Consider the following 57,671-nt stretch of genomic DNA (forward strand, 5'->3'; position numbering starts at 1 on the left):
CGAGGAGTGGGACGTCGCGGTCTTCGACGAGGCCCATCACCTTACGGCCAGACGGTCGAGCGATGACTCCATCGAGCGGACACAGCGATACCAAGTTGGTGAGGCCGTCGCCGATAACTCCGATGCGCTGCTGTTGCTCACCGGGACCCCGCATAAGGGGAAATCAGACCAATTCTACTTCCTCCTGAGCCTGCTCGATCCGTATCGCTTCAGCCACGAGTCGCAGATCAGTCCCGAGGCGCTTGAGGACCTGATGATCCGCCGGCTGAAGGACGATATGTACGAGACCGACGGGACCCGAATGTTCCCCGAGAAGAACATCGAGGCACTCCCGGTCGAGATGACTCGCGAGGAGCGGAAGCTGTACGACGACGTCACCGAGTACATCCGCGAGTACTACAACCTCGCCCAGCAGGAGGAGAACCAGGCGGCGGGGTTCACGATGGTCATCTACCAGAAGCGGCTGGTCTCGAGTATCTACGCGATCCGGAAGTCCCTCGAAAACCGGATGCGGGCGATTCAGAACGACGCCGTCGCAGAAGACCTCCCTGACGAGGTTCAGGACCTCATTCCGCGGTATAGTACCGAACCCGAGACGCTCACCGACGCAGAACGCGCTCGGGTCGAGGAGGCGCTTGAGACGGTCACGATTACGCTCAATCAGTCGCAAGTCCAGCAGGAGCTGGACCGCGTGAAACAGCTCTGGCAGCAGGCCAAGAACATCGAGACGGACTCGAAAGCCCGATTGCTCCGGCAGTTCGTCGACCGCATTCTCTCAGAGGACCCCGACGAGAAAATCCTGATCTTCACCGAATACACGGACACGCTGGAGTATCTACGTGACGAGGTCTTCGCTGACCATGATGTCGCCCAGGTGTACGGCGACCTCGAGCAGTCCCGTCGACGGGAAGAGATGAGCAAATTCGAGGAGGAGGCCAACCTGATGCTCGCGACCGACGCCGCCCAGGAAGGGCTCAACCTCCAGTTCGCCCACATCATGGTGAACTACGACCTCCCGTGGAATCCCATCAGGATCGACCAGCGGATGGGGCGGCTCCACCGCTACGGCCAGGAGCACACGGTCGAGATTCGGAATCTCTTCTTTGCCGATACCCGCGAGAGCGAGATCCTCAACCTGCTCATCGAGAAGACGAACCAGATCGAGTCGGACCTCGGGATGCGCTCAGATGTCCTCGGTCGCGTCCTCGAGGATGTCGACTTGGACGAGACTATAATGGCGGCTATCGCTGAAGGGGAGCCGACTGAACGTGTCGTCGCCGATATCGAGGCGACCATCGAGGAGAAACGCGAAGCGATTCAGACCGTCGAAAACGAGTTCCTGATTCGCGACCGCTTCGACCTCTCCGGCGAAGACGATGAGATTCTCGACGTGATCGAACGCAGTCAACACGGCGAGGTGTCCGAGGACGATATCGAGACGCTCGTGCGAGTGTTCTTCGACGAATTCGGTGGCTCTATCAAGGGCGTTCGACCGGGGCCGGCCAGGATGGAAGGGGACGTGTTCCAGTTGGATGTCCCTGAGGTCCTGAGTGGAAATCAGGTAGCACGACAGTACCCACGGGCCACGTTCACCAAGGATATCGCGATGGAGGAGGATGATGTCGAGTTCATCTCGCTTGACCATCCTCTCGTCGAGTCGCTCATCGAATTCTGCTTGGACAGCGACCGGATCCAGGGTGAAATTGCGACGAAGGTCGCTGCGACGGCGTCTCGACCGCCTGGAATCCTGTTCAATTACCGACTTGGCTACGTCTCCGGTGCCGGCGACGTGGTGACTGAGAAGTTCGTTCGCCTCTACGCTCGCCCGGATGGCAGTGTAACGACGGATGTTCCTCAACTCTCGAAGACGGTCGCTCCCAGTGACGTCTCGTTGTCGCACGAGGTTGATCGGCTCTCGAGTATGGCTGAGGACCTCTACGAGGCCGCAGAGATGGAGGCGTGGACGCACGTTGAGTCGTTTGCTGAAGAGGCCCGAACCGAACGAGAACGGGAGATCGAAATCAAACGTGAGCACGCTGAGCGATACTTCGAAGAGCAAATCGAAGAGTGGGAGGAGCGGTTAGAGCAGTACCAACAGCGGGCTGAGCAGGGTGCGGATATGTCCGCGCCGATTGGGAACGCGAAGCAGAAGCTCGAGAGTCTACGACGAGAACGTGAAGAGGAGCTATCCAGGCTTGAGGAAGAGAAGCACGTTACTCCCCAAGAACCGGAATTAGTAACAGCGGCGTACGTCGTCTCTCCTACAGAGGCAAAGGACGAATGATATCTATTGCGAACGCTGTCGGGTCGGGAGATTTGGGTGTGGAACTCGACGTCGCCGAGGTCGAGTCCGATTTGGATCTGCCATACACCGAATACGACCCTTCGAACTACCATGGTCTCTATCTTCGGCTTGTTGAGGGTGGTCCGCTCATCACGGTTTATCGGAGTGGGAAATACATCATCAGTGGGTGCTCTACGTTCGAACAGTTGTACGAAACGAACGACGCGTTCCTCACAACACTGTCCGAGTTGGACATCGTAGATGCAGAGACTGAAACCGGATTCACGGTACAGAACGTTGTCTGTACGGCACAGCTGGACGACCCGGTCGATCTGAATACACTCTCTATCGCGTTGGGCTTGGAATCCGTGGAATATGAGCCAGAACAGTTCCCCGGTCTCATCTATCGGCCCGCTGACCACCCGGCCGTTCTCTTGGTTTTTGCCAACGGGAAAATAGTCATCACAGGGGCTTCTGACGTGGACACTGCCGAGGATGCGTTCAAGCATCTTCAGAAACAGGTGACGACCTACCTCGAACAGTAACATCTCTGCATTCTATGCGAAAACACGTCTCTCGCGGTTCGTAAAACGACGCTTCTGAACACCTGCTTGTCGAACTGGTTGTCGGAGGTGGTAGTAGTCGATAGAATTCTCTCCAAGCCCGTCAGGTGTGATCGTCTTCAAAGCGCCCCTCATCCAAATATGACCTCAGACCCAGCGGATATTCTCGATGACCTGGCTGACCAGGTCGCCGAGGAATTCGAGGCGTACAGACAGCCGGACGAATTCAAAGACGTATCGCTTGTCATCGACAATAACGATCCAGACCGGCCAACGCTGATCGTTCATGTCGAGAGAGAGGACGCTGATACGCTGGCCGATGAAATCGAGAACTTCCTGCAAGAACGGGGTGCTCGAACTCAGCGCGAACGACACTCGGACACAGATGTCCGAGTGCTAGCGACCGTCGGCTGAGTTCTCAGTCCTCTCTGCTTTATTTTGGTCCCTCTCGGTAAGCCACTCCTAAGCTGTCAGTCTCGCCAAGAGTGAAGTGAGACCGATATCTTGGTAGGGAGTGTTCGATGGATTCAACGCTTCTCACCGGTCCGAAACACGCCCGATTGGAACGACGGGCATTTCAGCGGGCTGATGACATCGCCACCGATTCGCTGGGGAGTATCCTCTACATAACGCGGAACGACGCTCGCCGGGGTATGGTCGAGGATCGCTGGGCCGCGTCCCACGCACCCCTCCGTCTTCGTGCCGAGACGCTCGATGCGGTCGTTCGGGAGTGGTATGAGGAGCTCCACGGTCCGGTTCAACCCCTCTCCGGGCAGCTGAACCGCCGGCTGGCGGAGTATGCGCTTGACCGAACGACAGCCGAAACAGATGGCGCTCTCGCCGGCGAACCCGCCTCGGCCGCTCTCGCGGATTCGTTCAGCAGCCGTTTCTCACTCTTCGACGACGCCGGCGTCGGGACCCCCGACGCATTGGCAGCGGAGTTCGAGGGCTCCGCTCTCGATGACCGTATCGCGACAGCCACTGTCGATGCGTACCGACACTACCGGAATCTCCACGCTGACTACGTCGACGAGTGGGTCTGTACCCGGGGAGAAATGTTCGACGCAGTCGCGACGACAGAGAAGTCACTCTCAACACTCTCCCCGGAACTGGATGTCGTCGTCCTCTCCGGGTATCACGAATTCCGCCCCGTCGAACGCCGCTTCATCGAACGCCTCGTCGACGAACTTCCGATGATTGCACTGCTACCGCTTCACCAGGATGGTCGGAGCGGAGTCGACGCTGTTGCGGAAGATGCCCTGGAGGTCTACGAAGCGCTTGACTTTGAAATAATGGAACCCGAGCCGATCGACCAGTCGGGGCAGACCTTCGGAACGATCACTGAGTCACTCTACCGCCCGGACCCGGATACTGCCCCTGTTCCAGACGGCCTCCGGTGGCGGGAACTCCCGACACCCGAGCGCGAGATTCGCTTCGTCGCTCGCGAGCTCCGAACCGAATTGGCCGGTGGGCGCGATCCCGACGACCTTGCTGTCGTTGTCCCGGGGACGGAGGCCTATTCGGGGTACGTTGAGGACACGTTCGATACGTTCGACATTCCGCACGTCACGACAGCCGCATCACAGCTGAACCGGACGTTCACCGGAAGCGTCGTTCACGATCTGCTGAATCTGGCCGAACCAGATCCGCGGGCCGAGGACCTTACGTCTTTGTTAGCGAATCCGCTGGTCGACATCGTTGACACCGACCAGGCCAACGCCGTCACGGCAGCTGCTCGCCGGCGCGACACCGTTTCTGTGTCGCCCCTGCTCGACGACGTCGACGGCGAGGTCGCGTCACTGGTCGAAGAGCTGCTGGCCGCGCTGGAGACCCTCCGAACGGGCGACATCGAGGACGCAACCGAGACCCTCCAACGGCTGATGGACGACCGCTTCGACCTAGAGGCGGCGACAGAGGACTACGCCAGCGGCGCCGAGCAAGCCGTCGAACAGCAGGCCTACGACCTCGTGGACGAGGTCTTGTCCTCGTTCGAGTCTCTGGCGGCGGTCAATAGTGACCTCTCTCCGCTGGCACTGTTCACCCGTGCGTTCGACGGCGTGCCGATCCGGGTTCCGCAGCGCGCTGCTGGCGGCTACGTCGAAGTGATGGGGTTGCTCGACGCCCGGATGCGGTCGTTCGAAAAGGTGTTCCTCGTGGGCCTGACCAGTGAGCACTTCCCGGTGACGCCGGAGCGACCGGCCTTCTTCGAGGAGATGACCGACGCTCACCCACGGTTCGACACCGGCGACGAGCGCCTCCGTGGCCGCTATCTCTTCGCGACGCTCCTCGCGAACGTTGACGAGCTCACGATCACCACACCGGAGACAGGCGACGACGAATCCGCCGTCGTCCGGTCACCGGTCCTCGACGAACTCCAGCGCGTGACTGGCATCGACCCCGAAGACGGCGTCGACGACCGCGTGGGCTCCCGCGAAGACCTCCAGCGGCGCGTCGCTGCAACGGACGACCGGCGTGGGGCAGTCAGCCGCGCCGGCGACCGAGGTGACCTCTCCCCCGAGCAGACCAAGCGCACTGATCGAGGACTCCACTGTGCGGACAACAGGGGAACGGCTGGCCTCTCCGAACACGATGGCGTATTAGAACCCGAGACAGTCGATGAGGTATACCCTCCGTCGGAGCGGGAACCCTACAGCGCGAGTCGAATCGAGCGATACGTCGAGTGTGGGTTCAAGTTCTATGCCGACAAGGTACTCGGAATCGAAGACCCCGACGACGTCGAAGTTGTCCCCACACCCCTCGAAACCGGGTCGTACGTCCACGATGTCCTCGAACGGTTCTTCGCGGATCTCCAGGACGAGACTGAGGATGGTGTCAATCTCGCTGAGTTCGACCGGGACGACCTAGCGACGCACCTTCGCGAGATCGCTGTCGAGGAACTCCGGGATGCTGACTTCGAGTACGACGGCCTATTTTACGAACGGTGGAAAGCGGAGTTGTTCGCGGGTCTTGGCGACGATGAGACTGCCCCGTATGAGGCCGGGAGCAAGCCCCACGACGCACCGGAACAAGGATTGTTCGCCACGTTCCTCGACAACGAACTCTCGCGGGACGGCGCTGGCCGCCCACACCTGTTCGAAGCCCCGTTCGGCGAGGGACTTCCCGACTCGGATGCTGGGCCGTTCACAGTTGAGCGACCGGACGGGTCGACCGTCTCGATTCGCGGGTACATCGACCGCGTTGACGTGACCCGGGACGGTGAGCAACCGACGCTCACGCTGTACGACTACAAGACTGGTCGAGCACCGTATATGACGAAGACGACCGGCGGCACGAAGTTCCAGCTCCCCATCTATCTACTCGCTGCCGCCGAGGTTGTCGATGGTGACCTATTCGAGCAGGGCTCGCTCTCAGCGACGTACTACCAGGTGCGACCACCCAACGATCTCAAGGTTCCACGCGGTGTCGAATCGAAGTTCGATTCAGAGGTCGACCTTCGTCGCTTCTTGAACAACGTCGTTCCGGAGTGGCTGGGCCAGATTGACGAGGCGATTGGCAACGGACGGTTCCACACGACGCTCCTGTCGGCCCGTGGTGCGAACTGCCGATACTGTGACTATCGACGTGCGTGCGATGTCCGCCACCACCGCAAGCGGGAGTTCGTCGACGAGGTTCACGAGGACGACGCTGCGTACGTTCCGCTCCGTGTTCGCGACGACGAGGATATCGAGGCGGTGATGAGCGATGACTGAGGAATCCGAGGAGATTCAGCTCACGGAGGAACAGGAGGACGCGCTCGTCCAAGGCCGGAACGTCGCGATCACTGCCGGTGCTGGGACGGGGAAGACGACAACGCTCACCGAGCGGTACGTGACGATCCTGGCCGAAAACCCGTCGCTCACGCCGGAGAACATCGTCACGATCACCTTCACGCGAAAGGCGGCTGCCGAACTAACCGAGCGCGTTCGGGAGGAGGTGTACGATCGGCTCGAGGCTGTTGACTCACCAGAGGCCTACCACCGCTGGCGAAACGTTCTCGACGACCTGGAAGACGGCTACGTCCACACCATTCACGCGTTCTGTACGCGGCTCTTGCGAGAACGGGCCGTCGAGGCTCCGGTCCCGCTCGGCTTCGACGTGCTCGACGAAGACGGCGCCGCGACACTCCAACGCGAAGTCGTGACGGAGTTCCTCGAACGCAACCAGGACGATGACGACGTGGAGGTCCTTGCTCAGCTTTGGAGTCGTGACCAGCTGGTCGATGTACTCACTGGACTACTCGATGAGCGCCCACAGAGCGAGTCCGTCCTCAAGGAGTGGCGTGACGCCGAGGTCGACGACTACGTCGATATCTGTTGGGAGGTCGTTTGTGATCTCGACGTCGTCGACGCCCGACAGACGCTATATGCGGACGGACTCCTTGAGCGGCTACGCACAGTCGCGGGCCGCGTCGACCGCGAGGGCGCTATCGGCGACGAGGACGGTTTTCGGGCCTACCGGACCTTCACCGAGGTCGCGGCGACACTCTCGGACGACCCTGAGGAAAGCGATCCCCGCGACTGTCAGCGGGCAATTCTCGAGCTGTACGAGGCCTGTGAGAAGAAGAACGGCGGTTTGTACAGCAGTTCGGGGTACGTCGTCGGTGACCGGGACGATTGGGGTGAGTACGGTGACGTCTATGACGACCTGAAGGACGCCATCGACACGGTTATCGATGCCGTCGAACCGCACGCGGATGCGGTCGAGACCACACCCGGTGAGCTCGAAGCGAACAGCACTCACTACGCGCTGGCTCTGATGCGGGTCTTCGACGATGTCCTCGTAACCTACACCGACGAGAAGGCCCGCCGGGATACACTCGACTTTCCCGACGTGATCGAGACGACGCTCAAGTTCTTGCGAGCTAACGATGCGGTCACGGAGCGGCTTCAAGACCAGTTTGCGGCCGTGATGGTCGACGAGTTCCAAGACACGGACCCGCGCCAGTGGGAGCTGGTCAGGCTCCTCACGGGCGTCGACGAGCAGACGGCGTCGAACGTCTTCCTGGTCGGCGACGAGAAACAGAGTATCTACGGATTCCGTGGGGCCGACGTGACGACGTTCGGGGCGGCGAGAGCGGAACTCCAGACTGTCAACGAAGCCCGTGGGGTCGACGACGTCCCTGACAGCGAGGCCGAGAGTCCGACCGCGCTCGAACTCTCTGGGAACTTCCGGACGCTGGACGAGCCGCTGTCGTTCCTGAATGAGCTCTTCGAGTACCTGTTCCAACCGGAGGGGGACACCCACAAACCCTACGAAGCGCCACCACAGACGCTGACCACACAGCGCGATCGAGTCGAAGACATCGAGGGACTCACCGGCAGCGTCGAGTATCTCGCTGTGCCCGACGACGCCGACACGGCGGCGGAACTCTTCGGCGGTGACCATCCGGTAGCTGAAGGTGCGCTCGACCACACCATCGAGGCCGAGGCGCAAGCGCTCGCTGCTCGACTGACCAACCTGTTCGACGATCCACCGACAGTCCAAGACCCCGACACGGGTGTTCATCGCGACGCTACGCCGGACGACACGGCAATCCTCCTCCGCCGGCGAACCCATCTGGATCGGTATCAGCGGGCCCTTGAGGAGTACGACATTCCCTATACTGTCGTCGGTGGCGTCGGATTCTACGATACGCCCGAGGTCCAGGCGCTGACGAACCTACTTCGGGTACTTGGTGATCCGCAGGACGACATCTCTCTCTATGGGGTGCTTCGGTCCCCGCTGTTTGGCTTCACCGATGACCGCCTCGCACCGGCAGTTGCCGAGGCTGATTCAGTGTGGGATGCACTCGCCGAGACGGACGATCCACAGCTCGCGGATGCTTTCGACCTCCTCACGACATGGCGGACCCTTAGTGGCTGCGCGACGCCGTCTGAAGGTGGCGTCCTCCCGTGGAACCGTCTGTTGTCCCGAGTGATCGACGACACGGGGTATCTGGCGAGCGTGAGTGCTGACGAACGCGGTCACCAGGCCGTCGCGAACGTCGAGAAGTTCCGCGACCAGGTCCGTACTTGGAGCGAGAACGGTGTTCACACAGCTGCTGGGTTGCTCCACCGGATCGACCGCCAAGCAGAGATCGACCCCCGAGAAGGGGAGGCTGACATCCCCGGCGATGTGGAGGGCGTCCGGATAATGACGATTCACGCCGCGAAGGGACTCGAGTTCCCAATCGTCACTGTCCCCGATCTCGGAAGTGACCTCAATTTCGGGCGGTCCGTCGATGACCACGGCTATGTCCGCCTCGTCGAGGGGACAACTGATGCCCCACCAATTCCTGCAGTGGGTGGTCCTCACCCCAACGATGCGTTCTCAATCGAGAAGACTGCAGTCCACGAATATGCCGATCGCCGCTTGCTCCCGCAAGAGCGTGCGGAATCCAAACGACTACTCTACGTGGCCTGTACCCGAACTCGGGACCACCTGCTGCTGTGTGGAACACACGACATCGATATCGATGAGTCTGGCCATATCGAACTCGGTGAGCCAGATGATTTCGACGACGCCAGTCGTTGGCGGGATTGGCTCCAGCCCATTCTGTTTGACGACCATGAGCTAGTCGCTGAGGCTTTCCACGATGGAGCTACAGACGCTCGAATTGGTGATGCCCCATACACCATTCAGGCGCCACCTCGGCCGGTTGAATGGCAATCTGAGGCTCCGACTGAAGAGTTAGACCCTGCGATTACTGTCCCTTCCCCGCCGGAACGTCAGGCTGCCGTTCGCGTTGCCGCGACGACCCTCGTCAGTGCTGTTGCGGATGCCTCCGAAGACGGACACAGCTACACGTCGGGGGATGGGACAGTCGGATTGAGTCCCACCACCTTTGGAACTGTTGTCCATCGGCTCAATGAGCTCCGTCCCCCACGAGAAGAGTGGCCCTCGTTTATTCGTCAATTGAGTCGTATGGGGAGCGAGGAACCGACGGATGACGATCTCCAAGCGGCCGTGAGCCATGCCCAGGATGCGATCCGGTTCGTCGATGAAACTGAGGCGGACCTCCCACTCGAAGCGACCTATGACGAGTACTCAGTTGTCGCTCGTCTTGATGACTCCCGCATAGTGGGTGATATTGACCGTCTTCTGGTCACTCCTGATGCGTATCATATCATCGACTACAAGACGAACGATCTTTCGTCGACGACGACTGATACCCTCGCTGACCACTATCGGCCGCAAATGCTTGCCTACGCTCTCGCGCTCTTCCAGCACGATCCCGCCCGGCAGGTTCGTGCTTCACTCCGGTTTACCGATGTTGGGGTGGAAGAACGGTTTGAGTGGCAACGGAGTGAACTGACTGATATCGAATCTGAACTTCGCTCTATGTTGGAGCTCGTCTCCTGAGCCACATTTACTGATTCTATCCTAACTATTCTGGAGTAGTAAACTATTCTGGAATAGCGTGTAGCTTTGGAATAGAATACTATTCGGACTATTCACCACAGAGTTAAGTTGAGAGGGGTTGATACTGCTGAATAGTATGAGTGGCTCAGATAGCAAGAATAGCATAGATAGAACGAATAGCCCAAATAGCCCATATGATTCGGTACAGACCGATGGGAACTCTCGGGCTGTTTCGGTGTGTATGCTGAAGGGAGGCGTCGGCAAATCGACGATTGCGGTCAACCTCGCCCGACAACTGGCCGCACACGAACACGATGTCCTCCTCATCGATCTTGACCCGAACGGCCACGCGTCCGTGGGGCTGGGGTTTGACGACCAGTACCACAACACCGAGGAAACCATCGGCGACGTCTTCTTCAACGATGCTGACCCGACTTCAGTTGTCTACGATACCAGCTATGAGTTCGATATCCTCCCGTCCAGCGAGGACTTAGAACAGGTCGAGCGGGAGATCGTCGTCGGCGACGTATTCCAACCCTCTGCGCTGCTCAAACGGGAAGTCGTCGACCCACTCCTTGGGGACACGTACGATTATATCGTCACAGATTCGCCGGCGTACCGATCCCGACTCACGGACAACGCGCTCGTCGCGACGGCGAACTTGGTGCTTCCGCTCGCCCCGGGGAACGAGGCGATGGCCGGCTTGGAGCGAACCATCGAGCGACAGATCTCACCGCTTCGGCAGCATATGGACGTCGACGTTCTGTCACTGGTTCCGAACATGTTGAGCGGCCGTATCGACCAGCAGACTCAAGATCGACAGCTCCTCGAACGTCTCAACTCGCACGATAACCTTCAGGACCGCATCCCGAATTTCGCGAGAATCACGGACTGGGAGGCTGTCGACGCCGGCGATCTCAAACCCTCACCGGGCATCCGGGACCGAACCAGCATCACGAAGGCCTATGGCGAGCGCAAACCCCTGCTGGACTACGACCCTGACTGTGACCAGTTGCAGTGTTTCGACGAGTTGGCGCACATCGTCGAGGCAGGTGAGGTGGTCCGCCATGTCTGACGACGATCCGTTTGCCGACCTCGGGGAGACACTCGAAGATGAACCGGACGACGAACCTCAGGATACGGATGACGCGTCTGAATCGGGAGGCGACGAGGAGACGCCCTCTCAGGAACCCGTCGAACGACAAAACCCGATGACCGATTCAGCGTTCAGCTATGAGGCCGCTAAACAGCGGCCTTTCTACGCCCGGGAGGCTACGATCGAGGACTTCGATTCCTGGCTGAAGTATGAACTGGAACGCGAGCTCAACCAGCAGGGCTACCAGAACATCGTCGTTCGGGAAATGACTGATGCTCTTCTCCGAACCGTCGTGGAGGAAGATCTCGTAGACGAAGTGGCCGAACGATTCGAACAAGCTCGCGAATCTGCTTCTTCAGAATCGACTGAATAGCGTACTATTCCAAAATAGAAAGATATTCTACAATACCCCAACAGCAACCTCAGAATAGTCTGATTCCGCCTCTATACGGTGAACTCAGTTGAGACCGCCGGCTCACAATAGTTGAGACTGGCCATCTCAATGCATACGCCCGATCTTGCTTCGCCACGGGGAGAGGCTCCGAACCGGGGTCTCCGCTTTCGATTCACAGCACAAATTTCGGTGACCGTTCACTCGGAGCGGCGGGGCGGTGCCTGCCCGGTCACGTGGTCGGGCCGGACGACGTGGACGACACGCTGTTGACCGCTCGGTCCGGGATAGCGTGGCTCGCCCGTGTATCGTTCGGCGAGGCGGTCGAGGTGCTCGCGGGCTCCGTCGGTCCGACGCTCGATGACTTCACCCCGGACGCTGAGGTAGCGGTAGGGATTCTCCGGGTCGACGACGGCCAGTGCCACACGCGGGTCGTGCTGGACGTTCCGGTCCTTGCGGTTGTCCAGAACAGTGTTGACCAGCACGTGGTCGTTCTCCCGATCCACCCAGGTCGGCGTGACGTGTGGGGCGCCGTCCGGGAGCAGCGTCGAGACGAACGCGAACGACCGCGACTCGAAGAGGTCGCTGTACTCCTCTGGAATCGATACCTCCTCGGTCACGAGTCTTCCTCCGTGCCATCAGGCTCCGTGCGCGTGGCGCTGGGTGACCACTCGTACAGACGGGTGAACACTGGTTTCAACGCCTCCGCTTGGTCGGTCGCGGTGTACTCGACGCGCGGCGGAATCTCCGCGTAGGCCTGGCGGTCAAGCAAGTCCGCCTCGACGAGGTCGGCGAGTCGACGGGTCAGGCTGTTCTGGGGTATCGACAGCGCCTGCTCGAGGTCGTTATAGCGCCAGGGCCCTGGGTCACGCGCGAAGACGTAGAGGAGCTCGAGGGTGTGACGTCTGGCCAGCAGGTCCAATAATGCGGCGACGGCTTGGTCGGCGGCGGCGTCCGGTGGTTGGGGAACCGACCGCTCGCGTTCGGACGATTTCGCCTGCGGTCTCGCATCGTCACGGTTCGGTTGGTGCGTCGTCGTCATCACGAAGAAGACGCTACCGAGACACATAATCTCACGCTCCCAGCCGTGGTCGCTCCCCACGTCCCCGAGGGTTACACCCATCGATGGGTGTTACATCCTGGCATTGCGGCGACCGGTTATGCTTGTGTGCCACGTACTGGACTGGCATGATCGCTGAACCCACAACCACTACTACAACCGATGTCGAATCATCCGCAGACCTTCGGACCGGCTCGGCGATTGCTCGGATAGCTGCCCGAACCGTCGTTGCCCTTCTGGTTGTCAACCTCCTGCTTCGTGGTCTCGGCGCGGCCGTCGTGCCGGCGCTTTCGTCGTTCGAACCTCTCGGATGGGGCGCCGTAATAGCCACGTCAGTCGTCGTCGGACTGGGGGCTGTCGCGGCTGGGGCAGTGGTAATTCGGATAACCGACCGAGCCAGGCCCGTGTTTGTCACGCTAGCGTTTGTGGCAGTGCTCGTGTCGCTCGTTCCGGTGGTCACCGTCGTGCCGACGTTTCCGGGTGTCACATCAGGTATTCAGGCGATTATGATTGCGATGCACGTCATCAGTGCGGGTGTCGTCGTCTGGCTGTTCAGGCCCTCGCTCTGAGTGAGAGACTTCATTCAGTAAGAGACCGGCTGTTCGATCCGTGTCTCCCAGAAGGCGTCGTCCTCGTACTCGGGGTAGATGGCGCGATACCCCAGACGGCGAGCGAGCGGCGCGAGCACTGCCGCGACCGCTCGCTGAACGAGCGGTGGGGGACTCGTGAACATCGTATCGTCTGCAAGTTCGTCGACGAACACCATCCCCTGCAGGAACCGTGGGTTCCCGTGCTCGTCGAGTTTTCCGTCGAGTGACAGCCCGTTGAGCGTATAGAGGACCTCTTCGAGTCGTCCTGCGGGTCGCGTCTCGATGAGACACGACGCGACCGATGCCGAGTCGTTTCGGTACGTGTGTGGGGTTCCCGCCTCGACCGTCACTGACTCGCCAGCAGTGAGCGTCCGGGAGTCGCCGTCGAGGACGAAGACGAACTCGCCCTCGATGACTTCGAAGCGTTCAGCGTACGACGGGTGGACGTGTTCGTGCTCGTCGGGCGCACCGCGTCCGGGGAGAGTGATACCGACACCACGGGCGAACTCGCCGTCCGTCTCCCCGCCGCGGACGAGTCCGAACCCGTACTCGCCCAGCACGAGATTCCCGAGCAGCGGCGTCACGGCGTCCTCGAAGTATGCCAGCGTCGGACCGTCCCGTGAGAGTGTCAGTCCGTCGCCCGTCGGCACACCGTTCTCGAGGAGACGACCGCACGTGATGGTGTCGTCTGCCCCTTCTTGCTGTATTGTCGATTCCATGCCCTGTAGAGGCGGTGTAATGGCTTAACCGGGCGGAGAAGGATTCTTCTCCACGTCTCGGACCCGATTCGGTGGTCTGGGCCACTGGTGACTCTTCCCACTTTATTATCCTCCAGTGATGACAGGGAGGTATGTCAGGCGAGGAGAACGGCCACCAGGCCGGGGACGCGTTCGCCGCACTCGCGAACGAACACCGGATGGGGATCATCGAGACGCTCTGGAACCGTCGCTCGACGGAACCGAACAGCCAACGAACCCCGATCGCCTTCTCGGAGCTGTTCGAGGCGTCCGAACTCGACGACAAGGGCCAGTTCAACTACCACCTCGGGAAACTCGTCGGCCCCTTCCTCGCCCGCTCGGAAGACGGCTACACCCTGACGTACGCCGGCGAGAACATCGCCCGCGCCGTCCAGGCAGGGAGCGTCACTGACAATCCCGAAGTGGAAGATGTCTCCGTCGAGGGTCGATCGTGTCCGTTCTGCGGTGGCGACGGCATCGTCATGAGCTATCGCGACGGTATCGTGTTCTTCTCGTGTACGAACTGTGAGGGACTCGCCCCCGAGAGCCCGATGTCGCCGCCGGGGGCGATACAGGCGGGCACCATCCCCGCGAGCGCGCTGGTCGAGCGCGACCCGGCTGACCTCTACGACGACGCCATCCTCTGGGGGAACCACGTCTACATGACGCTCCTACACGGCTTCTGTCCGGCCTGTGCAGGTGCCATCGACGAGTCGCTCGTCCTCTGTGACGACCACGACGCCTCAGGCGGTATCTGTGAGTCCTGCGGTGACCGCTTCGCCAGCCGCGTCCGCTACGAGTGTCGGGTCTGTGGCACTGTCGAGTGGGGCTCACTCTGGGGCCGACTGAGCTACATGGAACCCGTCTTCGGGTTCCTCTACAACCACGGCGTCAACGCGCTCCGTCCGAGTGTCGACGACCTCGCGCTGGGGCGTGACCTCCGCGAGGAGGTCGTCTCGCACGACCCACCGACGGTCGAGTACGAGTTCGTCGTCGGCACTGACCACTTCCGCGTGCATGTCGACGCCGACCTCGCCGTCGAGACTGTCGAAGAGGAGATGGACTCCGAACGCGAAATCGACGCCGAAGACTGACCGAGACTTACTGGTGCTTCACGCCTTGACTTGTGAATTTCCTCGATCAATAGTCAGTTAGTATCAACCCCAGAAAAGAGCCGGAGTGCAAAGCTTAGAGGATACATACAGGAGTACGACCATTAACCAGCATAGACAAATACACGACCGCCTAGAATCTCTCATGGAATGGAGAATGTTCGACAAGACCGAAACGCTATAATCCCACAAATAGCTATCTCGGCTAACTGCTTACTATCTTGTTGATACGTCGAATAGAGAACAGACAACTGAAGATCCACGTCGTGGTACCTGGCCCAACGAGCAACGGTTTGGCTCTCAGAGTAACAAGGTATGTCTAGCACACTCTATCCGTCCCTGGTGGTCGCCGGTCTCTCAGTTGGATCAGGCATACTCGCAGTACTCCTCATCCAGTATTTGCGGCAGTATTCCGGTCGGCCAGGTGCCAACTGGTTCATCGCATTACTCGCCGCAGTTGCGCTGTTCTGCACAACATATGGGATCTCACTGGTCGTGTTCGACCCGACGCTTCGGCTCGCGCTTGAGACGGTAACGGTCGTCAGCCTCTGCTTTATGGGACCGCTGTTCCTCGGGTTCGGTCTCACGTATCTCGGTCGGTTGGATCTTGTCCGGAGCCCGCTGTTCGTGGCTGCACTGGCGGTCCCGGTGGTGAATCTCCTTGTAGGCGTCACGAATAGTTGGCACGGGTTGCTGTGGCGTGACTTCCGGTTCGAGCCCGTGTTCGGCCTCGCAACAGTTCAGTACACACTCCAACCGTGGGGGTGGTTCGCGCTCGTGTTCGGCTTGGCGATGACGGGGATCGGCATACTGCTGTTGATCAGTGCGATACTCGACTATGGCCCGCTGTATCGACGGGAAGCGGTAGCCGTCATCCTGAGTATCGCTCCGCCATCAATCGGGATGCTCATCTGGATGTTCGACCTCGGGCCGATTCCAGCCTTGAATCTGACGCCGATGCTGTTTCTCCCGCATCTCCTGTTGGATGGATACGCGTTCGTCGGCACCCATATATTCGAGACGAATCCGACGACCCAGCGTGCGGCCGAACAGAGTGCGATCGCTGACCGCACTGACCCCCAACTCGTCGTCGATACCGAGGGACAGATTGTCAGCCTCAACGACCGAGCAAAAGAGGTGCTGGGCCTTGACTCAGATGTCATGCTTCCAGTCCCGTTTGTCGATGCCGCAGGTGTCACAGTAGACACCCTTGTAGACGATGGTGAAATTGAGATTGAGGGCGCGTCCGGTGGTGTTTTCGGGGTTTCGCACACGCCGCTGACCGATCCAGCGGGTACGGATGTGGGTAGTCTCATCGCACTGTACGACATAACTGAAGAGCGGAGACGAGAACAGCGGCTCTCGGTCCTCAACCGTGTGCTCAGACACAATCTCCGGAACGAAATGACGGTTATCAATGGGTATGCCGAATCAATCGGCTCAACGGCCAGTGACCCGACAGTGACCGAGCAGGCGACCACGATCACGAATGCAAGTCAACGATTGCTTCGAATCGGTGACCGAGCACGAGAGTTCGACCGTGTTCAGGACCGCGAGTTAACGATCAGTCGTGTTAATATCGAGTCAATTATGAGCGAGCTCTGCGAGGAAATTCGTAGTACCCAACCAGAGGCCGAGATCAAGCTGACTATCGGGGACTCGGTTGAGAATTTCAGCACTGATTGAGATGTCTTCGCGTTAGCGGTGGCTACGTTTCTCGAAAACGCGGTGATGCATAGTGAAGCACACGCACCGACGGTTCACGTTCACATCTTTGATACGGGACTAGTCAATCGCCAACTCGGGATCGAGATCAGAGATACGAATCCACAGATCCCAGCAATGGAAATCGAGGCGATGCAGAGTGGCGGTGAGACACCACTGCAACACGGACAGGGGATCGGATTCTGGATCGCGTATTGGTGTCTCTCGATGCTCAACGCCGAGGTCGATTTCGATTATGAAGACGGGAACATTATTACAATGAGAATCCCGAACCGGAGTGACGACTGACCGCCTGGGTACGTACCAGTGAGTTGGCTCTGTTGAACCTCTTAACAGCTGAAATAACCACTCTGCTGAATATAGCCGATGAGTTCAGCAAAACACCAAATAGATTGATCAACTATCAATTATATATGGTATTGATCCTCAAAAATCACAATACACGCGGAAGTTTGACGACGAACACAGCCCCTTCCGGATCGTGGTCCTCGACCCAGACCTCTCCATCGTAGCTCTCGACGAGTGTCTCGACTAGGTATAACCCGATCCCTGAGCCCGGACTATCCAGGCCTTTCTCACCTCGTCCGAAGATCGCGTCTTTCTGTCCATCTGGCACTCCAGGCCCATTATCGGCGATTCGTATCGTGACTGATTCGGAGTCTTCTGCTACTGACACAGTAAGCTCCGGCACTGGTTTGTCATTGTGCTGGATGGCGTTCGTGAGTAAGTTCCGAAAGACTGATTCAAGCAGCGAATTGGCCGAGACTTCGACCTCTGGAATTGTGCCTTCGACGCGGATGGTGGCGTTGTCATGCTCTGACCGGAGTTCTTCGATTTCCTGATTCAGCACGGGAGCAAGCGCAACAGGGCGATGCTCGTTGGTTTGCCGGAGCATCACTTCCGCCATATCCTTCGCTACCGTGGTGAGCGCGACCGCGTTCTCTGCCCCCTCTTTCACCTTCGTCAGGTACTCGTGGCCCTCTTCGTCGAGATACTCATCTAACATATCGGCATACGCCGAGACCAGCTGGAGATGATTTCTGATGTCGTGTCGGAGAACCTGGTTCAACAGCTCAAGGTCGTCACGTTGCTCTTCGAGTCGTGCTTGCTGTTTTTTGCGTATCGTGATGTCCTGGGCGACCGCAACGAATTTCTTTATTTCTCCATCCTCACCTGTGATTGGGGAGATCGTTTGCTCCAGAACGATTCGCTCTCCGTCTTTTGTCTCGTCGATCATCTCCTCTTGCCATTGGTCACCATTCAGTATGGTCTCCCAGAGGTTTTCGTACCACTCCTCGCTGTGTTCATCGGCTTGGAGTAGGCTTGGATTGCGGCCCTGTACTTCCTCGGCGCTATAGCCAGTGATCGTCTCAAATGCCGGGTTCACGTACTCGATGTGACCATCAGTGTCGGTGATATAGACCGCGTGTGCAGTCTGTTCGACTGCCTGTTTGAACAATCGAATCTGCAGTTCGGGGTCGTCCGTAATGCCACTGAGTGGCTCGCTACTCTCACTCATTATCTCTTAGTAATGGGATTGCTCAATATGAAACCTGATTAGTTGCATGGAACAAGGACGGAGAAGATGGTTCCTCTCGGATTGTTTTCCTCGAATTCGATGCTCCCACCGCTGATCTGGACGAGCCAGTATGCAATCCACAGACCCAACCCCTGGCTGTGGGCGAGTTGCTCCTCGTGTCCATCTTCGAGGACATGTTGTTCCATCTCGGGCAGTCCAGGGCCGTTATCTTCGATTTTGAATTCCATGTCGCCATCCCCCGTCGGCTGCACTGAGACGGAGACATCTGGCTCTCGGTCATTGTGTATGATTGCGTTCTCCAGTAACTCCGTGAGGGCACGCTGCATGATTGCAGGGACGGTCTCGTCTTCCCCCTCGACGGGTTCGAAGACAACCCGAGCGTCAGCGAACGTTCTTGCTACCCCTTTGAGGGTGGCGATCACGTCACGGACTGACTCGTCCGCATACAGTTCTTGTTGGAGTATGTCCTGGATTTCACGGGCTTTCTCGCTCTCGGACACTAACTGGTCTACAGTCTTCGAGACACTATCGACTGAGGATTGAACGTCGTGGTCGTCTTTGGCAGCCTCAGCGAGTAATCCAACATGACCCTCGATGACATTGAGTTCGTTTCGGAGATTGTGTCGAAGCACTCGGTTGAGGACTTCCAGTCGCTGTCTGTTCAATTCCCGCTCGGTGATGTCGTTCTGGATTGCGACGTATCCAGTGATCCCGTCACGAGATGACTGAATCGGAGCAATCGTTTGCACGGCCGTATACCGCTCGCCGGATTTTCTCCGATTGACGATCAGCTCTTTCCAGACCTCACCACTGGAGACGGTATCCCAGAGCCGTTGGTAGTAGTCCGAATCCTGTTCTCCCGAATTGAGAAGCGATGGTGTCTCTCCAATTGCTTCCTCGGCCGTATAGCCAGTTATCTCCTCGTATGCGGGATTGACGTAGTCGATGATGCCCTCATCGTCGGTGATATAGATGGCCGTTCCAGCCTGCTCGACGAGGAGACGGAAGCGTCTGAGCTCCTGCTCATGCTCTTTTCGCTCGGTGATGTCCCGCGTGTTGACGAGAAATCCATCGATATGAAGGTCCTCGATTGGAGCCCTAGCGACCGACTCGACCCATATCCACCCACCCATCCCATCTCTAATTCGATATTCGATCGGACCCGCGACCTGTTTCGAGCCATCAACGAGACCCTCGAACGTCTCCCTGACGATGCCCTGGTCGTCCGGATGGACGTAGTCAAGGATGTTCTCGCCGATCACTGCGTCCGCGTCTTTCCCGGAGATCTGCTCGACAGACGGACTGATGTAGTTCACCGTGCCGTCAGGCTGGACAATAGACATCGTGTCGACGGAGTATTCGACCAGTTCGTGGAAGCGTGCCAGGTATTCTATCTGGCTTTCGAGTTTGATCAGAATACCGACCACGTGGGGATTGCCATCGCTGTCGGTCGTAACCTGGCCACGGGAGAGCACGTACGAGTAGGTTCCATCTCCCTGGCGAAAACGGTAGAAACGCTCGAAATCCCTCAGTTCGCCATTCTCGATAGCCGCTTTGAGTTCGCGGTTCTTTGGTCTATCTTTCGGGTGGACACGATCGATCCACCAGTCTGCCGAACGAAGTTGACCATCGCTCTCGACGCCGAACGATTCGGCAAATCTCGGGCTGATCGTGAGAGTATCTGTCGTTGGATCCCACTGCCACGTCGCGTCAGTGAGCACGCTATCAACGGTTTCAGTCCACTTCCTGAGATCTCCCTTGTGGTCTGCTTGTCGGTGTTGCAAGAGCGTCGAACGCAGAGTTTCTGCGACCATGAGCGCTCTATCTGACGCGTCTGGGTCACGGGCAACGTATCCTGCATGATCCCGAGCAAGAATCTCTCTTGCGAACGATTCGTCCGATTGGGTGGCATAGATGACGACTGGAAGTTCAGGAAAGTCCTTGCGGATCGCGTCGAGTACAGCCAGCCCATCTACATCTGGTGGCTCGTGGACGCAAAGTACACAGTCGATCTCTTGTGTATGGGTATTGAGTCGAGCAAGCGCCTCGGACGCTTTAGAGACGGCCTGGACGGGTGAAGGACGCTTCGGAGAGGCGAGTTCGTCACTCAATTCTTCCTGAAAGTCTACGTTCCCGATTGCTAGAAGAGAGAATGAATCGGAATCAACCACCATATGTTGACTCGTGTGAGTCCGTATAGATACATTATTATGTCGCTCTTGTTGGTGAGCCACAGTGCAATTTCGAGGTCAGGAAGTTCATACATCCATCAGACTGCACAACAAGCGTAGGCTGGGCTGTCACGTTGGACCGTCCCATATGTGAATCCAACAACGCTACAACTCCCTGAATATTGAGGACAGGCCCATCACTCAGTGAGTTCCACCCCGGTAATCTCGAATCGTGCCCCACCCTCAGCACCCTCGGTGACTGTAATGTTCCATCCGTGTGCTTCGGCGATCTGTTCGACGATGCTCAAGCCAAATCCAGTCCCGTTATGCGTGGTAGAATAGCCAATATCAAACACATCAGTTCTGTTCTCTGGAGCGATTCCAGTGCCATCGTCCTCAATAAAGAAGCCGTCCTCAACCTCACCGATGGTGATAGTCACATCGCTCCCACCGTGCTCGATCGCGTTTCGGATGAAGTTCTCAAAGAGTTGCTTGAGCCGAGTCCGATCAGCCTTAATGTGGTGTGAAGTCTCAAGAACGAGCCTCGCTTCAGCAGTATCGACGGTTTGCCAGCACTCCCTCACGAATGGTACAAGATCGATCGACTCCACCTCACCGATGCTGTTCCCTTCGCGGGCTAACGTGAGTAGGTCCTCGATCAAGACCTCCATCCGATCGTGTGCATCTGCAACCTTACTGAGGTGCTCACTGTCACACGTTTCTTGAGCAAGTTCTACGTGCCCCTCTGCGACACCCAGTGGATTTCGCAGATCGTGACTCACTACCGATGCGAATTCATCTAACTGTTTTTCGCGCTGCTTTCGGTTGGAGATGTCCCGACCGATACTCAAAATCGCCTGCTCACCGTGGTAGGTGATCAACGTCGAGCAGATCTCAACAGGTATCTCTTCACCGTCTTTCGTTTCGTGAACAGTCTCGAAGACCTGCACTTCGTCATCCGGCATATCGTCGATAAGCATCGTGATTTTACCCTCATCAAGCTCTGCATCAATATCGTGAGGCCTCATCGACAGCAGTTCGTCTCTCGCATAGCCAGTCTGTTCTACTGCAGCATCGTTCACTGCCAGAAATTCGCCATCAGAATCGATGACCCAGGCCGTATCATTCATCCCGTTGAAGAGTTCCTCGTACTCTGCTCTGGCCTGCTCAAGTTCCCGCTCACGCTGTTTGTGATCGGTGATGTCCTGAACTGCACCTCGTAGGGTCACGACATCGCCACCGTCGAGAGTCGGCTCACCCAAGATCTGAAACCACCTGATTTCACCATCAGATCGTTCAAACCGTGCCTCTACGTCGAATGACTCTCCTCTCGCTAGTGCTTCTTCGACGGCACGTTCGACAGCCGGCCGGTCTTCTTTGACATAGACATCCAGCGCTTGCTCCAGTGGGGGCGCTTGATCGGCTTCTCGACCAAGCATCCTGAACAAGTGATCGGACCAGAACACGTCCTGTGTCTCGGTATCGATCTCCCACCCGCCGACATCCGCAATCCGTTCTGTCGCCTCAAACATATCCTGCAGCCGCTCTGATTCCCGTTCACGTTCCTTTTGTTCAGTAATATCTGAAGCGATGCCGATGATTCGATACACCTCGCCAGCATCATTTTCGACCGGTACCGCTCGATCCCACACCCATCGGACCGTTCCGTCCGGGCGAACGATTCGATACTCCTCATCGTACCGCCCTTCTCGTTGCGTGGGCAGCGCATTTTTTACCCGGTCCCGATCATCTGGATGGATTGCGTCGAAGAATGCTGTCGGATCCTCGTAAAGTTCCTCTGGTGATTGCCCCCAGATGGTTGCAAAGGCAGGATTCACATAGAAGATCTCCTCTTTCTCAGGATCGCTCATCCAGACGACTTCCTGAATATTTTCAGCCATCTGTTCGAAGCGGCGTTCACGTTCCTGGAGTTGTTCTTCCATCCGTACGCGTTCGGAGATATTGCGAATTATCCCGACAAAACGACGCTCTCCGTCTTCTTGGAACTCCCCAAACGATATTGAGATCGGGATTTCGTGCCCATCGTGGTGTTGGGCCGTGAACTCGATTGCTTGCCAGTCCATAGTTCGCTCATCAGTTTCGAGATACCGCTGGAATCCATCGAGGTGATTGTCACGATACCGTGGCGGTATCAGTTCTGTTAGTGACTTATCGACGAGACTGCCGGGTGTATAACCGAAGAGGTCCTCGACTGCAGCGTTGGCAAACGTGATCGTGCTCTGTGAATCGATTGTGAGGATGGCGTCTGGCGAGTGAGAAGTGATTGCTTCAAGTCGTGAACGTGTTTGCTCGGCCTCTCGCTGGGCCCGCCATTTTTCGGTGACGTTACGAATTCTGTTCGCCAAGAGGGTGTACTGTTCCGTCCCACTCCCTTTCTGGAGATAGTCGGTCACTCCCGCGGAAATGGCTTCACTGGCGATCTCTTCGCTGCCCTTTCCGGTAAACAAGATGAACGGGAGATCTGGATGGTTCTCACGGACTGTTTTGAGAAACTCCAGTCCGTTCACCCCCGGCATATCGTAATCCGAGACAATGCAATCGACGTGGGTATTTGCGAGGTGGTCTAGCCCTCGGTCGGCACTTGTTGCGGTTTCGACCTTGAAGCGCTCGTCTTCTCGTTGTAGAAACGTGCCAGCCAACTCAGCGAAATCCGGTTCATCATCCACATGAAGGATCCGGATTGAGTCACGTGTTGTATCCATTATACTGGCACCTAGTCAAATTCGCTATGTTCACAAACCTCAAAAAGGCGACGTTTCGAATATATGGGGGCTTGCGAATACAAATTAAGTGCTGCACTCCGGACTATATCTTGCACTCGCCACGAGGTCTCTCCAATACAAAACAGAATACAAAACAGATGAGTTTGCGTTGTATGAGCCCACAGTTTCACGGTAGACGAACCATTCATTCGACGACCACGACGCCTTTCATCCCCGCGTACTCGTGGGGGACGCAGAAGTACTTCGTCGTCCCCGGTGCGTCGAAGACCTGTCTGAACGTTGCGCCCGCCTCGGTGTGATAATCGCTCTCGAAGGAGCCGTCTTTGGCTTTGACGTTGTGCGCCGCGCCGCCGCCCGTCCATTCCCAGCCGATGGTCGTCCCGGCATCTACACGGACGGCCGCGGGTTCGAAGGACATCCCGTCCGAACCGCCGACGGCGACAGTCACGCTCGACTGGCCGGTCCGGTCGTAGATGCGGTCGTAGCTCTCTGTGTTCGACAGCCAGCGGTCGAACGGCTCACCGCCGTTCGCGTTCGCCCCGGCGTGCGTCCCGGCACAGCCGGCGAGCACCGTCACGCCGACGGTGACAGCACTCGCGAGGAACCCACGTCGGGATAGTTCGTGCCCGTCAGTCATCCGCGCTGTGGGGCGTCTCGGACGACGCGTCCGTCGCGCCCATCGTCTGCCCGCTGCGGCGGTACAGCGAGACGCCGAGCGGGATGACGACTGCCCACTCGAGGACGGTGAGGGCGATGGTAACTCCCGTAATCGGTTCGGGGAAGATCGCGACGAGCGTGGCGAGCATCCAGACGGCGGTGACGACGCCGACGAGCGTCCCGAGACCAGCCGCGATGCGGTGGGCCATCCCGGCGCGATAGAGGCCGAGCGAGAGGCCGGCGACAGCGAGGGCGTAGACGCCCATCACGGAGACGAAGTAGCCGCTCCCTAGCGGGGAGAACAGCGCCGTGAACGTGCCGAGCGAACTCGAGTCGGTCTGGGCGAAGACGGTTCGTCTGCTGCCGCCACGGTCGCACGAGCGAGGTGGTGCTCCGAGCGGGCCTGCACTGCGGCCGCGAGCGAGAGGAGCGCGTCCTCGGTCAGTGTCTGCTCCGCCGTCCCGTCGCGGACGAATACGTCGGTCAGCTGCGTATCGCCTCGCGTGAGCGTTCCCGTCTTGTCGAACGCGACCGCGTCGATATTCGCCGCCGTCTCGACGTGTTCGCCGCCCTTGAACAGGACGCCCTGCCTGCCGCCGGAGGCGATTGCTGAGAGGACTGCCGCTGGTGTCGAGATGATGACTGCACACGGCGAAGCGGCGACCATCAGGGTCATTGCGCGGTAGAACGTGCTGGTGAACTCACTTCCGAGCGCGAGCGGAATCCCGATAGCCGCGATTGTGAGCGCGAACACACCGAGGACGTATGGCTGTTCGAGGCGGTCGATGAGCCGCTGTGTCGGGGCCTTCTCGCTCTGGGCGTCTTCGACCATGGTGATGAGGCGGCTGATCGCTGATTCGTGGGCCTGCCGAGTGACCTCGATTTCGAGGCTCCCGCTCTCGTTGATCGTCCCGCCGAACACGTCGTCACCGGGTTCCTTCGGGACGGGAACGGACTCGCCGGTGAGCGAGGCCTGATCGACCGTGCCCTCGCCGGACGTGACCACGCCGTCGAGTGGAATTTTGTCCCCCGGACGGACGACGAACACGTCACCGACGGCGACCTCGTCGATGGGAACCGTGACCTCCTTGCCGTCGCGCAGGACCTGCGCTTCGTCCGGCCGCATCTCGACGAGCGACTTGATCGCCCGACGCGAGCGGCCAATCGCGTAGTGTTGGAGCGTGTTCGATAGCGAGAACAGGAAGAGGAGCATCGCTCCTTCGAACGGGGCCCCGATCGAGAGTGCGCCGAGCGCGGCGACGATCATCAACAGGTCGATATCGACCGCGTGGTGGCGAAGCGTCTCGATGGCCCCCTTGAGCCCGTACCAGCCGCCGAAGGCGTACGCAACGCCGTACCCCGCCCACATCAGGAGTGGCGGACCGTCGAGCCATCCCGTCAGGAGGCCGGTCACCATTCCGATCAGTGTCAGACCGACGAATATTTCCTCCCGTCTGAGTTCCGAGCGAGAGGTCATTTCGTCAGGTGTCATGTCGGGCTCGTTCTGGATCGAGACGTCACGCTCACGGACTGCCTGTCTGAGCGTCTCCTCGGAGGTGACGCTCTCGTCGTAGGTGATCCGAACGCTCCCCGTTCGAAACGAGACCTCAACGTCGTGAACGCCGGGTGCATCTCGAAGGTGTCGTTCGAGTGCTCGCGCCCCCGCTTCGCCACGACCACCCCGCCGTTCGATCTGGACGGTACACGTCGATAGCGGGGGTGATTCAGCAACGGTCACGCCATCTCTCCATACACTGTGTATTGATTTTGCATTGTGGGTCTGTCATTGTGTCTCGGTCTGACTGGATACGACGCGGGGCGGCCACACGGTGGCTCCCGTCCGTCTTGCTCGAATGATTCAGCTGATGATCGTCACCGGAATCCGTGCTCGGCGGGCGACTGTCTCGGCAACGCTCCCGAGGAGCGCACGGTCGATTCCTGCCCGCCCGTGGCTGCCCATGACGATTTGGTCAATATCGTGATCTTCAGCGTATTCCAGGATTTCTCGCGCCGTTGCCGACTTCCGTGACGGTAACGAGTTCGGTATCCCATTCTGCCGCCAGGTCAGTGGCCATCGTGTGGATTCTGGTTGCTTTTTCTTTCGCATTCTCATACCAGCCTTCCGCGACTGGTAGGCCGCCAGCCTCCACGTCGATAACTGAGTCGATAGGGTTGATAACGTAAATCGAGGAGATGGACGCGTCCGGAAACGTCTCGATAGCGTATGTGAGCGCACGCTCTGAAAGCGGGGAGCCGTCGACGGCGACGAGAACGTTGACAGGCATGGAGTGGGGATTTGTTACGAATTGAAATGAACGTACTGCTCCGTGGATAGTGCGACAAAGATTCGTGAGGGGAGAATCTTCAGAAGCGTCGGGTTGGGGAACATCACTCGTCCGGATTCGACGGTTGAACGCCAATCGTTTTGACAACCACTGCCCTCGGTTTGGTTGTATCGACCGCCGAGTAGTTCACATCGGACGCATTCATCGCCTGAAGTTATGACCCTCGCTCAACTCCTCGAACAGTACGTCAGTCTCGGCATCTTCGTCCTCGCTACAGGTCTGAGTGTACTCAGTTTTCTGGCGTGGCGACGGGAACGTGATAGTCGGATGCGAATTGTCACACTCGGGTACGCGATGTTCGCCGTCTACGGGCTCATCGTGTTTCTCGAGTACCCGCTGCTCCCGTATATCCCGTACGCGACGCTCGAATTGCTCGAACACGCGAGTGCAATCCTGATTCTCGGGGGCCTCCTGGCGTTCTTCGTCGCTCTCACGCGGGACTGAGCAATGTCGGAACCGGACCTCGAACTGGACTCTCGGCGGGCGATCTACCAGCGGATAGCCGACACGCCGGGCGTTCACTTTCGCGCGCTCCTCGGCGACCTCGAGTACGCGCAGGGAACGCTCCAGTATCACCTCCGCTGGCTCGGTGACGAGGGCCTGATCGACGTCTCGGACGACGGCAAGTACACGCGGTACTACCCCGCCGCCGAGTTCGACGAAGCCGATCGGGAAGTGATGAACGCGCTGCGGAGGGAGTACAGTCGCCGCATCCTCGCACACCTCCTCACAGACGGCCCGCTCTCGACAACCGAGCTCAGCGACCGCGTGGACAAGGCGCAATCGACCGTCTCGTGGCATCTGTCGAAGCTCGCCGAGGCCGACCTCGTCACGAAAGACCGCGACGGCCGGAGCGTTGTTTACGAGGTCAGCGATCCTGACCGGGTCAAATACCTCTACACGGTTCACCGGCGCTCGTTCACCGACAAAGTTGTCGACCGGATTCTGGGCCTCTGGGACACCTATTAGCTCGGGGTCGTGTTCGAGGGTATCCCTCGAAGCACCAGCAGGCGTAACAGGAGCACGTACACGAGAAACGCCACCGAGGGGCCCAGCAGGGGACGGACGAGTCCCGCCAGATCAGTCCCGATCGCTGCCGCGTGAATCGTCCCGAAGGCGAATCCGGTGTACGCGAACGAGTGGACGACGCGTGGGCCCCACGGCCGCTCGAAGCGTTTCGCGTCGGTAAAGCCCAGCACCGCGACGATGAGCATGAGCAGCGCACCAGCACCGACGGCGACCCCGCCGAGGAAGTACGGCATCGAGTATGCTGGTGCCGGAACCTGTCCGGTTATGACGAACCACGCGTCGAGGACGCCGAGCCCCGCGTGGAGCAACGTGACGATCATCGCGAACACGGATAGTTCGATGTGTATGCGTTGGGCGGCCTCGTGGAGTACGCCGAACGACTCCGTGTTGTAGAGAACGCCCGTTAGGACGGCCAAGTACAGCAGCGGATACGTGACGAGTGCGGCACCGCGGTCGAGAAGCCAGACGAGTTGTGACATTACGATGCCCCCGTCGTCTCGACGACATCGGGGCAGCCGTCCGAGTCTTGAAACCCGTTCACTGATTCCGAGCGGGTCGGACACTTGTCGGCGGAGTCGTTGATGCCATCCCCGTCGTAATCTGCCGGTGCCTGTCTCTCCGAAACGGTCTGTTCGACGAGGTCGCTCTGTGCTTTTTCAGTCGCCTGGGCGGCACGCACGTCGCCGATTTGCCAGAGGGCCGGAACGGCCACGACCAGCACGACGATGGCGACGACGGTAATTCGCTGCTTATGCGTCCATGACATGTGTATCGAACCTCTCTGTCGTGTGAAAGACACCGTCGTGAATGATCAGCGCCTCCAGTCCGTCCCACTCGGCGGCTACTTCACGTGCTTCGTCGAGGGGAAGTGCGGCGAGCGTCGTCGCCAGGGCATCGGCCTCCATACAGTCGCGACGCGCGACGATGGTAACGGACTCGTGACGCGAGCCGAGCGACTCGGTGGTTGCGTCGTAGATGTGATCCGTGCCGTTTCGCGAGCGTCGGTATCCCCCAGACGTTGCGACGGACCAATCCGTGTCCAGAATCTTCAGCGCTGTGTCGTCGCCGTACGGGCTTTCGATGGCCACCGGGCCGGTCGGCGGGGACATGTCTCCCCCACCGCTGACAAACCCCCGTCTACCGAGACCTGCGAGTGCCTCGCTAGCCCGGTCGACGATGTACCCTTTTGCGAGACCATTGAGGTCGAGTTCGACATCGGTACTGACCTGAGATCCGCTGACACGGACAGTCCCAGTATCGAAGTCTGTGGGTAGCGTGTTACTGTCACCACGCAGGAACGTCTTGAGTTCTTGTTCAACGCGACCCTGATTGACATTAAACACTCCCTCAGTTCGATCGTTATATTCGAGTCCACGTCGGACGATACGGGCGACGTGTTCATTCGTGACCTCCCCGTCGCGGTTGAGCTGGCTGACGGCACTCGCCTCGTCGAAGGCGTTCAGCTGAGCTTCGAGTGACTCGGCCGTGTTTCGTGCTGCAGTCACCGCGGTGTCGGCCCGGAAGCCCGTCGCGTGAACCCGAAACACGGTATCACAACAGTCGAACTCGCGGCGAGTGCCGCCGAGCCGTTCGGTGATCGATGCGAGCGATCCCATCATTTCGGTCACTCGTCCTCTTCGTGTTCTTCGTCCCCGCCTTCATCGTCGTATTCTTCCTCGTGCTCTTCCTCGTCCTCATGTTCTTCATACTCCTCGTGTTCCTCGTCTTCGTAGCCGGATTGCGTTTGGACTGCTGGCGTGAAATCTTGGTTGGGTGTCGGGGCATCGGAAGCAGCCTGCTGTGACGCGTCCGACGCAGACGGTCCAGGCGAGTCAGATTGCTCGCCAACCTGCCCGAGACCAATGCCGGGCAACGCAAGGCCACCGGCCACGACTGCGGTGAGAAGGGCACCTGCCAGCGTGAAAGCGACGAGTTTGTTATTGGGGACTGGGATGCGCATAATTAGCTACACCCCATTGTGGAATCGCTACCCTCGACGTATCGGTCGTTGCGTTCTGCCATTGCAAACAGACGGTGGAGACAGGCTTAGTAAGCCGTTCGCGTCCAACTATCGAATCTTCGTACAGCTATCGAATCCATTCGAGATGGAGCGATCTCAGTTTAGACTCACAGATCAGAGATTGCAATCCAATTCGATGATTGGACGCGAACGAACTTTTCCGAGACGTATCTACGTGTTTCTATGCAGCATCACTTGCGGCGAGCATGTCTGGTCGTTGTACTACTTCTGGTCGTTAGTGGAATCATCACTGTTCAAGTGGGAGCATCGCCAGCAAATGGTGAAAATAAAGTCGTAAAAAGTCTCGACTCAACAGAACAATCGCTATCTCCCGATGCGGACGTGAATGGGTTGAACGGTGACGAAGAGGAGGGTGAAGATGCAGAAGATTCGGGAGAAGACGAGACAGGCGCTAGTCTGATCGGAGACTGGTGGGGCCTTGGTGGTGAAGTGAGTGAAGCCCCGTACATCGGTGTGGTCGAAGCCGGTGTTGTCTTTCTTGTCGTCGGTGTCCTTGGGTACAGTCTGGCAAAGCGAAAGCGATTACTGCCGGTTCGCTTCCGTCGATATCAGTTACAAACACACCAGTGGATCGTTCTCCTCGGGACGGGACTAACGCTGCCGCACTTCATTGCTGTCGAAGAGTGGGAAGGTCTCGGTCTCGCGGTTGCTGTATTACTTGGTGTAGAGGTGATGAGTGGCCTGTACGGTCGATATCTGCATCGACACGTCGTTCGCCTTGGACGAGGAGATGAGACGCCATCAGTCGTCGGTCGTCTGCTGACCGTCACCAAAGAGACCCTCTTTTCACGATGGCGACGAGTGCACGTCTTGCTGACTGTCGTCACTGCAATCGTCCTCGTTCTCCACATCATCACGGCAATCGGTGACTGACTCTCTGTGGTGTCGATTCAGCCTAAAAGCAGAGCATGAAGGCCAGGTTTGGATTGGTCCGTTTCGGACAGTACCGAACACCTTCCAATGGAGATGAATCCGTACACGAGTCAGATTTAGGGTGTTCCAGTGATCTCAAGTAACACCTCCCGCCGTGATGTTTTTCGACAAATAGCTCAGCGTCCACACGTTGATTGGCCAGCATACGACTCAACCTCACTGTACGATCGGAGTTCCCTGACAGCACTCTCCGAAGATATTCGCACCGTCTCTGGAGCTTGGTTCAACCACCACTCCCACGACTCTGTTGAGGCGTTCGTCTGTCAGTATCCCCTTTCCTACGTGGTTTTCGACCCACACGACCAGTACTCCGGTCCAACTCGGTACGAGATGCCACAACTCTTCAGGGTTTTCTTGCTGAAAGAAGTGTACGGTTGGAACCACGAAACAGCGCTTGTCGACTATCTCCGGCAACACTCAGAAACCCGTGGCTCGCTCGGGTTCGAATCCGTTCCCGATCAGTCGACGCTCTGGCGCAGTTGGAACAGCCGCTTCAATGCCGACCTACGTGAGACAGTCGAGAGAACGGCGCGGACGGTTCTCATCAACGCACAGAAGGCAGGAGTTACAGTTCCCCGTGACCCGGAACGGGAGCTCCAGTATTACGACGACGAGTCCGGAGAGACCAATCCGGACGATCAGACTATTTTGGAACAGGCAGCGAAGATCAGCGACCACATCAGCCGCGTTGTCTTCCCGGCATTCTCGCTGAGCCGTGGCGAGGGCTGTGAGATTCACGAGAACGCCTACTGGGACTTACAGACGTATCTCGGACTTCGCGAGCGCCTCGCGGCCAATGAGGGTGCTCGTAGCTTCACCTACGAATCGCCTCGTGAGCGGACACCGTTAGGGCACGCCCATCGCGAGCAAGTTCGTGACCTCTCAATTGCGGAGACCCGAGAGATGTACCGACAGGCCATCGGAAGGCTTCTGAACGAAGTTTCGGAGACAGAGCAGTTCTTCCGAGCTGGGATTGTTGCAATCGACATTACTGAAGCTGATCCCTTCACGGGCGACCGCACCGGCTACGAGGACGAGATCATCGGGACGAAGGAGAAGACCGACGAATACGCCTACCAGTGGGCGACGGTCCAGTTGGTCGGCAACGCCGTCCCAATCGTGCTGGACGCGCGCCCCGTCCGAAAGGGGGAAACCCGACTTGAAATCGTCGAGGACTTGCTGGACTCTGCCGAGGACCTCGTTCACGTCGATAACGTACTCATGGACCGGGAGTTCGATAGCCAGCACGTCCTGGATATGATTAGCCAGCGCGGGCTCTCGTACGTTGTACCGAAGCGGATGCAGACCAGCGAGAAAGCCCAAGCCAAGCGGTTGCTCCAACGAGGCCGGGATCGATATGAGACCGACCGTAAACTCCATCTGGGCAAGAACGAATGGCACGAGACGACGCTGATCTACCGCCGGAAAGAGAACACTGAGCACGATGATCACCGGCAGTACTCAGTGTTTATGACGAATCGGGGGAGCGGACACCTTACGGAGTACGGCCACCGCTGGGAGATCGAGAGCGGGTACAAATCGATTAAGCGGTTCATGGCTGCGACGACCTCGAAAGATTTCGGGCTCCGGTTCTTTTACTTCGCATTCGCTTGTCTCCTCTACTCAATCTGGCGGGCTGTCGATCTACTCGTCCAAGCCGAGTTGACTGGCGAGTATGAGCACTCACCGGTGATTACAGCGGACAACACGCTGACGCTGCTGAAGAAGGAAACTGGAATCGGGTAGTTAGGAACTCTGTTCGGGTTAGCGTGCCGTCTGAGTGGCTACGCTGCTGGAAATCTCGAAAACTTGTCCATATAGTTGGGTGTATTACAAGAATAGCCGCTTGGAGGGCCATCTGGGGCAGTACCCGCTGACCGAATCGGTTACATTCACGCATCAGAGCCCTGCTAAACCCGCTGTAGTCTCAACTTCCCGAGCACCTGGTAGTTGAGACTAGCGTTCTCAATGCATATGGATCAGAGATCAAGCAGCCGAAATCTATTCGAGTTGTTAGTCGTCGTCTCCTCGATAGGCGTCGCCACCCCGCTTCTTGATTGTGAGTACGTAGAGAACCTTCTCACCACGATCAGCACGACAGCCGAGACGAAATGGACCGATTCGAAGTTTCTGATGGGGCGCGCCCTCAAGCGGTTTCAGGTAGTCCGTCGGATCGCGCCACTGGTCGGTGACGATCTCGTCCAGTTTCGAGCTAATTCGCTCTTGCGCGTACTCGTCAAGGCCGTCGAACTGCCGGTTTGCGGTGTCGGTGAGTTCCCAGTCCCACGCCTCACTCATCGTCGCTGTTCCCGGCCAGCCCGTGATCTGCCTTCACTTCGTCGCTCGTCTGTGTTCTCCCTTCCTGAATGTCGACTTCACTTGCGAGCATTGCCTTCAGATCTGCCCGGTTGAAATCGGGATGCTTGATTGCATCTCTGAGCACATCACGGATGAACTCGCTCCGACTGTTGTATCCTTCCTCCTGCCAGGTGCCGTCGACATCGGCGAGGAACGTCTCTGTCATCCGGATATTGACCGTCGTTTTCTCAGGGGATTCGGCTTCTGCCATGTCTTCGTGTTGAATCTGTGTAGCAATAACCATTACGCTTGATCTTCAGATCCGAGGTTTCACACACCAGGTTTCGAGTGAAAAGCCGGCCGCTATCTACTGGTTTTTCAGCGGAAGCAGTGGTGTGTCAGGGACTGGAGCACGAGCAAGCAGTCTCGACATTGTATCATATGCTGTTGTTCTCTAAGGTCTGGATATTTGCGCAGTAGTTGAGACTGCTGTTTCCCAGTGGTTCCAGAATCACAGAGTCGTGTGTCTTCCAGTGACGTGACCGAAGGACTCATCGGGAATCGAACACACGAGAGCCTATGGATAGCGACGAGGGGTCGAGCTCACAGACAACTCCCGAACTGGAGGATGTCTCATCACTCGACCGGCTGCCATTGCACTCGACTGATCTGCTGACGTTGCTTGACCCGTCGGGTGTGGTGCTGTACGAGAGTCCGTCCATCGAGCGCCTCTACGGGTACGATCAAGAGGAACTGGTGGGCGAGCAGGTCGCCGAGTACTTCCACCCCGAGGACCGGGACCGCGTCGTCGAAGCATTCGCTGCAATCGTCTCCGAGGACGGCCAACACGTCGAGACGGTCGAATACCGCCACCTGATGGCAGACGGCTCCTACAGGTGGATCGAATCCGTCGGCTCCTCGGATCCGACGCCTGACGGGAATTACGTCATCAATTCCCGGGATATCTCCGAGCGGAAACAGCGCGAGCGTGCCCTCCAGCAGACCCGCGAACAGGTCCAGTCCGAACGGGACGGGAAAGAAGCCATCCGCCAGCTCCTCCTGCAGACCTCGACCGACACCGAAATCGCCGCGAGTGTCTGTCGCTTGCTCGTCGACGACTACGGCTACGAGGCGGCCTGGGTCGTCCGGAAGCAGGGGACACAGGGAGACGATCCGCATCCGGTGGTGATCGCCGATCACGGATCGGACTGGGGTTTCCGGCGACCGGACGAGGACGGCAGCATCGACGCGGCGACACGACGGACACTCACCACTGACGACCCCGTGACGGTCACGATGGACGCCGACGAGGAGCCAGAGATTGGCGCCCAACTGGAGCAGTGTGGGCTGACCTCGGTCCGGTCGGTGCCGCTGGATCACGAGGGGCTGTCCTATGGCGCGCTCACTGTGGTCCGGACGGACGCTGGCAGCCCCGTGGCAGGACAGCTGGTCGACGAGGTGGCAGCAGCGCTCGCGTTCAAACAGCGGATCCATCGCCAACAGGAAGCACTTGCCAGCGAAACCGTGACCGAACTCACGCTTCGATACTCGGGTGAGCACGTCCTGACGGCCCTATCGAGAGCGCTGGCTGCCCAGGAATACGACGACACCGACGGCGACTCCGCCGGCGAGAATAACGGCGACGAGATTGACGCCGAGGACGACAGCCCGGAAGTTGTCGTCGAGGAACTGCAGGGCAGTGACGGTGTCACGTTCCTGCTCAAAACAGCGGACGTGGACGCCGAAACACTCCGGGCGACTGCAACAGGGCTCCCGTCGGTCCGGACGGCGACCGTCGTCACGGAGTCGGAGACGAGGACGGTCGTGTCGATTCGCACCGACGCCGGGTCGATCAGGGAACTCGTCGGTGGACACGGCGAGGTCCTGCGCTCGATTACCGCCCGTGACGGTCGCCTGGAACTAATCGTCGAGTTCCCACGCCGGACCGACCTCGGTGCAATCGTCGACGCCGTGCAGGACCACTGGCCGGAGGCGACCATGCACGCCTGCACCGAGCGGACCGTCGACGACGACCACCCGAGCGCGTTCAGCGGGCTGACGATAAAACAGGAAGACGCCCTCCGGGCGGCCTCGCTGGCGGGCTTTTTCGAGCGGCCACAGGAGGCCAGCGCCGAGGACGTGGCCGCGACGCTCGGCTCCTCGGCCTCGACGTTCCTCCATCACCTGCGCAACGCCGAACGGGCCGTCTTCGAGGATGTCTTCTCTCACGACGGGCGACTCGACTGAGCCGACGGCGCGTGGCTGTCCGCACATACTGGTTGTTTCGTTGTCACTGTTGCGTATATTTGCAAGCCATCTTTACACCGACATGATGCGTAGCGGACAGCAACGTGTATTTGCTAACGTGTCTCTGTGAGAGTCGGTCGCTGGGCACGAGCGCGGTCTACTCTACCGGCGGCCAGCATCGACAGACGACGGACAGCGGTGACAGGCACAAACATCGAATCGTTGGTTCCGCAACCGCAGCAGCGAGTCGCGTGAGCGGTCGGGCACGTCAGCGTCGGGGAGCGAGGCGGCCGTGGTTCTGGCGGTGGTCGGCGTGACCCATAGGGCGGGCAGACTGCTGGCGGTGTATCTCGTCGGGCTGGTCGGACTGGCGCTGCTGGCGACAAGTACCGGGTTCGTCGGGACCGCGGCGGCGGGCAACACCGCCCCGGACTGTTCCACGGTGAGCTACAGCACCGACGGCTCAGGAAACTTGGAGGTCAGCACCATCGACGAACTCCAGTGTATCAACGAAAACCACGACGACGCGACTAGTCGCTCGGACGCGCTGAGCAAGGACTACAAACTCGTCGCCGACATCGATGCTAGCGGGACGAGCAACTGGGACCCCGACGACGACTCGACGACGGAGGGCTTCGACCCCATCGGTGACTCTGGGACGAAGTTCACGGGGACCTTCGACGGAGCAGGCTACGAGGTGTCCGGGCTCACTATCTCGCGTAGTGGGACGAACTACGTCGGCGCGTTCGGGTACATAGAATCCGGTGCCCTGGTCACTGACGTTACCTTTGCGAGTGCCGACATCACGGGGGGCGACCAGACCGGTGGCGTCGCCGGCAGGAACGCAGGCGGGGACATCATCGAGACACGGGTGACTGGGTCGGTCAGCGGCGACAGGTACACCGGCGGCGTCGTCGGCCTCTCCGGCGGCGTCGTCAGACGGTCCGGGTCGACGGCGAGCGTCTCCGGCTCGGGAAATCAGGCTGGCGGACTCGTCGGCGAGAACAGAAATCTGATCGAACAGTCCTACGCGACAGGCAGCGTCAGTGGATCGTTCGACGTCGGTGGACTCGTCGGCAAGAACGACAACGGCGACAACGTGAAGTCGTCCTTTGCGACCGGCAGCGTCTCGGGGTCCAGCACCCTCGGTGGACTCGTCGGGAACAACGCTGGGTCCGTCTCCAACTCATACTGGGACGCGGACGTGAACAGCAACGGTCAGGATGGTGCCAGCACTGGATCGTTCGACGCCACTGGACTCACCACCACGCAGATGCAACGGTTCGCACCGCAGTCGAACATGGGGGACCTTGACTTCGAGACGGTCTGGATCGTCACCAGTGGCTATCCGCGACTCGCCTGGGAAGGGGCGACGGCGCTCACCGTCGACAGCATTGAGGCCACCAGCCCGACCGTCGGCGAGGACGAATCGGGCACCATCACCGTGACCGCAAAGGAGAGCGGCACCGACGCCGGCGAAGGCGTCACCGTCGAAGTCCTCGACGACGATGGCCTCGCTGGCTTCGCCGCGAGCGATACGAAAGTCACCGACACCAACGGCGAGGTCGAGTTCACCTTCGACGAACCGGACCATGGGAGTTACAGCCCCGAGTTCGCGTGGGCCGACGACACGAGCGTCTCTGTCACGCCGACCGTCACCGTTCAGGACGCGCCCGAGGTCACGTCTATCGAGCGGGCGAGCGGCGAATCGAACCCCACCAACGCCGACAGCGTCGACTTCGACGTGACGTTCTCGGAGAGCGTCAGCGGTGTCGATGACGGTGATTTCACGCTTCACACCACGGACAGCGCGAGTGGCACCGTCCAGAGCTTCGGACCGACCACGGCCGGTAACTCGATCACTGTCACGGTCGATTCGATTTCGGGCGACGGTGACATCCGGCTCGATCTGGACGACGACGACGGCATCACCAACGGCAACAGTGTCCCGCTGAGCGGTGAGGGAACCAGTGGCGGGAGTGGTGACGGCTCCTTCACCAGCGGCGAATCGTTCACCGTCGACAACACCAATCCGGGGTTCAGTGCTGGCTCCAGCAACAGCGCGTCGGTCGACGAGGAAAGCACAGCGAGCGATTTCCTCGACGTGGATGCCGGTGACGACGGCCCACCGGGCTCGGAAGTTTCGACGTACGCCCTGTCCAGCGCCGCCGGCAGCGACGCCGGACCGTTCAGCATCGACAGCAGTTCGGGTCAGCTTTCGCTCGACAGCGCACAGGACTTCGAGAACCCGGCCGACGACAACGGCGACGGCGACTACGAACTGGACGTGACGGCCACCGACGACGCGGGCAACACCGCCATCCAGTCCGTTACCGTTAGTATCACCGACGTGAACGACCCACCGACACTGGATACCAACAGCGGTGTGACCGTCGACGAAGGGTCCAACGCGAACCAGATTCCGAACTCGGAGTTAGACGCCAGCGACCAAGATGGGGACTCGATCACCTACACGGTGACCGCTTCTCTCTCGGCGGGTGATCTGTTCATTGACGGGAGTGGCGGCGGGACTGACGACGGAACGCTGGACGGCGAGTCTCCCATCGCCGCTTCTGACTCGTTCACCCAGGCCAACATCGACAACGGAAACCTGCTCTACAACCACGACGGTTCCGAGACCACGAGTGACGATTTCGACTTCGACCTGTCGGACGGCAACGGTGGCTCCGTGACCGGAAAGACGTTCTCGATCACCGTCGACCCCGTCAACGACGCACCGACGCTGGCGGCGACTGGGACGAACCCGTCCTACACCGAAGACGGGAGTGCGGTCACCCTCTACATGTCGGCGTCGGCGTCCACCGTCGAGAGCGGGCAGCAACTCACTGACGTCGAGATGACCGTGAGCAACGTGGCAGAACCAGCCCAAGAGACACTCACCATCGACGGCGAAGCGGTGACGCTGACCGACGGAAACAGCGGGACGACGGCGGCAAATAGCTTCGGGTACAGTGTCACACTCAGCGGTGGAACCGCGACGGTCACCGTCTCGAAGTCGGCGACGCCCGGGGAGTACGAGACCCTGATCAATGGTCTCCAGTACGAGCATACGGGCGACGACCCAAGTACGGGGTCCGACCGCGTGGTCAAACTCACGCAGGTCACCGACAGCGGCGGCACGGCAAACGGCGGTGAAGATACCACGAACCTCGATATCACCAGTACTGTCTCGCTCTCGGCTGTCAACGACGCGCCGACGCTGTCGGTCTCGACCAGCAACCCGACGTTCACTGAGGGCGGGAGTGCAGCCGAACCGTTCTCCTCGGCCAGTACGGATGTCGTCGAGAGCGGCCAGCAGGTCGAGCGCCTCACACTCACCGTCAACAACGTGGCCGACGGCTCGGCGGAGACGCTAACCCTCGATGGGAGTTCCGTCGCTCTCACCGACGGGAACAGTGTCAACACCGCGAATAACGGACTTTCGGCGTCGGTCAGCGCCTCCAGTGGGACGGCGACCGTCACCGTCAGTGGTGGGTTCAGCGAATCGACGGCGAATACGGTCCTCGACACCCTCGCTTACCGGCACACCGGGGACGATCCCTCGACCAGCAACGACCGGACCATCACGATCACCGAGATCGTTGACGACGGTGGGACATCTAACGGTGGCAGCGACACGGCGAGTGTCTCGAAGTCTGGCACCGTCTCGCTCACGCCAGTCAACGACGCGCCGACGGCCATCAGCCTCACCAGCACCAGCGTCGCCCAGTCCAGCGGCACCGACGCGGTGGTCGGGAGCCTCTCTGCCACGGATGTCGACGACAGCAGTCACACGTTCTCGCTGGTCAGCGGGAGCGGTGACGGTGACAACATCGAGTTCAATATCGACGGCGGTGACCTGCGTGCGAACGACGCGTCAGCGCTCGCCGAAGGGGACTACGACGTTCGCCTCGAAGCCAACGACGGCAACGGGGGAACATACGAGAAGGCAGTCACTGTCAGTGTGACCGACGACCTCGCGCCCACCATCGCGTCGAGTACGCCGGCCGACGACGCCACTGGGGTCGCCAGGAGCGACGATATCACGATCACGTTCAGCGAGGACATCGCCTTCGGGTCGGGCACCATCACGCTTCACGAGGACGACGGCGGCTTCAGTGACTGGGAGACCTTCGACGTGAGCAGCGACACTGGCAGCGGCGACGGGACGGTCTCCATCTCTGGGTCGACGCTCCGGATCGATCCCTCGACTGCACTGGCTGGAGCCACCACGTACGCCGTCCAAATCGACGCCGGGGCACTCACCGACACGGCCTCGTCGACAAACGACTTCGGCGGCATCGGTGACGACACCACCCTGAGTTTCACGACGACCGACTCGACAGCGCCGACCGCGAGCGTCGGGTCGGACAGGACCATCGACGAAGGGCAGTCAGTGAGTTTCGATGGGACTGGGTCGACAGACAACGTCGGCATCGTCAGCTACGACTGGGACTTCGACGACGGTGACACGGCCAGCGGTGCGACGACGAGTCACACCTTCGACAGTCCAGGTACCTACACCGTCGAACTGACCGTCACAGACGCCGCAGGCAATACCGACACGGCCACTGTCGAAGTCACCGTCGAATCGACTGGCGGCGGAAGCTCCTCACTGACCGCCGACGCCGGCAGCAGCCGCACCGTCACGGCCGGTGAGAAAGTTACCTTCGACGGCAGCGACTCGACGAGCGACAGCGGAATCACCAGCTACGAGTGGGACTTCGGTGACGGCGAGAGCGCGACCGGCGAGACGGTCACGCACACCTTCGAGGACGCGGCAACAGTACTGGTCGAACTTACTGTCTCGGATGGGTCGACAACTGACACCGACACCATCAGTGTAACCGTCGAGCGGGCGAGTGAGGACGAACAGAGTGACGACAGCAGCGAGAGCGGCGGAAGTAGCGGAAGTGACGGCGGTGGCAGTGCCGGAAGCAGTGGCAGTTCCGGAAGCGGTGGCAGTGGTAATGAGAGCAGTGGCCCCACCGAGACTGGTGGCGACCAGCCCACTGCCGACGATTCCAGCGGCGGGACTGGGACCGTCGTCAGCGGCACTCGCTCGGAGGATGGCAGCGTCACTTTCACCGTCAGTGCTTCCGACGACGACGGTCCGATCAAGCTCGACCTCAGCGGGACTGACGCCGACAGTTCCGACACACCTGCCGATTCCAGTGGCAACGAGACAGACGAGCCAAACCAGACGAACGAGTCCGAGACCGACGCCAGCGGGGCCGAGGGCCAGGACGAGAGTGACGGCAGCGACGACAGTGAAGGCGAGGGTGAGGGTGAGAACGCAGTCTCCGTCGACAGCCTGTCGATCACCCCGAGCGAGAGCGGATCCCGGGAGTTCGATATCTCGGTGCGCGAGTGGGAAGCCAACACCGACACCAGCGAGCGCGGGAGCGAGACCGACGACACAGGGACCGACACGACGGCTCCCGACAATCAGGGAGCGACCGACAGCGTCCGTAACCGCACGGACCCACGGACGTTCCTGGTCGAGACCGGCTCGTCGCCGATTGGCTACGTCGAAGTGACCCACACCAACCCCGACACCGACATCGACAGCGTCACGTTCCGCTTCCGAATCCGGAAAGCCGCGCTGAACGAGACTGGTGTCGACCCGAGTGGTGTGGCGCTCTATCGCGACGAATCCGACGGGTGGACTCGCCTCCCGACCGACGAAGTCGGTGCGAACGCCACCCACTACGTCTTCGAGGGAACATCGCCCGGGCTGTCGCTGTTCACCATCGCCTCGACGCAGCCAGCGTTCGAGGTCGTGCGTGCCAGCAGCCAGTCGGAAACCCGCGACGTTTCCGAGCCGGTCACTGTCGACGCGACGGTCCGCAATCTCGGCGGGGCGGCTGGGACCTACACTGCCGAGTTGCGAGCCAACGGAACAGTCGTCGCTACCAGCGATGTCGACCTCGCCTCGAACTCGACGCGGACCGTGTCACTCTCGTTCACGCCAGCCGACTCCAGGGAGTACACGCTGACAGTCGGCACTGTGTCTGCCGGGACGGTCTCGGTCCAGTCGGACGAGACGCTGACTGAGTCGACACCAGCAGACCAGGAGACCACACAACAGACCACCGCGGCCACAGACAAACCAAGCCAGACAGCAGGTGACACCGAAGCCACGGAGACGACCGACGCGAGTGGCCCCGGCTTCGGCGTCCCTGCGGCGTTCGGTGCGTTCTTGATGATGGTCGTCTTGCGTCGGCGGCGGTCGTAACTCGGGCCTACCCAGGAAGACCTGCTCGGACCAGGGCTTCTGGCGACCGGCCGAGGAGGTAGGATCGACGCGGCGACACGCCGGACGCTCGCCACAGACGACCCGTGACAGTCACGACGGGCACAGACGGGGAGGCCGACATCGTCACTAATCTGGAGCGGTGTGGGCTGTCTTCGGTCCGGTCAATGTCACTGGACCCCGAGGGGCAATTGTGTAGCAATAACGTCACATCTCCAGTCTGTATCACCAGAAACGGATTCTTGAGCGTGGTGAGTCCAGTGTCTCGTAGTGCCACCAACTCGTGACTCTCGACGCGCTGTCTATCGACGAGTTGCACAGCGCCCCCATATCGACTGGCCAGTGTACGATTCGACACCGGTGTACGACCGTCGCTCACTCGCCGGATTGGAATCAGATGTCCGGACTGTCTCGGAAATGTGGTTCTCACACGATGCCCACGACTCGGTGACCCAGTTCGTCTGTTCGCTCCCGCTAGCCTATGTCAGATTCGATGCGCATGATCGCTACGCAGACTCGACCAGCCATCAGATGGATGTGCTCTTTCGGCTATTCGTGCTGAGAGAATGCCACGGGTGGGATCACGAAACAGCGCTCGTTGAGTTCCTGGATCAGCACCTTCATCTCTGCGAGCAGTTGGGCATGGAGACGGTCCCAGATCAGTCGACACTGTGGCGCAGTTGGCGCAAACGTTTCACTGCGGATCTTCGTGAGACTGTCGAGACGGCTGCACGGACGATTCTGATCAAGGCACAGAACGCAGGTGTTGCGGTTCCGCGTGACCCAGAACGGAAGCTCCGACATCAGACTACTGAGTCTGAGAACGAGAGCGCCCCTGATGACAAAACGATCCTAAAGCACGCAGAGCGAATCACTAATCACGTCACCCGCGTTGTCTTCCCAGCGTTCTCACTGGATCGTGGAGATGGGTGTGAGATTCACGAAAATGCGTACTGGGACCTCCAGACACACCTCGGCTTACGCGAGAACCTCGCTGCGAACGAGGGCGCTCGCAGTTTTATTCACGAATCAACACGTGACCGAACACCACTAGGACATGCCCATCGGGACCATATTCGCAATCTCTCTGTCAAACAGGTTCGAGAGATGTACCGGCAGGCAGTGAGGCGTCTGTTGGACGAGGTCGCAGAGACGGGGGAGTTCTTCCGAGCAGGTATCGTTGCCATTGATATTACAGAGGCCGACCCGTTCACCGGTGATCGAACGGGTCACGAAGACGAGATCATCGGGACCAAAGAGAGTTCTGACGAGTACGCCTACCAGTGGGCGACGATCCAGTTCGTTGGTAACGCTGTCCCGATTGTCCTCGATGCACGACCGGTGCAGAAAGGCGAGACGCGAAAAGAAATCGTCGAGGACCTGCTGGAGTCAGCCGAGGATCTCGTCCACGTCGACGAAGTGCTGATGGACCGTGAGTTCGACAGCCAGCACGTCCTCGAAGCTGTCGACAATCGTGGGTTGACATATGTCGTCCCGAAGCGGATGCAGACCAGCGAGAGAGCCCAGGCAAAGCGACTCTGTCGGTGGGATAGGGAACACTACGTCACTGATCGGAAACTCCACCTCGGGAGCAACGAGTGGCACGAAACCACGCTGATCTACCAGCGCAAAGACGACTCAGACCACACTGATCACCGGCAATACGCCGTATTCATGACGAACGGCTATCCTGCGGGGGTGATCTCCCAGTACAACGCTCGCTGGGAAATCGAGAGTGGCTACAAGTCGATCAAGCGCTTCATGGCCGCCACGACCTCCAAGGATTTCGGGCTACGGTTCTTCTACTTCGCGTTCGCGTGTCTGTTGTACTCGATCTGGCGAGCGGTCGATCTGCTTGTCCAGGTCGAGTTGACTGGTGGGTATGAGAAGTCGCCAATGGTGACGGCAGATAACACGCTGACACTGCTGAAGAAAGAAACTGGAATCGGATAGCTGACTTCGTAACCCGACCGAACGCCGCGGTTCTGAGTGACAACTTTGGTAGCAGATACAGAAACTCGCAGAACTAGTATAGAGACCAACAAGAAGTGGTGCGTGAGCGGTTATTCGAAGCAGTTCAGACTCGTTGACCCGTCTGAATATCTGCATTACAGCCCCTCTATAGCCGGTGTAGTCTCATCTTCCCCTGCTCTGATTCTGTATAGCGGAATGTAGTTTATAGACTGGGAAAGTCGGTCTGTAAGGGTTCTATCCCGGATATTCGGCCGATAATGATGAAACAGCAGTGGTCATGATTACCTGAATAATCACGACCACTTTGAAGTACCCCGCCGCCGTCGGTGAAGCACGAACCGTGGAACCGGACGAAGAGGGCCTTGAATCTGGGGAAAAGCCGGCGAACTTCACCATCCACCAGCCCGTGTCGCGAGCACTGCCAATTAGACCTAATAGCTTCTAATACAAATCAATACCCAAGATGCCCATCTCGAAAGACGAGTTCCGCTCCATCGACGAGGACGGGCCATCGCTCCCCGACCTCGCGCCGGACACTACCCAGGGTACGGTCTATCGCTTCCTCCTCGAGCACGCCGACCAGGCGTTCCGCCAGCGGGAGATCGTCGAGGCCGTCGACGTGCCCGAGGGGAGCGTCGGCCCCACGCTGAAGCGCCTCGAAGAACACGGCCTCGTCGAACACCGCGACCGGTTTTGGACGATCGACGACGCCGAGCACGCGGTCGCGTCGGCAGGGCTTCACGGCGCTGCCACAGCCGACGACATCGACGGCGGTTTCTCTGACGACGTCGAGGCCTGGATGGAGACCGCGGTCGACCCCATCGAGTCGGAAGCCGAGCAAGAGGAGCCGTAATGCTGAATACGGGCGTATGCCTTCATCAGCTCCACGTGTTCCCATGTGTTCACACACAGGGGAACAACTTATCAAGCGGGCCTGTGTATCTTCGGTTATGAGTCAGGAACCGCTCGACAATACGATCAAATTCCGCGCTGGCCCGCTCAAAGAGGCAGCAACCGAGCTCGATTCCATCCACTTGGGTGGAATCAACATCAGTGAACTCGCTCGCGAGGGGCTCACCCAGATGCTTCGGCGAGCGATGACAGACGAAGACAAGATTGAGATTTACGAACGCTATTCGACAGGAGATCTCTCTGAGGACGCTGCTCGCGTACTCCTCGGTGATGAGTTCGATTTGCTCCAAGAGGATATCGACGCGTTCCGTGAAGCTGCCGAGGACGACACCAGCGACTATCTCGTCTAAATGGCCAGCGGCACCACACGGTATCCAATTTTAGTCGATACCGACGCGCTGATCGCCGTCGCAAACAGCTCCGTGTGGCCCCAGATCACCGCCCACGTCGGTCTCACAACGACGAACGTCTGCAAACAGGAACTCAAGCGGCACGCCGAAAACACGCGCGAGACCGCACCAGAGGGTAGTCGACCATACCAACTTCATTACGGGAGCCGTACAGCGCTCGATGCGCTCGAAGATGACGAAACACCGCTCACTCAAGTGACGAGCGTCCCCCGGCCCCACGGAGCAGACGCCGGCGAGGAATCGCTCCGACAGGAAGTAGTACAGAATCCCGAGGCTATCGACTACGTCATCCTGATGGACGCAACCGGCCGGCGTTCGATTCGTCGCGCTGTCGACGACCAAGCCGGAGATATCCGTGTTGTCACACCGCCGTTTCTGTTCTACATCCTCTCCGACAACGAGCTCATTTCGCGTCGTGAGTTCTGCGAAGCGTGCGGAGAGCTGTTGGAGCGTGAGGGCTGGACCGGATACAACACCGTAAAAGCTGCGTGGAAGGGGATTCCGATTGATTGTAGCGATATTCTGGACGACCACCTGCTCCCGTGACGAACCCGTATGAATCAGAACACTTCATCGACACGCGACGGTACGACAGCGCTCACGCGTTCCTTCGAGCGCTATCTCCAGGACAAAGGGAAAGGCCGCGGTGGGGACGGTGGGAACTATCGACGAAACGCCGCTCGCGAACTCGAGCGGTTCGCCGAGTGGGCCGCCGGCGACCGCGGCGCCGGCGACTGGACCGGGATCGTCCCCGACGACGTCGACCGGGAGCCCACCTTCGACGATCTCGACGAACGCGTCTTCCGGGAGTACGCCCGGCATCTCGCTGGTGACCGTGGTCTCAAGCAGAACACCGTCCAAACCTATTATCGCTATATCTCTGCGTGGTGTGGCTGGTGTCACAGTTTCGGAGGATGGTAGTATTCGGGCCGATTTCCGCTCGGAATCGCCGACATCCGACGTTATACGAGTGGGAGTTGAGATAAAATGGAGTCAGTACAGCCCAAATGTCAAGAAAATGCACCGCTAAATCGGAGCCAGAACAGCGTAGCCACTCACGGCTGGGCAGACACGTTGTAGAGCAGCAACTCAGTCAGCTGGAATCAGCCCTGCACAGACACGCTCGACACACTCACCAGCTGTGAGCACTGGTGCGTACTCCATTTCCCCGTCAACGCTCGCTTTCAGCAGAAAGTCCGTCAGCCGCCAAATATTGTACAGTAACACCGCGAACACGAAGTAGAACAGCCTGATGCAGTAGTCCTTCGAGGATGTCTTCGCGAGAAAGTCGTGCTTGATTGATTTGTACTCGTTCTCGATCTGCCAGCGGCGGCTGTACCGCCGACAGAACGTTTCGGCTTCGTCCGGCCCGACCCGAAGATTGGTCGCGAACACGGTTGTTCCGTCGCCCTTCGTCGATGGCACGTACAGAAACCGCATCGGGTGCGACCCCAATTCAACGTCGACGACTGCTGATTCCACGGCTACCTCGTGATTGTCCTCGATCATCGTCTCGATAGCTTCCTGCTCCGTGCTGGCGATTCGCTTTGGAATCAGGTAGTTCACATCGAGATTGGAGAGCGTCTGGTACACTCGCATCGAATCGAACTCCCTGTCGCACAGCACCGTCTCGATGGGAACGTGTTCTTTCGCTCGGTTCACTAATCGCCGGACAATCCGATGAACTTTGTTCGGTGGATTGTCGTCCCACGCAGAACTCTCACGGACTGGCTCAACGGCTAACACTAGCGGAATATTCTGTCCTACGATCGATAGCGTTGCAAACTTGAACGCTCGGTCTTCCGGAGTCAGCCCACTGACCATCGGCATCCCCTCCACGTCGCCGTAGTATGGCACGGTCGTGATGTCGATCGCCGCGGTCACCGGTCGTCGGAACGCTGTTTCCGACGCGATAGCAGAGAGCAGGCGGTCGCAGGCCTGATCAAACCCCTCGATCAGCTCTGCTGGCGCGAACTGTTTCAGCGTTCGCAGGTGGGTATCGCCGTGCGGGCCGTACTCCTCACCCCGACGTACCTGAAACCGCGACGCACCTTGGGCAGTGCCACAGCCGACCATCCCCATGAACGTCTGTAACTCGAAAAATTGTGTGTCGTCGTAGGTGGCATTCTCGGCTCGTCCCGAGTCGAATCCACCGAAGCCATGCTCACGAGCAAGGCGAGTAGTTCGGTGAACCACCTCGTCAGTGAACGCATCGCCGATCTCAGTCTGGTTCCCATTGGTTTCTGGTATTCTATCCCTCTCTGGGGTAAGAACCTCTGCTTTCGGCCGAACTGCCGGGACTGAGAGCCCGTCGTCGTGGACTTCTTTCACCAGATAGTGGGAAGCAGTAGTGATGAATTTCTGAACGGTACCATTGAACCGGTTCCGCCACGTTCGGGATAGAACTGACTCGCCCGGTATTCGTTCTAATCTGCTTTGTTGAATCCACGGACAGCGTAGCGATCACCGTTTGATAGCTTGTTCGAGGTTGTAGACGGCGGCGGTCAGCACCAGTTCACGGAACTCGCGGTACCAGACGCTCGGCCTGACAGCGGAGCCGTATCGGCGCTTGATGGCCGAGAAGGCGGTTTCGGCCATCCAGCGCTGCCCGTAAGCCTCGCTGTCCAACCGTGCGTTGTGGGCGTGGTCGTAGTGTGCGAACAGCCGGTGTTTGATGAGTGGCCGGACGCCCTCCGACCGGAGGGCGTCCCGTAGCGACTGATCGTCGTAGCCTTTGTCTCCGGCGAGATTCTCTAACACGTCGGTGTTGCGCAGCGCCACCCGACGGCCCACCTGTGTATCGTGCGGCCAGTGTGCCGAGATATGGATGTCCAGGACGGCACACGTCTCTGTATCGACCAGCGCCGTCGTTTTGAGCGTGCGTATGTCGTGATCCGAGCGTCTCCGGTAGTGGCTGGATGCCGCCTCACGGTCGAAAAACGTGGCATCCACCGCGCCGTGGTCGCCGGGATCGCACCGGGCCGCCGACCGGTCGAGCAGTTGTCGCCAGACACGGGTAGGCACCCGCTCGAACGAGCGGCACAGCGTCGAGGGTGCCGGGAATCCCCAGCGGGACAACTGCAAGAGAGCGCGGACACGATCCATCTCGCTCGCCCAGTCGACGAGTTCGCGGTAGGTCGCGTCCATGTGAACGCGCAAAAAGTGCAGCGTGAGATGCTTCCAGTCGGCAAATCCATTGCCAGCCGGATCGCTCACCACCGCCGTGGGGCTGGCGGCACAGCGCTTTTGAGCGAGCGATGCTGCTTGTTTAACGAAGCGGAAGAGGAGTTTAGGCACACTCGGCTCTTCCGCTTCGCTTTCACCTTCAGAGCGACGCTATCCTGCCGCCGTCATCGGATTCAACAGAGCATTCTAATCCAAACACGTCTGCTAATTCTGGGTACTGAGAAAGTTTGCGATAGCTGTCGCCTGTGATTTCCCGATAAATAAACAGCCGAACAATCCCCTCGAAGCAGTATGGGGCTGGGTGCCAGTCTGGATACAGGTCGGTAAGTTCCCCAAAAGGTCCATCCACAGTACTGATAGCCTCCTCGAGAGATGTCCCGTCTCGAAGCTGCGCTCGAAGTTTTATTCCAACGATATATGCGTTCGTTAGCTGGATCGAGCCCTCAGTCATTACTCGTTTGATCGCTCATCCGCTGGATCACCACTGCCAACACTGTCGCCAGTATCGTGAGTACAACTGCACCAGCCGCCGCAATCTCGTGGGCTGGTGAGACGTGCTGCACTGTTCCGTCCACGATTGGCTCAACTGGGAGCAGAGTATGATGTGGTGTCCCGACGATTGGGACGAAATAATCCACGAGATCGTTGAACCCGTACCACACGACAGCGACGAGAATCGCACGGGGCGGGAATGCACTGTACCTGCGGACGAGGAACGCCTCGGCAGCCATCCCGAGATGAGACACGAACAAGAAGCCGTACATCGCCTTCGACGCGAGTGCCTGGCCCAGAAACGGGACGATCTGCGGCGGTGCAACGACCGTGGCGAGAAACGCGTCCGCGAACACCGTCAGGACGTACGGCGTCCAGAGGCCGAGTTTGAGACAGCCGAAAAACGCGAGCACGTTCAGGTATTCGTTCGGCCGCCCGAGTTTGTAGAGTGCCAGTGAGAGCGCGATAAACAACGTTGCCATCGGGCTGTCCGGAACGACTGGCCACGCGGCGAGTGGCTCGAGACGGAACTGAGGGATGTAGTACCAGAAGCCAAAGACTGTCCCGAGCAGATTGATACCGACGATTACCCACGCGTACTCCAGTGCCACATTCTCGACACGCCTGATAGGTGGCCCGAGAAACCGGGACCAGCCGTCAGTCTGTTCTGTGTCCATCGAGTTGCGACGTGGCAGTCCGTCCTGATTCACTCCCAGTAAGGAGTTCGACGAGTTCAGCCTCCGTGACCGGTTGCGTTTCGGTGCCCAGTCCCGCGTCACGGGCAACGCGGACGGCACTGGGTGGGTGGAGGTTTGCTTTGGCGAGCAATTCGGGGTCGTAGAACACCTCACGTGGTGTGCCTTCCCCAATGACGTTCCCATCGTGCATCACGCAGATTCTGTCTGCGACCTCGGCTGCGAACTCGAGGTCGTGCGTCGAGAGGACGACGCTGATGCCTTCTTCGTGAATCGTCCGCACGCGGTCGGCGACCAGACGAGAGCGCTCTGGGTCGAGGCCAGCAAGCGGTTCGTCGAGGACGATCACGCTGGGTTCGAGCACGAGCACACCAGCGAGTCCCACCAGGCGTTTTTCACCACCACTCAGGTAGTGAGGAATCCGGTCTTCGAGATGGCTCGCGTCGACAGTCGCTAACGCCTCTCGCGCACGTTCCTGTGCTTCGTCGGCTGGAACACCATAGTTCTGGAGGCCGAATAGCACGTCGTCCAGCACGGTCGGCGCGACGAGTTGTGTATCGGCATCCTGGAAGACGAAACCGACTTCCTTCCGCGCGTGCGCTTTGTTATCCTCGGTGATCGGCGTGCCATCGACGACGAGTTCGCCGTCGTCGGGCACGAGCGTCGCGTTCAGGTGCTCCATCAGCGTCGATTTCCCTGCGCCGTTCCCGCCGACGAGGGCGACGACTTCGTCCGAGTAGACCTGGAAGTCGACCTCGTGCATCCCGACGGTCCCGTCGGGGTAGGTGTGGGCCTCACAGTGGAGGTCGACTAACGGCTCGCCCGTCTCGTCGCTACTCATAGCGACACCACCCCATAGACGGCGACCAGCGCGTAGCCGACGACGGCGACGTAACACGCGACGACCGCGACGAGTTCACGGAGGGGCGGGCGCGGAACGTCACCGTAGAGCGTGATGTCGCCGTCGTAGCCGCGGGCCTCCATCGACTTGACGAGCCGCTCGGAGCGTTCGATGGCCGTCAACAGCGTCATGCCGAGGATGCGTGCGTAGGTGCGCCGGTTCGCCCAGAACTCCGAAAGGCTCGCACCGCGTGCGAGGACAGCCTTTACGAGGTCTTCGAGCGTCTCGATCATGACGAAGGTGAACCGGTACGTGAGTAAGGCGACCTGGTCGATCGGGCTCGGAAGCGTCCGCCCGAGCAGGTACGCGATGTCGGCGTACCGGGTTGTCATCGTCGCGGTGAGCGCGAACGTCACGACGGTCAGCGACCGGCAGGACAGCTCCGCGAAGAGGATCGCTCCTTCCCAGGTAACCGACAATTCTCCAAGCGGCGTCCCGAGCGCACCGCCGATGGGTGTCCCGGGTTCGAGGAACGCGAGCGGACCCGCAACGGAGACAATGAACAGCAACGGGAGCGTGTACCAGAGCGCCAGTCGCCGGTACGGCAGGCCGGCGACGCCGTACACGACCAGCGTCGCAGCGTACACGCCCGCGAGGATCGCTAGCATGTCTGTCACCGTCACCGTTAGCACGAGCGCGCCGACGATGCCGAACTTCGTCCACGGGTTGACGCGATGCAGCGGGCTATCGCGGTGTTCCGCGTATGCCGTGATGAGTCGTGGGTCCGGAACGTGGTTCGAGAGCGTCGTCATCGGCTCAGGCAGCCCTGTCGTCCAGGCCGCGATACCGGTTGGCGTAGACGTAGAGGCCGATGCCGATGACGACCAGCAGGACGACCAGCCCGACGAACTCCATGACCATGCCGCCCTTGCGGATCGGGCCGGCGATGATGACCCCGCGACCGGGATCGATCAACGCGCCCCCACTCTCTTTGACACCGCGCTGAAGTGCCTTCGCGGACCGCTTGGCCCAGGGAAGCGCACCGCCAGTCGCTCTGAAGCCCCAGAGCCCAGCCGCGACGGCAACCGCGAACAGCGCGGCGAGACTGCCGTACTGCTTCCAGCGCTGCATCAGGCGGTCACCCCTGCGGGTTCGTCCTCACCGCGCTGGCGGTCGGTCAGTCCCACGAGGTCGGGTCGAACCGACGCGAGGAACTGGACGATAAAGCCGGTCAGGATACCCTCGATGACTGCGACGCCAAGGTTGAGGCCGACGAGGCCAGCCACGGCGACCGTCAGGTCCGCGCGTGGGAGTGCGCTGCCGTTGACGCCGCTGATGACGATGATCGCACCCATCAGGAGAGCGCCGGCCGAGAGACCGATGGTCGCGGCACCGGCACTCGCGGGGAAGACGTCCCAGTCCATCCCCATCAGCGTCTTGAAGATGTAGTAGGCGACGATGGCTTCCGTGGCGTTCACGAGCGTGTTCGCGCCGAGCAGGCCGACCGCACCGTGGCCGAGTGCCGCCGAGAAGATGTTGACAACGAGTGCAACGAGTGCCCCGAGGGTCGGACCCGCGAGGATGCCGACCAGCCCGGTGAGATTCATGTGGATGCCGCCCCACACGGGCAGGTTCAGCTGGAAGACCGCGAAACTCGCGGCCGCGCCGATGCCCGCGAGCGCGATATGTTGGGTTTTGATGCCGCCTTTCCGGACGCGGTAGGTGACGACGCTGATCAGTCCGACGCCGACGAGCGTCCAGAGGACCAGTGCCCACAGCGGGAACGAGCCCTCTCCGAGATGGATATGTGCCATGTGTAGTTAGCAATCTAGAGTGCAAATATAATAAATCTACGTTCTATCGCCGTAGCAGTTATTATTAATTCTCGTTTGTGGGTCTCGAGTTGTTACTGACGACGTCCACATTCCCAGGTCGGTTAGATAACTGTCCGCAAGCCGAACTACTGGGCCGGGGTAGCACTCGCGACCCGGTTTCTGCTCCTGTTTTCCCGTGTCCACGGTACCGTGTCGAAGACAGTTCGACGCTGCTAGTGGTGACCAGAAAACGGTCAGTCGTCGGCGACTGACCGTCCGCCCGTCCGCTGACTTGATGCGACCGTCTTACGAGCCGTGAGTGTGGCCGCAATTCTCTCGCCGGCTCGCTTCGCGCCGACGACGTTCCGTGCGATTGGCCCAACCGTCCCCTCGGCGAGTGCACCGGACACGTACACAGCAGAATCGTCGCCGTCCTGGCATCGCCACACCAGCGTCTCGTCGTCGAGGACCGGCACGTTGCGATACCCGCGTTCGAGATCGAGTTCGGAGGCAACGCGAGCGGCGACCGACGAGTCGAATGGCGACTCGAACCCCGTCGCGAGCAGGATGCGCGCGACCGTCCGACTGGTCCCGTCGCAGAACCGCACCAGCAGTCCATCGGTAATCGGTGCGACCGTTTCGATCGTACCGCATCGGCGTTGGAGTTGGTTGCACGCTTCGATGTCGTCGAGCAGGTACGGCGGTATCGTGCCGTCGTACCGCGCCTGCTGCACGGTTCGATAGCGTTGTTCCGAGCCTGGCGGATAACAGTGCAGTTCGCGTTCGATGTGTCGCCAGTTGATCCAGCAGGGGTCCGCTTCGGACTCGGCTGTCTCGATTGCCGTTCGGTGACACAGCGTCACGGCAACACCCTGCTCGGCGAGCGTGGTTGCAACCTGTCCCGCCGTGATGCCACCACCGACGACCAGTGTCTCCCCGGATATGCCAGCTTCCGTTGGGGACCAAGACTCATCCCAGACGTGGCTGATTCGGTCGTCAGCCGAGATGGACTCTGCCCACGCCGGCCACGTGTATTGGTCGCCCATTCCGACCGCCAGGACGAGCGAGTGTGCACCGAACGAGCCAGTTGTCGTCTCGACCGTGACGCCGTCGTCCTGTCGAGTTACGTCAGTCATCCGCGCTTCGACGAGCGAGTCCGTGAGGTCGTACCGATTCACGACGAACTGTGCGTGGTCAAGGAACAGTGATAGCGTCGGTCGTGGCGGGTAGTTCCTGGTCGGAACCAGTTCTTGTTCTCGGTCGCGCCCCTCGGCGAACGACTCGAGGCTGAACGGTTCCGGTGAGACGTGCTGCACGTACGTCGAACGGAGCGTTTCCATCCCGCACTGTCGAGCCTTCGCCTCGAAGGCCGCGAGCGGTTCCCCGTGTTCGTCGACGATGCGGATGTCGTCCGTCGTCAGAGCAGTCTCCGCGAGCAGGCGGACGGCGAGGGCCGTCCCATGGATGCCACAGCCGACGATGACGACAGCAGTGTCGCGGTGGGTCTCACCGTCTTTCGTCATCGGACCCTCCATCGGCTTTCGGTTCGCCAGTGGCGTTACCGCGAACACGCTCGAACACCCTGCCGAGGCGCCCGCGGCCGGTTCTGTGCCGCATTCGCGTCCGAATTCCAAGCCGCCGATACCCCAGAGACAGCACGTAGAGCCCAATTCCGGTGAGGACGATGGTGCCTCCCGCTGCGCTCCCGTACTGGTAGGAGAGCGTCACGCCCGTGACGACGGTGATTTCGGCCACGAGGACGCCCGCGAGAAGTGAGCGCTTGAAACTGCGGGACCCGTCGGCAGTCGCAACCGGAATGACGAGCAATGCGGCGACGAGGATGACCCCCATGACCTGCATGGCGCTGACGACGACGAGAGCGGTGAGGACGACCATCAATCGGTTGTACCAGGTGACGCTGAGACCTGCTGCCCGTGCCGCCGTCGCGTCGAAAGTGACGTACAGCAGCGGTCGGTAGGCGACCGCAACCACGGCCGACACGAGCCCAGTCATGAGGACGAGGAGACCGACGCTAGCCTTCGAGACCGTCGCGAGCGAGCCGAAGAGGTACGCGTCGATGCCGACTGCAATGCCACCGTCGGTCGCTGTGATGAGCACGCTCCCCAGCGCGAAGCCGCCGGTCAGCACCATCGCTAGCGAGGTATCGGTCGAGACGTCGCCGTACTGGACGAGCAGTTCCACGAGCAACGCCGTGCCGACGGCAACGACGAGCGCGCTGTGAATCGGTGCGAGCGACAGCGAGAGGGCGTTGTTGACGAACAGCCCCACGGCAACGCCGGCGAAGGCCGTGTGCGCGAGTGTGTCCGCGATCATCGACATCTCGCGGTGGACGAGGAACGTGCCGACGAGCGGACCGATAACCCCGATACAGATCGCGGCCAGATAGGCACGCTGCATGAAGGCGTACTCGAGTGCCGGCATCCCGAGCACTCTCGCGAGCACGTCCATGAACGAGCCGAACGCGTCATCGAGGAACCAGTCGAACGGGGCGAACGCGAACAGCGGCAGCGGAGCGGTAGTTCCGAACATGTCAGTGGTCGTGTTCCAGCACGGCCTGTTCGGCCCCATAGGCGTCGGCCAGGGCGTTCGTCTCGACGAACGTCTCGGGGTCGCCATCGAAGTACAGCTCCCGATTGATGCAGACGATCTCCGTCGCGTGGTTGGTGACGACACCGATGTCGTGTTCGATGAGGACGATGGTGATCCCGGTCGCGTTCAGGTCGTGCAGGAGGTTGTAGAACGCCTCCCGTGACTCGGCGTCGACGCCGACCGTCGGCTCGTCGAGAACGAGCAGGTCAGCCTCTGCAGCCAGCGCGCGGGCAATGAACACCCGCTGTCGCTGCCCACCGGACAGCCGGCCCACTCGGCGCTCTGTCAGGTCGGTCAGGTCCACGCGTTCGAGCGCGTCGTCGATCGCTCGTCGGTCCGCCGACGAGAAGCGACCGACGAGCCGGTGGGGGTACCGACCCATGGTGACAGCTTCGCGGACGGTGACCGGCATGCGACCGGCCTCTTTCGTCGCGTGCTGGGCGACGTAGGCGACCCGTTCGCCGTCGTCGAACGCGTATGCCGGCTCGCCGAACAGTCGAACCGCTCCGCTGTCCGGACGGCGCAGTCCGAGCATGAGTTCGACCAGCGTGGTCTTTCCCGAGCCATTCGGGCCGACGAGGCCGAGGAACGCGCCCGGCTCGATTTCGAGCGAGACGTCGTCGACCACGGGACGGTCGGCGAAGGCATAGGACGCGTTCTCGATTGTCACGACTGCCTCCGAAACCGTCTCCACTGTCGTCCTGTTCATCGCCACTCCCCGAGGTCGACGAAATCCGTCTCGTCGGCCGTCAGCCACTGCGCCAGCAACGAAATCTCGTCCACGTCCGACGGATAGATCGTTCTCCGGGCCGGCCCATCTTCGGACTTGACGACGGTCGACGCCAGTTGCGGTGGCTGGGCACAGTCACGACTGATGACCCAGTCCGGGTCAGTCTCACGTCGATGCGACTCGCACTCACCCGTCATCGTGCGTCGAGTGCCTGCTCCAGGGTAGGGAGGTTGACGTTCTCCATGACTTCGACGTATCCCCACCCTTCGTCAGCCCACTCTTGGGTCTGTCCTGGAATAGGCGTCAGTGGGAGTACCTCCTCGGCATCAGTTTCCGCGACGAGCTGGTTGGCCGCCGTCTGACTTTCCAGCGGGTCCGAACAGACGTACTGGAGGTCGTGTTCGTCGATGATCTGCTGTGCCTGCTCGATGTCCTCCAGCGTCGGCTCGTCGTCCGGCGAGACGCTCGTCAGCGTCTCGACCTCGAACCCGTAGCGAGCGCCGAGATAGCCGAAGGCGTTGTGCCCGGCGACGAAGACGACGTCCTTCGAGGCCCCGTCGAGACTGCTCTGCATCGAACTGTGTAGGTCGTCGAGTTCCTGCTTGTACGCGCTGGCGTTGCTCTCGTACGTGGACGAGTTCCCGCTATCGACGTTCGCAAAGCCCTGCTGAATGTTGTCGACGGCCGTCTTCGCCCGAACCGGGTCGATCCAGAAGTGTGGGTCCATCCCGCCCGAGTGATCGTGGCCGTGTCCGCCGTCGTGGTCGCCGTCACTCTCGTGTTCTCCTTCGGTTTCGTGGCCGCCTTCGCCTTCGTGGCCGTGTTCGCCCTCGTGGTCGTGTCCACCAGCCGTTTCAGTCACTTCTGGCGAGATCGACGTGCCACTCTCGTTCGACAGCGTCGCGCTGAACTCCGAGGGAACGTGCTGGGCGAACAGCACGTAGTGTCCCGCTGACTCGATCTGGAGACGGTAGCTCGTCGTCCCGCTCTCGACGAACTGGAGCGTGTAGAGCGACTCGGAGGACGGCGTGAGTGTCCCACCGGCTTCGACCGACGTGTGTGTGTCGTGACCGCTCTCGTACAGCGAGTGTGCAGTCTCTTCGACGTGGTGGATGCCGTGATCGCCACCTTCCTCAGTCGCGAGAACGGCGAGGTGCATCCGTGGGTCCGGCCCCTGCTCGAACTCGTAGGTGTACGTGCCGGCGTCCAGGTGATACAGGCCAGCCCACTCCCATGGGGTCGAGCCGCCGTGTTTGCCTTCGTGGTCGTGTCCGCTCTCGTCGCTGTGTTCGTCATCGTGACCGTGTTCGTCTTCGCCTTGGTGGCCGTGCTCTCCTTCGTGAGCGTGCCCGGCCTCACGAAGGTCGACACCGGCACTGGCGTTCACGAGGGCGACGTCGGCGTCGTCGGATTCGATCGTCTCGACGATGTCGTCGGCCCACGGCTGGAAGTCCTCCATCCCGTGAACGAACAGGTCCGATTCCAGGACGGTCTGTTGCACTTTCGGCCCCGGTTCCCAGCCGTGTCCGTGCTGGCCCACCGGAACGAGCGTCTCGCCAGTCGCTGTGTCACCAGCCACTTTCGAGGCGAAATCACCGAACACGAAAAACGACGCCTGGGCAGTCGTGCCGCTGGACCCACCACCACCACCCAGACAGCCAGCGAGGGCACTTGCAGCGACTGCTCCGATTCCACCAGTAACGAATCGTCGGCGTGTGTGTTCTGCCATCAATTATTAATACTTGCCGGCTAGGTAATAAGAGCTATGATTATTAACAGCAGTTTTAATAACAGGCTTCGGCCACATGGCGAGATATGTAAGACTCTTGCCTAATCGAGTGAAACAGGAGATGTCGGCTTATTCCTATCTCCACCGCCACAGGCGAGATTCGGGAGTACCTTCTGTCGGATGTTCTCGGCTCCGTTCACGTCGGCATTGGTGACCAGTCCACACTCCTCGCAGACGTACAGCCCGCGCTCTACGCGCTGGCTGTCGTCGGTGGTCCCTCTGAGACAGGTCCATCACCGGTAGCTAATACTGCTTTGCTACCATGGATATTCAGTCAGGCAACAGTCACGGAGATTGTGGCACGGAGCTTCCGCGATTCACTCCCGCCCTGCTCAGTCCTCGGTTCCGACAGAGCGTCGGAACGCTCGTCCTTCGCGGGAAGGGCGGGATTCTCTCGCTGAATCAAGATAGTGCGCGAGGAGACCGCCAGATTCAGATTCATCTCGTTAGACGATAGACGGCGCAACTGAGACAGAGTGCCAGTAGTGTAATTACGACACCGAACCCTGGACCTGTCGTCGTACTCGTTACCGTCGCAGACAGAGTGCTGCCGCTTCGATTCGGCGCCCTTGTCGATATCGTGTTATTCGATTGGGTTGTAGTCGGTGTTGGCGTCACAACCGCTGGATCACGGACGGAAGGCGCGGCAGTGATGGTCTGATTTATCGAGACATTCAGCGAACCGGTCCGATTCACCCGGAACGTCGTCCTCACCGTCTCATTCGCGACTCGGACCGGTTCAACTCCGGAGGCCGCTGGTGTCGCCCCACCGACGTAGACCTGAGCGGCGAAATCGACAATTCGCCCGTGTGTAGCGAAGGTTTCATCCCGAACTTCGACGGTGACGTTTCGGTGGACGCCAGCGCGAAGAGATCGGGTTCCGGCCACGGAACCGGTCCCGTTGGTTGTCGTCGGCCGAAGAACGACTGCACCATCGGCCGGCATCGCAACCCGACGAACGACGACCGTCCCGTTCGTCTGCTGTGGCGCTGGGGTCTCGGCCATGATGCTGGCGGGCCGGTCGCCCTTCCCGAGTCGAATACGCTTCTGGATCAGCC

At 59.9% G+C, this 57,671-nt stretch carries 48 protein-coding genes and 5 pseudogenes (2 of these 53 running past the window's edge); 22 read left to right on the forward strand and 31 right to left on the reverse strand.

Annotated features, from left to right (window positions below):
- From MUG96_RS23360 to MUG96_RS23390, 7 genes are all read left to right on the forward strand, one after another.
- A protein-coding gene (locus tag MUG96_RS23360; protein ID WP_246989515.1) for a DEAD/DEAH box helicase crosses the window boundary here: on the forward strand, window positions 1-2,284 show its 3' portion. Its footprint begins 686 nt before the window's first position; the window shows 2,284 of its 2,970 coding nt (coding positions 687-2,970); its start codon lies off the left edge, out of view; the stop codon is at window positions 2,282-2,284.
- On the forward strand, window positions 2,281-2,829 hold the full coding sequence (locus tag MUG96_RS23365) for a TATA-box-binding protein (protein ID WP_049908458.1): 549 nt from the start codon (window positions 2,281-2,283) through the stop codon (window positions 2,827-2,829). Before MUG96_RS23360 ends, MUG96_RS23365 begins: the two co-directional genes overlap by 4 nt.
- Before the next feature lie 159 nt (window positions 2,830-2,988).
- Window positions 2,989-3,261 (forward strand): hypothetical protein, encoded by a 273-nt coding sequence (locus tag MUG96_RS24375; RefSeq protein WP_082226617.1) that lies wholly within the window; start codon window positions 2,989-2,991, stop codon window positions 3,259-3,261.
- Between the two features lie 239 nt (window positions 3,262-3,500).
- Window positions 3,501-6,557: a PD-(D/E)XK nuclease family protein gene (locus MUG96_RS23375; RefSeq protein ID WP_246989516.1), complete on the forward strand. Its 3,057-nt coding sequence runs from the start codon at window positions 3,501-3,503 to the stop codon at window positions 6,555-6,557.
- Window positions 6,550-10,188: a UvrD-helicase domain-containing protein gene (locus MUG96_RS23380; protein WP_246989517.1), complete on the forward strand. Its 3,639-nt coding sequence runs from the start codon at window positions 6,550-6,552 to the stop codon at window positions 10,186-10,188. Before MUG96_RS23375 ends, MUG96_RS23380 begins: the two co-directional genes overlap by 8 nt.
- A gap of 136 nt (window positions 10,189-10,324) precedes the next feature.
- On the forward strand, window positions 10,325-11,263 hold the full coding sequence (locus MUG96_RS23385; protein WP_256465459.1) for a ParA family protein: 939 nt from the start codon (window positions 10,325-10,327) through the stop codon (window positions 11,261-11,263).
- Window positions 11,256-11,657, forward strand: a complete 402-nt coding sequence (locus MUG96_RS23390) for a DUF7970 domain-containing protein (RefSeq protein ID WP_007344000.1) — start codon at window positions 11,256-11,258, stop codon at window positions 11,655-11,657. The genes MUG96_RS23385 and MUG96_RS23390 overlap by 8 nt, the downstream gene beginning before the upstream one ends.
- Window positions 11,658-11,875: 218 nt before the next feature.
- On the opposite strand, the gene MUG96_RS23395 is transcribed toward MUG96_RS23390, so the two are convergent.
- Together MUG96_RS23395 and MUG96_RS23400 are read right to left on the reverse strand one after the other, a co-directional pair.
- On the reverse strand, window positions 11,876-12,295 hold the full coding sequence (locus MUG96_RS23395) for a PPOX class F420-dependent oxidoreductase (protein ID WP_246989518.1): 420 nt from the start codon (window positions 12,293-12,295) through the stop codon (window positions 11,876-11,878).
- Complete coding sequence (locus tag MUG96_RS23400) at window positions 12,292-12,798, reverse strand: winged helix-turn-helix transcriptional regulator (RefSeq protein ID WP_246989519.1); 507 nt, start codon at window positions 12,796-12,798, stop codon at window positions 12,292-12,294. Before MUG96_RS23400 ends, MUG96_RS23395 begins: the two co-directional genes overlap by 4 nt.
- Window positions 12,799-12,863: 65 nt before the next feature.
- On the opposite strand from MUG96_RS23400, the gene MUG96_RS23405 reads away from it, so the two are divergent.
- The gene (locus tag MUG96_RS23405; protein WP_246989520.1) at window positions 12,864-13,304 is read left to right on the forward strand and encodes a DUF6069 family protein; all 441 of its coding nucleotides are present in this window, start codon (window positions 12,864-12,866) and stop codon (window positions 13,302-13,304) included.
- Window positions 13,305-13,318: 14 nt separating this feature from the next.
- On the opposite strand, the gene MUG96_RS23410 is transcribed toward MUG96_RS23405, so the two are convergent.
- A complete protein-coding gene (locus MUG96_RS23410) occupies window positions 13,319-14,044 on the reverse strand; it encodes a cupin domain-containing protein (protein WP_246989521.1) in 726 nt (241 codons plus the stop codon).
- Between the two features lie 131 nt (window positions 14,045-14,175).
- On the opposite strand from MUG96_RS23410, the gene MUG96_RS23415 reads away from it, so the two are divergent.
- The 3 genes from MUG96_RS23415 to MUG96_RS23425 all read left to right on the forward strand — a co-directional run bounded on the left by MUG96_RS23415 (window position 14,176) and on the right by MUG96_RS23425 (window position 17,187).
- On the forward strand, window positions 14,176-15,156 hold the full coding sequence (locus MUG96_RS23415; RefSeq protein WP_246989522.1) for a DUF7351 domain-containing protein: 981 nt from the start codon (window positions 14,176-14,178) through the stop codon (window positions 15,154-15,156).
- Window positions 15,157-15,489: 333 nt separating this feature from the next.
- Window positions 15,490-16,860 (forward strand): histidine kinase N-terminal 7TM domain-containing protein, encoded by a 1,371-nt coding sequence (locus MUG96_RS23420; protein ID WP_246989523.1) that lies wholly within the window; start codon window positions 15,490-15,492, stop codon window positions 16,858-16,860.
- Window positions 16,861-16,878: 18 nt separating this feature from the next.
- Window positions 16,879-17,187 carry an ATP-binding protein gene (locus MUG96_RS23425; RefSeq protein ID WP_246989524.1) on the forward strand — a complete coding sequence of 103 codons (309 nt, stop codon included), beginning with the start codon at window positions 16,879-16,881 and terminating at the stop codon, window positions 17,185-17,187.
- 145 nt (window positions 17,188-17,332) lie between these two features.
- Here the strand turns inward: MUG96_RS23425 and MUG96_RS23430 are convergent, their stop codons facing one another.
- The 7 genes and pseudogenes from MUG96_RS23430 to MUG96_RS23460 form a co-directional block, all read right to left on the reverse strand.
- Complete coding sequence (locus MUG96_RS23430) at window positions 17,333-18,418, reverse strand: two-component system sensor histidine kinase NtrB (protein WP_246989525.1); 1,086 nt, start codon at window positions 18,416-18,418, stop codon at window positions 17,333-17,335.
- Window positions 18,419-18,456: 38 nt separating this feature from the next.
- Window positions 18,457-20,610 (reverse strand): PAS domain S-box protein, encoded by a 2,154-nt coding sequence (locus MUG96_RS23435; RefSeq protein ID WP_246989526.1) that lies wholly within the window; start codon window positions 20,608-20,610, stop codon window positions 18,457-18,459.
- Between the two features lie 197 nt (window positions 20,611-20,807).
- Window positions 20,808-23,297 (reverse strand): PAS domain S-box protein, encoded by a 2,490-nt coding sequence (locus tag MUG96_RS23440; RefSeq protein WP_246989527.1) that lies wholly within the window; start codon window positions 23,295-23,297, stop codon window positions 20,808-20,810.
- Window positions 23,298-23,538: 241 nt separating this feature from the next.
- Complete coding sequence (locus MUG96_RS23445; RefSeq protein WP_246989528.1) at window positions 23,539-23,991, reverse strand: halocyanin domain-containing protein; 453 nt, start codon at window positions 23,989-23,991, stop codon at window positions 23,539-23,541.
- A complete protein-coding gene (locus tag MUG96_RS23450) occupies window positions 23,984-24,277 on the reverse strand; it encodes a hypothetical protein (protein WP_246989529.1) in 294 nt (97 codons plus the stop codon). The genes MUG96_RS23445 and MUG96_RS23450 overlap by 8 nt, the downstream gene beginning before the upstream one ends.
- Before the next feature lie 68 nt (window positions 24,278-24,345).
- Window positions 24,346-25,749: pseudogene (locus MUG96_RS23455) on the reverse strand (heavy metal translocating P-type ATPase); the annotation flags it as partial.
- A gap of 120 nt (window positions 25,750-25,869) precedes the next feature.
- Window positions 25,870-26,296, reverse strand: a pseudogene (locus MUG96_RS23460) (universal stress protein).
- 216 nt (window positions 26,297-26,512) lie between these two features.
- Between MUG96_RS23460 and MUG96_RS23465 the strand changes: the two are divergent.
- On the forward strand, window positions 26,513-26,800 hold the full coding sequence (locus MUG96_RS23465) for a hypothetical protein (RefSeq protein ID WP_246989530.1): 288 nt from the start codon (window positions 26,513-26,515) through the stop codon (window positions 26,798-26,800).
- 3 nt (window positions 26,801-26,803) lie between these two features.
- Window positions 26,804-27,325 (forward strand): winged helix-turn-helix transcriptional regulator, encoded by a 522-nt coding sequence (locus tag MUG96_RS23470; RefSeq protein WP_246989531.1) that lies wholly within the window; start codon window positions 26,804-26,806, stop codon window positions 27,323-27,325.
- On the opposite strand, the gene MUG96_RS23475 is transcribed toward MUG96_RS23470, so the two are convergent.
- The 4 genes from MUG96_RS23475 to MUG96_RS23490 are packed head-to-tail and all read right to left on the reverse strand — an operon-like array spanning window position 27,322 to window position 29,345.
- Window positions 27,322-27,864, reverse strand: coding sequence for a DUF8596 domain-containing protein (locus tag MUG96_RS23475; RefSeq protein ID WP_246989532.1), 543 nt, complete (start codon window positions 27,862-27,864; stop codon window positions 27,322-27,324). The genes MUG96_RS23470 and MUG96_RS23475 overlap by 4 nt on opposite strands.
- Window positions 27,864-28,151: a thrombospondin type 3 repeat-containing protein gene (locus MUG96_RS23480; RefSeq protein ID WP_246989533.1), complete on the reverse strand. Its 288-nt coding sequence runs from the start codon at window positions 28,149-28,151 to the stop codon at window positions 27,864-27,866. The genes MUG96_RS23475 and MUG96_RS23480 overlap by 1 nt, the downstream gene beginning before the upstream one ends.
- Window positions 28,135-29,004: an FAD:protein FMN transferase gene (locus tag MUG96_RS23485; protein WP_246989534.1), complete on the reverse strand. Its 870-nt coding sequence runs from the start codon at window positions 29,002-29,004 to the stop codon at window positions 28,135-28,137. Before MUG96_RS23485 ends, MUG96_RS23480 begins: the two co-directional genes overlap by 17 nt.
- A gap of 5 nt (window positions 29,005-29,009) precedes the next feature.
- Complete coding sequence (locus MUG96_RS23490; RefSeq protein ID WP_246989535.1) at window positions 29,010-29,345, reverse strand: hypothetical protein; 336 nt, start codon at window positions 29,343-29,345, stop codon at window positions 29,010-29,012.
- 243 nt (window positions 29,346-29,588) lie between these two features.
- On the opposite strand from MUG96_RS23490, the gene MUG96_RS23495 reads away from it, so the two are divergent.
- Window positions 29,589-30,299, forward strand: a complete 711-nt coding sequence (locus MUG96_RS23495) for a hypothetical protein (protein ID WP_246989536.1) — start codon at window positions 29,589-29,591, stop codon at window positions 30,297-30,299.
- Between the two features lie 129 nt (window positions 30,300-30,428).
- Window positions 30,429-32,105, forward strand: a complete 1,677-nt coding sequence (locus tag MUG96_RS23500; protein ID WP_246989537.1) for a transposase — start codon at window positions 30,429-30,431, stop codon at window positions 32,103-32,105.
- A 267-nt stretch (window positions 32,106-32,372) separates the two neighbouring features.
- Here the strand turns inward: MUG96_RS23500 and MUG96_RS23505 are convergent, their stop codons facing one another.
- Window positions 32,373-32,657 (reverse strand): type II toxin-antitoxin system RelE family toxin, encoded by a 285-nt coding sequence (locus tag MUG96_RS23505; RefSeq protein WP_246989538.1) that lies wholly within the window; start codon window positions 32,655-32,657, stop codon window positions 32,373-32,375.
- Window positions 32,650-32,928: a ribbon-helix-helix domain-containing protein gene (locus MUG96_RS23510; protein ID WP_246989539.1), complete on the reverse strand. Its 279-nt coding sequence runs from the start codon at window positions 32,926-32,928 to the stop codon at window positions 32,650-32,652. The genes MUG96_RS23505 and MUG96_RS23510 overlap by 8 nt, the downstream gene beginning before the upstream one ends.
- 308 nt (window positions 32,929-33,236) lie before the next feature.
- Here MUG96_RS23510 and MUG96_RS23515 point away from each other — a divergent pair, with 308 nt between their 5' ends.
- The 7 genes and pseudogenes from MUG96_RS23515 to MUG96_RS23545 form a co-directional block, all read left to right on the forward strand.
- Entirely contained in the window at window positions 33,237-34,904 is a 1,668-nt protein-coding gene (locus MUG96_RS23515) for a bacterio-opsin activator domain-containing protein (RefSeq protein ID WP_246989540.1), read from the forward strand.
- Window positions 34,905-35,196: 292 nt separating this feature from the next.
- Window positions 35,197-41,142: a PKD domain-containing protein gene (locus tag MUG96_RS23520; RefSeq protein ID WP_246989541.1), complete on the forward strand. Its 5,946-nt coding sequence runs from the start codon at window positions 35,197-35,199 to the stop codon at window positions 41,140-41,142.
- Window positions 41,143-41,430: 288 nt separating this feature from the next.
- Window positions 41,431-43,113, forward strand: a complete 1,683-nt coding sequence (locus MUG96_RS23525; protein ID WP_246989542.1) for a transposase — start codon at window positions 41,431-41,433, stop codon at window positions 43,111-43,113.
- A gap of 484 nt (window positions 43,114-43,597) precedes the next feature.
- Window positions 43,598-43,987, forward strand: coding sequence for a helix-turn-helix transcriptional regulator (locus tag MUG96_RS23530; protein ID WP_246989594.1), 390 nt, complete (start codon window positions 43,598-43,600; stop codon window positions 43,985-43,987).
- Window positions 43,988-44,084: 97 nt separating this feature from the next.
- Window positions 44,085-44,396, forward strand: coding sequence for a DUF8065 family protein (locus MUG96_RS23535; protein WP_246989595.1), 312 nt, complete (start codon window positions 44,085-44,087; stop codon window positions 44,394-44,396).
- Window positions 44,397-45,002: a hypothetical protein gene (locus tag MUG96_RS23540; RefSeq protein WP_246989596.1), complete on the forward strand. Its 606-nt coding sequence runs from the start codon at window positions 44,397-44,399 to the stop codon at window positions 45,000-45,002. It begins immediately after the preceding gene.
- 9 nt (window positions 45,003-45,011) lie between these two features.
- Window positions 45,012-45,368: pseudogene (locus MUG96_RS23545) on the forward strand (site-specific integrase); the annotation flags it as partial.
- Window positions 45,369-45,545: 177 nt separating this feature from the next.
- On the opposite strand, the pseudogene MUG96_RS23550 reads toward MUG96_RS23545, so the two are convergent.
- From MUG96_RS23550 to MUG96_RS23620, 15 genes and pseudogenes are all read right to left on the reverse strand, one after another.
- Window positions 45,546-46,886 (reverse strand): annotated as a pseudogene (locus MUG96_RS23550) (transposase); the annotation flags it as partial.
- 33 nt (window positions 46,887-46,919) lie between these two features.
- Window positions 46,920-47,753 carry an IS5 family transposase gene (locus MUG96_RS23555; protein WP_246989597.1) on the reverse strand — a complete coding sequence of 278 codons (834 nt, stop codon included), beginning with the start codon at window positions 47,751-47,753 and terminating at the stop codon, window positions 46,920-46,922.
- A 28-nt stretch (window positions 47,754-47,781) separates the two neighbouring features.
- The gene (locus MUG96_RS23560; protein WP_246989598.1) at window positions 47,782-48,093 is read right to left on the reverse strand and encodes a gamma-glutamyl-gamma-aminobutyrate hydrolase family protein; all 312 of its coding nucleotides are present in this window, start codon (window positions 48,091-48,093) and stop codon (window positions 47,782-47,784) included.
- Window positions 48,086-48,811, reverse strand: a complete 726-nt coding sequence (locus tag MUG96_RS23565; RefSeq protein ID WP_246989599.1) for a DUF1405 domain-containing protein — start codon at window positions 48,809-48,811, stop codon at window positions 48,086-48,088. Before MUG96_RS23565 ends, MUG96_RS23560 begins: the two co-directional genes overlap by 8 nt.
- The gene (locus tag MUG96_RS23570) at window positions 48,792-49,670 is read right to left on the reverse strand and encodes an energy-coupling factor ABC transporter ATP-binding protein (RefSeq protein ID WP_246989600.1); all 879 of its coding nucleotides are present in this window, start codon (window positions 49,668-49,670) and stop codon (window positions 48,792-48,794) included. Before MUG96_RS23570 ends, MUG96_RS23565 begins: the two co-directional genes overlap by 20 nt.
- On the reverse strand, window positions 49,667-50,482 hold the full coding sequence (locus MUG96_RS23575; protein WP_246989601.1) for an energy-coupling factor transporter transmembrane component T family protein: 816 nt from the start codon (window positions 50,480-50,482) through the stop codon (window positions 49,667-49,669). Before MUG96_RS23575 ends, MUG96_RS23570 begins: the two co-directional genes overlap by 4 nt.
- 4 nt (window positions 50,483-50,486) lie before the next feature.
- Window positions 50,487-50,801, reverse strand: coding sequence for a cobalamin transport operon protein (locus MUG96_RS23580; RefSeq protein ID WP_246989602.1), 315 nt, complete (start codon window positions 50,799-50,801; stop codon window positions 50,487-50,489).
- The gene (locus MUG96_RS23585) at window positions 50,801-51,484 is read right to left on the reverse strand and encodes an energy-coupling factor ABC transporter permease (protein WP_246989603.1); all 684 of its coding nucleotides are present in this window, start codon (window positions 51,482-51,484) and stop codon (window positions 50,801-50,803) included. The genes MUG96_RS23580 and MUG96_RS23585 overlap by 1 nt, the downstream gene beginning before the upstream one ends.
- A 254-nt stretch (window positions 51,485-51,738) precedes the next feature.
- Window positions 51,739-53,007: an FAD/NAD(P)-binding protein gene (locus tag MUG96_RS23590; RefSeq protein ID WP_246989604.1), complete on the reverse strand. Its 1,269-nt coding sequence runs from the start codon at window positions 53,005-53,007 to the stop codon at window positions 51,739-51,741.
- A complete protein-coding gene (locus MUG96_RS23595; RefSeq protein WP_246989605.1) occupies window positions 52,991-54,034 on the reverse strand; it encodes a metal ABC transporter permease in 1,044 nt (347 codons plus the stop codon). Before MUG96_RS23595 ends, MUG96_RS23590 begins: the two co-directional genes overlap by 17 nt.
- Before the next feature lies 1 nt (window position 54,035).
- Complete coding sequence (locus MUG96_RS23600) at window positions 54,036-54,803, reverse strand: metal ABC transporter ATP-binding protein (protein WP_246989606.1); 768 nt, start codon at window positions 54,801-54,803, stop codon at window positions 54,036-54,038.
- A complete protein-coding gene (locus tag MUG96_RS23605) occupies window positions 54,800-55,021 on the reverse strand; it encodes a DUF7511 domain-containing protein (protein WP_246989607.1) in 222 nt (73 codons plus the stop codon). The genes MUG96_RS23600 and MUG96_RS23605 overlap by 4 nt, the downstream gene beginning before the upstream one ends.
- On the reverse strand, window positions 55,018-56,553 hold the full coding sequence (locus tag MUG96_RS23610) for a metal ABC transporter solute-binding protein, Zn/Mn family (protein WP_246989608.1): 1,536 nt from the start codon (window positions 56,551-56,553) through the stop codon (window positions 55,018-55,020). The genes MUG96_RS23605 and MUG96_RS23610 overlap by 4 nt, the downstream gene beginning before the upstream one ends.
- Window positions 56,554-56,684: 131 nt before the next feature.
- Window positions 56,685-56,831 (reverse strand): annotated as a pseudogene (locus MUG96_RS23615) (zinc ribbon domain-containing protein); the annotation flags it as partial.
- Between the two features lie 220 nt (window positions 56,832-57,051).
- On the reverse strand, window positions 57,052-57,671 hold the 3' portion of the coding sequence (locus tag MUG96_RS23620; protein ID WP_246989609.1) for a DUF7282 domain-containing protein. 391 nt of this gene lie beyond the right edge of the window; only the last 620 of its 1,011 coding nucleotides appear in the window; its start codon lies beyond the right edge, outside the window — the gene reads right to left on this strand; the stop codon is at window positions 57,052-57,054.

Origin of the sequence: Halorientalis marina (genome assembly GCF_023028345.1) — an archaeon.
Taxonomy (GTDB): Archaea; Halobacteriota; Halobacteria; order Halobacteriales; family Haloarculaceae; genus Halorientalis; species Halorientalis marina.

Bases quoted from the DNA above. Each gene is read 5' to 3' on its own strand.
- MUG96_RS23365 (WP_049908458.1), top strand. From the start codon at position 2,281: ATGATATCTATTGCGAACGCTGTCGGGTCGGGAGATTTGGGTGTGGAA.
- MUG96_RS24375 (WP_082226617.1), top strand. From the start codon at position 2,989: ATGACCTCAGACCCAGCGGATATTCTCGATGACCTGGCTGACCAGGTC.
- MUG96_RS23375 (WP_246989516.1), top strand. From the start codon at position 3,501: ATGGTCGAGGATCGCTGGGCCGCGTCCCACGCACCCCTCCGTCTTCGT.
- MUG96_RS23380 (WP_246989517.1), top strand. From the start codon at position 6,550: ATGACTGAGGAATCCGAGGAGATTCAGCTCACGGAGGAACAGGAGGAC.
- MUG96_RS23385 (WP_256465459.1), top strand. From the start codon at position 10,325: ATGAGTGGCTCAGATAGCAAGAATAGCATAGATAGAACGAATAGCCCA.
- MUG96_RS23390 (WP_007344000.1), top strand. From the start codon at position 11,256: ATGTCTGACGACGATCCGTTTGCCGACCTCGGGGAGACACTCGAAGAT.
- MUG96_RS23400 (WP_246989519.1), bottom strand. From the start codon at position 12,798: ATGGGTGTAACCCTCGGGGACGTGGGGAGCGACCACGGCTGGGAGCGT.
- MUG96_RS23405 (WP_246989520.1), top strand. From the start codon at position 12,864: ATGATCGCTGAACCCACAACCACTACTACAACCGATGTCGAATCATCC.
- MUG96_RS23410 (WP_246989521.1), bottom strand. From the start codon at position 14,044: ATGGAATCGACAATACAGCAAGAAGGGGCAGACGACACCATCACGTGC.
- MUG96_RS23415 (WP_246989522.1), top strand. From the start codon at position 14,176: ATGTCAGGCGAGGAGAACGGCCACCAGGCCGGGGACGCGTTCGCCGCA.
- MUG96_RS23420 (WP_246989523.1), top strand. From the start codon at position 15,490: ATGTCTAGCACACTCTATCCGTCCCTGGTGGTCGCCGGTCTCTCAGTT.
- MUG96_RS23430 (WP_246989525.1), bottom strand. From the start codon at position 18,418: ATGAGTGAGAGTAGCGAGCCACTCAGTGGCATTACGGACGACCCCGAA.
- MUG96_RS23445 (WP_246989528.1), bottom strand. From the start codon at position 23,991: ATGACTGACGGGCACGAACTATCCCGACGTGGGTTCCTCGCGAGTGCT.
- MUG96_RS23450 (WP_246989529.1), bottom strand. From the start codon at position 24,277: ATGGGCGTCTACGCCCTCGCTGTCGCCGGCCTCTCGCTCGGCCTCTAT.
- MUG96_RS23465 (WP_246989530.1), top strand. From the start codon at position 26,513: ATGACCCTCGCTCAACTCCTCGAACAGTACGTCAGTCTCGGCATCTTC.
- MUG96_RS23470 (WP_246989531.1), top strand. From the start codon at position 26,804: ATGTCGGAACCGGACCTCGAACTGGACTCTCGGCGGGCGATCTACCAG.
- MUG96_RS23475 (WP_246989532.1), bottom strand. From the start codon at position 27,864: ATGTCACAACTCGTCTGGCTTCTCGACCGCGGTGCCGCACTCGTCACG.
- MUG96_RS23480 (WP_246989533.1), bottom strand. From the start codon at position 28,151: ATGTCATGGACGCATAAGCAGCGAATTACCGTCGTCGCCATCGTCGTG.
- MUG96_RS23485 (WP_246989534.1), bottom strand. From the start codon at position 29,004: ATGATGGGATCGCTCGCATCGATCACCGAACGGCTCGGCGGCACTCGC.
- MUG96_RS23490 (WP_246989535.1), bottom strand. From the start codon at position 29,345: ATGCGCATCCCAGTCCCCAATAACAAACTCGTCGCTTTCACGCTGGCA.
- MUG96_RS23495 (WP_246989536.1), top strand. From the start codon at position 29,589: ATGCAGCATCACTTGCGGCGAGCATGTCTGGTCGTTGTACTACTTCTG.
- MUG96_RS23505 (WP_246989538.1), bottom strand. From the start codon at position 32,657: ATGAGTGAGGCGTGGGACTGGGAACTCACCGACACCGCAAACCGGCAG.
- MUG96_RS23510 (WP_246989539.1), bottom strand. From the start codon at position 32,928: ATGGCAGAAGCCGAATCCCCTGAGAAAACGACGGTCAATATCCGGATG.
- MUG96_RS23515 (WP_246989540.1), top strand. From the start codon at position 33,237: ATGGATAGCGACGAGGGGTCGAGCTCACAGACAACTCCCGAACTGGAG.
- MUG96_RS23530 (WP_246989594.1), top strand. From the start codon at position 43,598: ATGCCCATCTCGAAAGACGAGTTCCGCTCCATCGACGAGGACGGGCCA.
- MUG96_RS23535 (WP_246989595.1), top strand. From the start codon at position 44,085: ATGAGTCAGGAACCGCTCGACAATACGATCAAATTCCGCGCTGGCCCG.
- MUG96_RS23540 (WP_246989596.1), top strand. From the start codon at position 44,397: ATGGCCAGCGGCACCACACGGTATCCAATTTTAGTCGATACCGACGCG.
- MUG96_RS23560 (WP_246989598.1), bottom strand. From the start codon at position 48,093: ATGACTGAGGGCTCGATCCAGCTAACGAACGCATATATCGTTGGAATA.
- MUG96_RS23565 (WP_246989599.1), bottom strand. From the start codon at position 48,811: ATGGACACAGAACAGACTGACGGCTGGTCCCGGTTTCTCGGGCCACCT.
- MUG96_RS23570 (WP_246989600.1), bottom strand. From the start codon at position 49,670: ATGAGTAGCGACGAGACGGGCGAGCCGTTAGTCGACCTCCACTGTGAG.
- MUG96_RS23575 (WP_246989601.1), bottom strand. From the start codon at position 50,482: ATGACGACGCTCTCGAACCACGTTCCGGACCCACGACTCATCACGGCA.
- MUG96_RS23580 (WP_246989602.1), bottom strand. From the start codon at position 50,801: ATGCAGCGCTGGAAGCAGTACGGCAGTCTCGCCGCGCTGTTCGCGGTT.
- MUG96_RS23585 (WP_246989603.1), bottom strand. From the start codon at position 51,484: ATGGCACATATCCATCTCGGAGAGGGCTCGTTCCCGCTGTGGGCACTG.
- MUG96_RS23590 (WP_246989604.1), bottom strand. From the start codon at position 53,007: ATGACGAAAGACGGTGAGACCCACCGCGACACTGCTGTCGTCATCGTC.
- MUG96_RS23595 (WP_246989605.1), bottom strand. From the start codon at position 54,034: ATGTTCGGAACTACCGCTCCGCTGCCGCTGTTCGCGTTCGCCCCGTTC.
- MUG96_RS23600 (WP_246989606.1), bottom strand. From the start codon at position 54,803: ATGAACAGGACGACAGTGGAGACGGTTTCGGAGGCAGTCGTGACAATC.
- MUG96_RS23605 (WP_246989607.1), bottom strand. From the start codon at position 55,021: ATGACGGGTGAGTGCGAGTCGCATCGACGTGAGACTGACCCGGACTGG.
- MUG96_RS23610 (WP_246989608.1), bottom strand. From the start codon at position 56,553: ATGGCAGAACACACACGCCGACGATTCGTTACTGGTGGAATCGGAGCA.